Genomic DNA, 56,203 nt, shown 5'->3' with positions numbered 1-56,203 from the left:
TCCCAGCCGCCCTTCCACTTCTCCTGATTCTCCCACTGCTTCGGATAGCCGATGCCGGGCTTCGTCTCGACGTTGTTGAAATACATATACTCCGCGCCGCGCCGGTTCGTCCAGACGTTCTTGCACAGGATGGAGCACGTGTGACAGCCAATGCACTTGTCGAGATTCATGACCATCGCAATCTGTGCTTTAATCTTCAAGCCAATCTACCTCCTCCATGCGCCGCACGACAACGTACGAGTCGCGCTGATTGCCCGTCGGGCCGTAGTAGTTGAAACCGTAGCTGAGCTGCCCGTAGCCGCCGATGAGGTGGGTGGGCTTGATGTGGATGTGCGTGGGCGTGTTGTGCGTACCCGCGCGCGTGCCCGAGATCTTCGAGCCCGGCACGTTGATGTGGCGGTCCTGCGCGTGGTGCATAAAGACACTGCCCTGCGGGAGGCGCGGCGAGACGACGACGCGCGAGGCGACCACACCGTTGCGGTTGTAGAGTTCGATCCAGTCGTTGTCCTTCACGCCGATCTCCGCCGCGTCCTTCTCGCTCATCCAGACGCTCTGTCCGCCGCGGAACATCGTGAGCATCTGCTGCGCGTCGAAGTACATGCTGTGCGTACTCCACTTGTTGTGCGGCGTGAGGTACTTCAGCGTGATCTCCTTCTGCGTGCCGTTGAGCGACTTGTTCATCGGACGGAAGTCGAGGATCGGGCGGTAGACCGCCTGTGCCTCGCCAAACTCGCGCATGACCTCGTGATCCATGTAGAAATGCTGCCGCCCCGTGAGCGTGCGGAACGGAATGAGTTCCTCCACGTTGTTCGTAAACGGCGTGTAGCGGCGGTTCTGATTGCTGCCCGTAAAGGTCGGCGCGGTGATCGTCTCCCGTGGCTGTATCGCCACTTGGTCAAAGGTAAAACGATCCTCCTCGCGATCCTTCGCAAGCTTCACGAGGTCAGAGAGACCCGTACGCTTCTCGACCGCCTCCCATGCGCGCACTGCCGTGCGTCCGCAGGTCGTCGGGGACATCCCGAGCACGGCATCACATGCCTGCCGCGCCTCGTAAATCGAGGGACAGCCGTAGGACACATAGTCCTTGTTGGTGATGATGCCGTTGCGCTGACGGATCTCCTCGTAGTCCTCCGCCGAGTCCCATGTATTGCCGTGGCTTGCCGTCTTGCCGCCCGCATTCGGACCGAGCGCAATCCACTTCTCGTAGAGCTTCGTGTAGTCAATCGTGTTCGAGGCGATGTTCGGCATGGTCTTGCCGGGGATTGGCTCGCACTCGCCCTTGCTCCAGTCGCGCACCACGCCGTCCGGCTGTGCCAACTCCGCCTCGCTGTCATGCCCGAGCGGAGTCGCGGCGATGTTCGTGTACGGCGTGAGCTTTGCGTCCTTTGCGACCTCAGACACCGCCTGTGCCAGTGTACGGTAGATATCCCAGTCCGTACGCGACTCCCAGAGCGGATCGACCGCCGGCTGGAAGGGGTGGACGAACGGGTGCATATCCGTCGAGGAAAGATCCGTTTTCTCGTACCACGTCGCCGTCGGCAACACGATATCGGAGTAGAGCGCGTTGCCCGCCATGCGGAAATCGAGCGAGACGAGGAGGTCGAGCTTGCCCTCAAGCGCACCGCCCGGCTGCATGAGCTCCTCCTTCTCGCGCCACTTGACCTCCTGCGGGTGCGTCGCACAGTCCTCCTCCTGGAAGATACTGTTCTCCGTGCCGAGGAGGTATTTCAGGAAGTAATCGTTGCCCTTCGCGGACGAGCCGAGCAGGTTGCACCGCCAGACAAAGAGGTTGCGCGGGAAGTTCTCGGGTGCATCGGGGTCTTCCCATGCGAACTTCAGGCTCTTGTCCTTCAGACTCTTGACGATGTACTCCTTGATGCCGTCCGCGCCCTCGAAGCCCGCCGCCTTTGCATCCGCTGCGAGGTCGTTCGAGCCGCGGTTGAACGTCGGATAGGACGGTGCCCAGCCGAGGCGCGCCGCCATGACGGCATAGTCCGCCGCGTGGCTATAGCGTGCGTTTTCATTCGCCGCCGTCAGTGCATCCGTCTGGATCTCGTCGCTGCGCCACTGGTCGGTCGCAAAGTAGTAGAACGAGGTCGAGTTGAGCAGCTTCGGCGGACCCTGCCAGTCCGATCCGCTCATGATGCGCGCCCAGCCCTCATTCGGGCGCAGTTTCTCCTGTCCGACGTAGTGCGCCCAGCCGCCACCGTTACGTCCCTCGCAGCCCGTGAAGAGCAGGAGGTTGATGATCGTGCGGTAGACCGCATCCGCGTGGAACCAGTGGTTGATGCCGCCACCCATGATAATCATGGTGCGACCGTTCGTCTTGATGGCGTTGTCCGCAATCTCGCGCGCCGTCTTGATAACGAGATCGGGCGAAATGCCCGTGTACTTCTCCTGCCATGCGGGCGTGTACGGCGTGTCGTCCTCGTACGAGCCTGCGCTCTCGCCGCCGATGCCGCGATCGATCGCATAGTTCGCGAGCGTGAGATCGTAGACCGTCGTCACGAGCACCTCGCCCGCCGCCGTCTTGACCGTGCGCACGGGCAGAGCGCGCGTCAGCGTGCGCTCCCTGCGGTCGTTGCCGAAGTACGGCAGCTGCACCTCAACCGTCCCCGTCTTGTCATCCCAGACGGAGAGACGCGGGCAGATCTCCGCGCCCGTATCGCGGTTCTCCTCGCGGATGTTCCACTTCTCCTGCGTCGACCAACGCTCGCCGAGCGTGCCGTTCGGAATGACGATCTCGCCCGTCTTATCGTCCACGACGTAGTAACGGAAGTCGGAATGCTTTTCATCGCGTCCCATGTCACGCGCAGAAAGCATACGCCCGGGGATGTAAGTGCCGTCCTCTTTCTTCTCGATGCGCACGAGGAACGGGAAGTCCGTATACTTCCGCGTGTACTCAAGGAAAAACGGCGTTGTCTTGTCAACATAGTATTCTTTGAGAATGACGTGCCCCATCGCCATCGCCATTGCGGAGTCGCTGCCGACCTTGAGCGAGATCCACGTGTCCGCGAACATCGAGGACTCGGCGTAGTCGGGCGCAATCGAAACGACCTTTGTGCCCTTGTAGCGCACCTCCGCCATAAAGTGCGCGTCCGGTGTGCGCGTGAGCGGTACGTTCGAGCCCCATGTGATGAGGTAGCCTGCATTGTACCAGTCGCTCGACTCGGGCACATCCGTCTGCTCGCCCCAGATCTGTGGGCTCGCGGGCGGCAGGTCGGCGTACCAATCGTAGAACGAAAGGCCGACACCGCCCATCAGCTGCATGAAGCGGATGCCCGCCGCATAGCTCAGCATCGACATCGCGGGGATGACGGAAAAGCCGAAGATGCGGTCCGAGCCGTAGGTGTACGCCGTATAGAGCACGGAGGCGGCAATCAGCTCGCTGACCTCCTGCCAGTTCGAGCGCACAAAGCCGCCCATGCCGCGCGCCTGCTTGTACTGCTTCTTCTTTGCGGGGTCGGAGGCGATGCTCTTCCATGCCTCGTACGCGTTCGGATGTGCCGCACGCGCCTCACGCCAAAGAGCCGCGAGTTCCCCGCGCATATACGGGTACTTTACGCGGTGCGGACTGTAGAGATACCACGAGAACGTCGTCCCGCGCGGGCAGCCGCGCGGCTCGAAGTCCGGCATGTCCGGCGCCGTCTCGGGATAGTCCGTCGCCTGATTCTCCCACGCCACAATCCCGTTCTTGACGTGGACGTTCCAGCTGCACGAACCCGTGCAGTTGACCCCGTGCGTCGTGCGGACGGTCTTGTCGAACGACCAGCGGTCGCGGTACATGTTCTCCCATGCACGCCCGCCTTCATGCATCTCTGCATGACCGCCCGCAAGCTCCGACGTAGGAATCAGATACTTGAACTTTTTGAAGATACTGCTCACGCCTTCACCCCTCCATGAATTTCTTTTCCATGAAAAAGAACTATATACACGATATAATTTTACTATATTGGTATATGCGTGGATGTGAGCAATATCACAGCTTTGTAAAATTTTATAATTGAAAACTATTCTTGCGATTAAGTTTTACTATTGGACTTTTGGCAAGGAGAAGCACGCAATAAGGAATCGCTGATAAAATGAAGTCCGTCAGATTGACGTAGATTTTTTCGTCCGAACAAGGAGGCAAACCGGACGCATAGCAAGGGCTATGTGGAGGATTTGCCGACAAAGTTCGGGCAAAAAAGATGCGTCAAGATGGCGTGGTTGAATTTATCAGTGCTTCCTAAATCCTCCACGGTACATTCTATAGCTGTTTTATCTCCTCGTTCGGATGAAAAAGACTTATATTTTATCAGTGATTCCTGTAGATTACTTGACCGAAATCCTTGCAGAAAATATAATATTTATCAAAGTAAAAGAAATCTCAGAAAGCCACAACTTATGAAGGAGATGCGGAAAACAATGTTAAAACAGACGGGAAGTCATCGTCTCAACTGGATGTTATATCTAACTCCAGTTCTCATTGTTGTTTCACTGGGCGCAATTCTTCAGATGATCGTCCTTCCGGATATCTACAAAGGAATTACGGAATGGGGACGACTTCTGCACCTCGGAATCTGGGCAGCACTCATGCTGCCAATGGTAGCATATGCAAAACGATATATCCTTATGCTCATGATTTACGTCGCCATCTTCGTGAGTGTGGGGTATCTGCCTTTTTTTGTCGGAATGAATGTCGGTGGTGGAGAAATTGCCTCCGCGTATCTGTTTGGCACATCATGGTTTCTTTTTTGGACGTGGATCTATAGAGCCGCGCGTAGCACCAACGCGAAACCGCTCCGGCGATTCGTCTCTGGATTATCTTATGCAGCATTGACCGTGCCGACACTCATGCCTCTTCTGGTGTGGGGGTATTGGGTCATAAGCGGCGGCTATGTCCTGTCCTCCGCCATCGTGCTGACACTGTTTCAAACCAATCTCAGCGAATCAGCGGCATATCTGAAAAACCAAAATATTTTCCTTTGGCTTTGCGGTCTGTCGGCACTGTTTGCCACGCTTATCGGTGTTGTAAAAATACTGCGCACCACCCTGCATATGAATATGGAGATGCCCAGTCGATGCTGGTGTTTTCTTTGGATAGTGTTTATGATCGTCGGAATATTCTCTGTGAATCGCGATTTGGGGGTGTACCTTCCTGTTCGCATTGCCGTGGAAGTGCAGAGTGCTCTTCAGGACTATCATTCCTATAGAGAAGCACGCACGATGCGGGAAGAACGGTTGAAAGAGCTTCAGGGGTTAAACATCACCTCCTCGGGCGGGGTGTTTGTCCTTGTGATCGGCGAATCCGAAACCCGAAATCATATGCAGGTCTATGGATATGACAGAGAGACGACACCGTGGTTGCAAGGGCAACGCGAAAACAATGAAAACATCACCTTTTTCAATGCGTACTCCAATCATACCCATACTGTTCCCGTGCTGACATATGCACTCAGCGAAAAAAATCAATACAATGAGATGGAGCTAAAAAATGCTTACTCCCTTCTCGAAGCGGCAAACGCGGCCGGCTATGAGACGTACTGGATCAGCAATCAGAGAAAATTTAGCGCGTGGGATACGCCCGTCGCGGAGATTGGGAGCACGGCACAGCATCAGGCATGGATGAACGGACGCTCTGGCGTCGGCACGGATACGGATCATTATGATGATATCCTGCTCCCGCAGATCCCAACGCAATGTGCGAAAAACACCTTGATTATCATTCATCTGATGGGCTGTCATGGAACCTATCGGGATCGCTACCCCAATCCATATTTTTCGGGGCGTGGCACTACGGTGGATGAATACGATGATTCCGTACGCTACAACGACTATATTCTTTCCCAAATTTACGAGCGCGTTCATGCACTGCCAAACTTCAAGGGGATGATCTATTTCTCCGATCACGGTGATGACGCCGACCGAAACCTGGGACATGAGGCGAGCAAATTTACATGGCCGATGGCACGCATACCGCTCATGATGTGGTTCAGTGAGGATTTTCAGGTGGAACGCCCACAGACATTTGCGCAGTTAAAGTCGCGTGCACAGGAGTATTGGACAAACGACCTGCTCTACAATGTGATGATTGATATTTTGGGGATCGATGGAATGCCACGCACGGATTTGCAGCACGATTTGGCATCGCAGGAGTATCACATGACAAAAGAAAATGCCACAACACTTCACGGCACTATGCGATTAGCGGATGAGGACAGTGCAGCGGCAAAATGAAAGGAAGCAGCGTATGCAGGTACAGGTAAACGTAAAGCGCATCGGCAAGCGCAGGAATGCGATTGAGACGCGCCCCTACGAGATTGGGGAGGTGCGTGATGTCGGCGAGCTGATTGCGGCGTTCGTCACGGTGGAGGTCGCGCGGTTCAACGAACGGGCGACGGCGGGCGAGACGGCGCTCCTCTATCTGACGAACGAGGAGGTCGCGGATGCCGCCACAGTCGGCAAGATCGGGTTCGGCACAGACTACAACGGGCAGGTGCAGGACACGACGGCGGCGATCGAGAACGCGCGTCAGTCGTTCGAGGATGGCATCTATCGGATTTTCATCAACGGAGAGGAGGCGGGCGAGACCTGCGACACGCCCGTCACGCTCCATGAAAACGACGAGATCACCTTTGTCCGCCTGACGATGCTTGCAGGACGTATGTGGTAGGAGGAATACGATGATCAGCTACTATCTGCGCGACGAGGAAATGACACGCTATATCGAGCGGCTGAAGGCAGGGTTTGATGCGCTGAACCCGCAGAGCCAAAAGCTGCTCAATTTCCTTTTTTTCCGTACGGACGAGAAGGGAGAGCCTGACTACGACTGGGACATCGGCGTGGCAAACTTTCGCCGCAACAAGAAGGGCAAGGTCTGCACGGTGGACGATGACGTGCTGCCGCCCGCGCTGTATCCCGCCTTTGATCTCATGATGGGCGCGGAGCTGCGCAGGGATCTCGTCGCTATGGCGCACAACCTCGCCGCCTATCCCTATACGAACCGCTACTATCGTCGTCTCGTCCGCTCGCGCGACTACCATCAGCACGTCAGTCGCATTTGGAATCTGGTCGAGCAGCTTGTGCGCGAGTACGCCTTAGGGAAGAACTTCCTGCAGCTCCTACGCAGGGAGTACGATGTGGAGAGGTACGGCAGCAGCTTCCTCCCGCCCGAGCAGATCGCCGTATGGATCGACCGTGGGGATGCGGAGACCGTCGCCATCATCCGCGATATGCTCCTCAGTGAGAACAACACGAATGTCCTCACCTACGATATTTTCCGCGCCATCTTCAAGTCACAGAGTACCGAACTCGTGGAACTTGTCGGCAAGCTCCTGCTCGCGGGCAAATTACAGGAGGGACTGCGGCAGGCGATCTGCGAGACGATGGACTGCGGGCGGCAGGAACACTTCGTCTACATGATGGGGCTGATCGAGGAGCACAACCTCATCCGCTTCTCGTCCATACGACGCGCCATCGCGACGACCATCGGCATCGGCACGGACAGCGAGCGCGTGGACAAGAAGCTCCTCGCGCTCATGATGCGCGTGCTGCGCGACCCTGCGGAGGCGGACACACTCCTTCGCAGTGAGGACAATGTCGAGGCGATGGTCGGTCTGTGGAGCAAGGGCGTGCACGACCTCACGGAACTCATCGCCGGCATGGAGGCGATCATCGCGGAGGGGCGGCCGCACTCCGTTCTGCTCGTCTCATACTTCCTGCACGCCCTGCAGGACGGCGCATACGAGCGGCGCATTGCAAAGCGCGTGCTCCTTGGCATCACAGATGCGGAGCTCAGTGCGGCGGACATGAAGAAAATCGCCTGCTATCTGTCCTATGTGACGGGCGATTTCTACATCCTGCGGGGGCTCGACGACTTCGTCAAGCAGTTCGATGCAACGACGTATTTCGCAGACGCAGAGGAGGCCACGCGTTTCTTCGGCCTCTGTGAACGCGCCCGCGCACGGATGAAGCACACGGAGGAGAAGTACCCTGCATGCATCTTCCCGTGGTACGATGTGACGCTGACAAAGGAAGCGCTGTCCAATGCGATGGTGCTCGCCGCCCTCTGTGCCGGCACTGCGCTGACGGATCGCGTCGCGCCCATCCTCCCCGCCTGCTACACGGGACAGCGGGCTGCGCCGCTTCTGCTCAAAGCGCCGCTGAGTGCCGTGCAGGAGAAGGCGCTCATCGACCTCCTGCGCCAAGCCCCCGAGACGGCGGCAGAGATCATCCGCAAAAATCCCACAGCGGCAGCGGCAGAGGAGGCAGGCACCGACTTCGTGCCGCGCCATCGCGCAGAGATCGCCGCCCTGCTGCGGCTGAAAAATGCAGCGATGCGCCGTACGGTGCTCGACCTCCTCTACACGCAGGAGGATACGCCGCTGTGCGCGACGATGGCAGATCTCCTCGCACAGAAGGACGTGATGAAGCGTCTCGGCGCGCTTGACCTCCTCCTGCGCTGCAAAGCGGACGGGCGCCTCACACCGGAGGAGCTGCTCTCCCTCGCGCACGGGATCAAGTCGCCCACCTCGGACGAACAGGTGCTGATCGACGAGCTGTCGAGCAATACGATGGCGGATGCACAGGAGCAGGAACTGTACGATGCGGCATACACGCCGGACTTTACCATCGAGATTCAGTATGCGGAGAAAGCGGGCGGCATCCGCCGTCTGCTGAACCGTCTCACGGGCGCACAGGAAGAGCGCGCGGCGGGCGGCTTTGATCCTGAGACAAATAGCGTCCGCGTCGTCAACACGCTCACGCTCAAAGACATATTTCCGCGCACGGACGAGGAACTGCTTGCCATCGTCACGAAGCTGAACGCGCTCTATGCGAAGCACGAGGACTACGAGTACAAGGCACGCTGGATCGGCAGAGAGGAGACGACGCTTGCGGCGGGCTTTTACGAACGCGCAGACGCAAAGCACGCGAAGGACGCACCCGAGCATATCGGGCGCTATCCGCTCGCCGACGTCTGGGAGGAGTTTTACGCGCAGGAAATCGTGGACTTCCCCACGCTCTATCAGCTCGCCATTGCAATCGGTATGCCGAAGGCGGAGGACGCATTCTTTACCGAGGGTCTGACGCGCATGACTGAGCGGGACTGGACGGCGTTCCCCGCCGCCCTCGCCGCGCAGAAGCTGAGTTACTTCGGCGAGGGGTACGTCGGACGGCAGACGGGGAAAAACGTCATCCGCGTGCTCTATGAAACGCACGCCGAGGAGAACCGCCCGTTCGTCTTTGCCGCAGGGCTGCTCCTCATGAGCCGCGCCTACGACGGCTTTGATGAAAAACTCTTTCTCGTGGAGTACAAGAATCAGTGGCGCACAGGGAACACGCGCCAGATCATGCACCATACTGCGCTCATGCAGACCGCCCTGCACGGTGCGCGGCTCTATCAGGGTGCGGCGGAGTTCACCCAGTCCTACGCCCTGCGGCTGCGCATGACGGAGCGCACCGAGGCGCATCTTCTCCGTACGGAGCAGGAGCCGGAGGCGGGGCTTGTCGGCATGATCGAGCACGCACAGGCGCAGATCCTCGGCATGGTGAAGAAGGACGCATTCTACAAGATGCTCCTCGGCACGCAGGCGGACGGGATGAGCGAGGATGCTGCACGCAAACAAAAAGCAGTGGAAACGAATCGCGTGCAGGTACTCGAACGCTATCGCAGCGGCAAACTGCCAAACCCAAGTGATCCCGAATTTAGAGGGGCGCAGACAGAGGACGTGCTTTCCTTTGTCAAAGAGGAGGGGCAGCGGGTCATCGACTGCATCGTCACGGCAGAACTGCGGCGCGGCGACACGCCCGCACGCCACTCCGCCGCCGTGCGCAGCATCCTCCGCGTCGAGGGCATCCCGACGCTCGTGCGCATCCTACAGGCGCTCGGTGCGCTGAAACTCGACCGTGGCAGCTGGTACTACGGGACGAACGAGGCAAAGGCATCGACGCTGAGTCATTTGCTGAAAGTCTCGTATCCGCGTGCGGACGAGACGGCGGCAGACCTGAAGGCGGCGCTTGCAGGGACGGGCATCACGGAGCAGCGTCTTGTCGAAGTTGCAATGTACGCGCCGCAGTGGATTCCGCTCATCGAGGCGCACCTCGGCTGGCGCGGCATGGCGAGCGGCTGCTATTACTTCCAAGCGCACATGAGCGACATCCCGAAGGATCGCGAGAGCATGATCGCAAAGTACACGCCCATCCCCATCGAGGATCTGAAGGAGGGCGCGTTCGACATCGACTGGTTCAACGCAGCATACAAAGAACTCGGCAAGGCGCATTTCGACCTCCTCTACGAGAGTGCGAAATACATCTCCGACGGCGCGAAACATGCGCGGGCGCGCAAATTCGCCGACGCCGTGCGCGGCGTGATGAAACTTGCGGACGTGGAGAAGGAAATCGCGGCAAAGCGCAACAAAGATCTCGTCCTGTGTTGCGGGCTGATCCCGCTGAAACGCGCACGCGAGAAGGACATGCTCGCACGCTACGTATTCCTGCAAAACTTCCTCAAGGAGAGCCGTCAGTTCGGTGCACAGCGGCGCGCGAGCGAGAGCAAGGCGGTCGAGATCGCCCTCTCGAACCTCGCGCGTGCCTGCGGTTTTGACGATGTGACACGCCTCGTATGGACGGCAGAGACAGAGCTCATTAAGGCGCACGCCGCCCATTTCACCCCGAAGGATGTCGATGGGGTCGAGCTGTGGCTCTCCGTCGCAGAGGACGGCGCCGTCTCCCTCTCCTGCACCAAGGGCGGAAAACCGCTGAAATCCATCCCCGCAAAGCTCAAAAAGAACGCCGACGTTCTCGAGCTGAAGGAAGCGGAGAAGAACCTGCGGGAGCAGTACCGCCGTGCGCGGAAGATGCTCGAAGAGATGATGGAGGACGGCACGCCGCTCCTCGCCCGCGAGATCGCAAACGTCATGGAGCACAACCCCGTCATCGCTCCTCTCTTGCGTGTACTCGTCTTCAAATCGGACACGGCACTCGGCTTTTACGAGGACGGTGCACTCGTTGCCCCCGACGGCACGCACACCGAGGTTGCGGTCGACGCGGAGCTGAAAATCGCCCACGCGCTCGATCTCTATGAGAGCGACACATGGGCGGCATATCAGAAGTATCTCTTTGAAAAGGGCATCCAGCAGCCGTTCAAGCAGGTGTTCCGCGAGCTCTATGTCAAGACGGCGGACGAGCACGGCAAGGAGACGAGCCGTCGCTATGCGGGGCACCAGATCCAGCCCGCGAAGACCGTCGCGCTCCTCAAGACGCGCCGCTGGGTCGTCGATGGCACGGAGGGCTTGCAGCGTGTCTACTACAAGGCGAACATCATCGCGCGCATCTACGCGCTTGCCGACTGGTTTTCCCCAGCCGACATCGAGGCGCCCACGCTCGAATGGGTGGACTTCTTCGACCGCAAGACATTCAAGAAACTGCTCATTGATGATGTGCCCGACCTTATCTTTACTGAGGTCATGCGCGATGTCGATCTCGTCGTCTCCGTCGCGCACGTCGGCGGCGTCGATCCCGAGGCAAGCCACTCGACCGTCGAGATGCGCCGCGCCATCGTGCAGTACAGCCTCCCGCTCTTTCATCTCACGAACGTACGGCTCGAAGGTTCGCACGCACACATCCACGGCAAGCGCGGCGACTACACCGTCCACCTCGGCAGCGGTGTCGTGCAGCAGAAGGCGGGCGCGATGATAAACGTGCTGCCCGTCCACAGCCAGCATCGCGGGCGGCTCTTCCTGCCGTTCCTCGACGAGGATCCGAAGACGGCGGAGATCGTGTCGAAGATCATCCTCTTTGCAGAGGACGGCAAGATCAAGGATCCGTTCATCCTGGAGCAGATCAAACGCTGACAGCTTCTGTGGTACGTGCTCTCGCGAAGACAGCGTTTCACAAGGGATCGCGTGCACAGCGGAGAGAATCGCAATGCATTCTCTCCACATCATTTCACACAAAAAACCGCAAGAATCTGATCGGATATTACACCGACTCAGATTCCTGCGGTTTTTGCTTGCAGTTCTATGCAATTTTCCAGATCGATTCCCTCCGAATGAGAAGGACTACGCCGATGCCGCTTCGGCATCGGTCGCAGGACGCATGCCCTGCAGCTCGACCACGTACGGATCTCCAAACAACTCACGCGTTGCGTCCACGTGGATATCCTCTTCCAACGTGCGCAGCGAACGTGCAAGTGCCCGGATGTCAACCTCGTACGCTTCACTGTCCATGCGGTGCAACTGCCTGATCTCCTCGCGATAGGCGAGCCGCTGTGCACGCATTCCCTCAAGGAGCTCGTCGTCCTTCGCGGGATATGCCGCCGCCGCACGCACCATTGCATTGACCGGGATCCGTCTTGCCGGATTGTCCAGCACCGATGCAAGTGATATGACTGCCATTACAGCCACCTCATTTCCTTATGAGTATTTTTGATCATGTGCAGCTGCACACGACCGATCTTGAGACATTTCCTTTGTCCCATATTTATTATAGGAAAAAACACCTGCCTTGAACATAGTTCTTTTCTCCTATTTTTTCATTTTTTATGCAAAAATAACATTTTTTTATTTCAGCGATATAAAATTAATATACCATCTTTTTCCTTCTATGCTATTGAATTTCATTCTCTTATATGCTATATTATCTACAGGCTTTCGTTTGAGACCATAACCCGCGAAACGGATATGGTTTCCAGAGCTCTCCTAAAATATAATACACAGCAAAAACACCCCGCAACTGCTCATTGCGGGGTGTTTTTGTGCGCCTACTGTACGGCGTTTGGGTGCGGCAGTTTGCAATCCCGCCCCTTGATGTGATCGAAGAGCCAGCGCGCGAGAAAGTCGAGGATGTTCAGCAGATATTCCTGCTGGTTCTCATCGACCTTCTCAAGATCGATCTCACCAACCTTCTTCATAAAGCGCAAGTGCAGTGCACGATGGCTGAACCGATGCGGATCGCCCACACGCTCCGCATACGCCTCTTCGTGTGCAAAATGCGTGGCGGCATAGTCAGCGAGCTCCTCCAAGATCGCAACGATCTTGTCGTACTTATCGTCCGCCGCACTCTCCATCACAAGCTCATAGCACTCGTTCGTCAGATCGAAGAGCTTGCTGTGCTGCGCGTCTACAGACGCGATCCCCGTCAGATAATCATCGGTAAACACGTATTTCATGGTGCATCTTTCTCGCTTTCCAGCGCCGCTGCCTCCGTCAATACAGCCCTCATTGGACCGGGCGCATGCTTCTTCTCCTATTTTTTCTTGCTCTTCTTGACTTTCGTCTCCTGCTTGCCCTTCGTCGCCTTGTCGGGTTTTTTCGTCTTCTTCTCCGGCTTCTCCGATTGCGCCGCGACCTCTTCCTTCGGAATGCGGCAGTCCATGACCTTGATGTGACCATAGAGCCAGCGCGTGAGGAAGTCAAGAATGCCGCGCAGATATTCCTGCTGGTTCTCATCGATCTCATCCAGATTGATCTCGCTGAGTTTCTGGATGAAACGCAGATGCTGATAGCGCTCGCTGAAGCGCCGCTCATACTGAATGCGCTCCATGTACTCTTCCTCGTGGGCAAAATGTGTCGCCGCATACGTGCGCAGCTCCTCGAGGAGCGCCACGATGTTGTCAAAGCGGTCGATCGCCGTGTCGTCCATCACGAGATCATAGCACTCGTTCGCAATCTCGAAGAGCCTTCCATGCTCTTCGTCAATCATTTCAATGCCGGTCAAATACTCTTTCGTCAGTTCGTACTTCATGCGCTGCTCTCCTTTTTCGTTGAATGAAATCCCCATTGTCCTGCCAAGGAAATAAATCGGACGCACAACAGAACCTATGCAGAGGGTTTGCCTCCTCAATCGGATGAAAAACCTACGCCAATCGGAAGGTCTATTTTATCAGCGATTCCCTAGTCCCAACCTTGCAGTTCCCAATACCGCTCCGCCGCGTCGACAATGGCATAGAAGCCGTTCGTGCGCGCAGTATCGGTGGAGATGCGCACGAGCTTCCAGCGCCCGTCCGTCTGACGCGCGAGCTCCATCGTGACGGACGCCTCCGGCAGGAGCCGACCGTAGTCACTCTCATCGCCGCGCACAATGCAGATAGCGTGCGCGCGGTCGCCCTCGGTCACGGCGGACCCCATGCTTGCCGTATAGTGCGCGGCAAATGCACGCATCTCATCGGACCCCCAGCGTGCATTCCCCTCCTCCTTCGTCACGGGCACGCGCTCTGCGTCGAAGTAGTAGTCCAGTGCCATGCGTGCCGTACCGATGTACTCCGCACGGTGCTCCGCCATATAGCTGCGCATAAATGCGGTATCGTGACGGAAGAACCAGTCGTACGGGTGCCGCTCGTGGAGTGCCGCGATGTTGTCCGCGAGGAGCGCGCTCGCGTCCTCGTGCATCGCGGTGAGCACAGCATCCTCATCGACGTATTCATCAAAGAGCTTCCGATCCTCGGTCGTCACCGCGCGCGCGATCTGCATGAGTGCCGCCTCGGGTGTGCGGTCGCGATACCGGCAGTAGCCCGTGTATGCGCCGCCGATCAGCGCGGCAATCACGAGCACGACAACGACAAGGCGCAGACTGCGTGTCATGGATTTCCCTCCTCTGTTATAGTGTCCGTGTATGAAACTTTTCACTTCTGCACGCGCTTTGCCGCCTCGCCCGAGGCGTAGGCGAAATGCGTGCGCAGATAGGCATCCACACGCTCGCCGATGTATTTCTTACCTGCGAGATCGGGGTGCAGTCCGTCGGTGGTATACCCCGCCTCGAGCTCTCCGTTCTCATCCGAGAGCACGGTCGAAACGTCGAGGCTGTACTCCTGCTGCACAACCCAGTGGTTGATGTAGTCACGATGCGCCCACCAGTCGGCCGGCGGCGTTGTGATGGTCATGCGCGCGGTCATCATCGCGGGGCGGATGGGCGTCACCGTCAAAAAGATCGGCGTGATGCCGTACATTTTGCATTTGTCGCGCAGGGCGGCAAGGTTGCGCACGCTCTCCGCGCCGAAAATGCCGCTGCGGTAGTCGTTGACGCCGCCCATGATGAGGAGGACGCGCGGGGAAAAGGGCAGCACGTCGCGCTCAAAGCGCGCGAGCAGTTCCGCCGTCGTGTCACCGCTGTGCCCGAGATTTTTGATGGGAACGGTGCAGTACGTTTCCCAATCGTAGAGCCGATACGAGGGCGGTACGGTGATCGCCCCGCCGCCGTGGGTGATGCTGTCCCCGAGCGCTGCAATCGGTGTACGGTCAGCTACGGTAAACGTGCCGTAGTTCGACCAGTTCGACAGCGGCTTGCCCGCCGCTGTCACGGCACGCACATGATAGACGTAGGTGCCCGGTACGGTAAACGGCTCATCGTCATAGACATCGTACTCGCCCGCGCGCAGTGTATGGATATAGCGATCATACGTGCCCTCACGGCGGTAGACCTCGACCTCGTGCACGGTCTGCCCCGCAAGCGGGATCCATGAGTAGACGGGGTAAAGCGGCGCATACGCCATATCTGCATACTCCGTTGTCAGCACGGGCGCCGTTGGATCCGCTTTCTCTCCGCGTACGGGGCGCGGCACCGACCACGCGGTGAGCGGGGCTCCGTCGTAGTCGAGCGGCCGCACGCTCCAATAGAGATGATCGGCCGTTCCATATCCTGCAAGCGGCAGATGCAGCCCCGTCGTATAGACACGATCCATCGTCTCCCGCACCCGCATTGTACCGTCCGGCATGCTCTCCGTAAGCTGCACCGCGTAGCGTACCGCCGCAGGATAGGGCTGCCAATGCAGAAGTACAGACGATATGCGCTCCTCTTGGGACACCATCTGCGCGTGCTCACGCTCCACCTGCTCCGTGATTTCCTGCATGGCGCGCTCCGCCTCCCCTCTCGCCTGTGCCGTGTGACGCGGCAGATTTTTTACAGCCGCCTCCGCGGGCAGGATTGTGAGCATGGTGCAGGCAGCAAGGAGCATCCCCACGCTCCGCCCGAATATCCCAAGTCGCATTTAGTCCTCTTCCACATGTTTGATATACTCTTCCCCGATTGCCTCCCGCGCGGCGGCAAGGGTTGGCGCAAGGAGTTCCTGCGCCTCTGCACGTGTCGGTGCTGCTGCCGTGACGCGCACGAGACAGCCGTCCTCCTTCGCATACGTCGCAACGGAGGGATTCTCCCCATCGACGAGTGTGCCAAGGCGGTCGGCGACGGGCGACTCGCCGACGGGCAGCCCCTTCTCCGCCATCGAATAGAGCTTGATATTCATGGAAACAAAAACCTTATCGCTCTTACCGCGCAAAAAGACCTTGCACGCCGTATCGAACATCGGCTTCATCTCCTTCGGCGGACCGGGGAGCATGATGCACGCGCGGCCATCCTTCTCAATGATGACGCCGGGTGCCGTGCCGTTGTCATTCTGCAGGACGAGCGCACCCGAGGGCACAGTCGCCTGTTTGCGCATACTCGCGCTGAGCGGGATGCCGCGCTTTGCTGCGCGTTCCTCCAGACGGCGCAGCGTCTCGGGATCCTCCACGGGCGTGCAGCCGAAGTAGGAAATCAGCATCTCCTTCGTCAGATCGTCCTTCGTCGGCCCGAGTCCGCCCGTCGTGATGACGCAGTCCGCGCGCGTGTATGCGATGTCGAGCGCGGCGCGCAGGCGCTCCGGATTGTCCCCCACAACAGTCTGATAGTACGCGTCCAGTCCCATATGCGCCAGTTTGCGCGCGATGTGCTGCGCATTCGTGTTCACAATGCTTCCCATGAGCAGTTCCGTGCCCACGCTGATGATTTCAACGATCATGCAATACTCCTTTGGAAGAAATACAGAAATTTTCTAGCCTATTTTACTATAAAAGTCCTATATAGAAAAGGTGATTTCATATTTTTTGTCGAAAATATGATGGTAATGTATTATACGATAAAATCCTGAAAACACAAAGGAAAACAACTTGAAGCAAATCATTCTGAATGCGGACGATTTCGGACGGCATGAGCTCATCAACCGAGCAGTGGAGCGCTGTGTGGCGGACGGGGTGCTGCGCTCGGCGACGCTCATGCCGGGCGGCGCGGTGTTCGACGACGCGGCGGCGCTTGCCGCGCGCACGCCCGCACTCGGCGTCGGCATCCACCTGACACTCGTAAACGGGAATCCCGTGCTGCCGCCCGCAGCGATTCCGTCGCTCGTGACGGAGACGGGCGTATTTGTCGACGACCATACGGCGTTTGCCATGCGCCTCCTGCGCGGCAGGGTAAGCCTTGATGAAGTGCGCGCGGAGCTGGCGGCGCAGCTGCGGCGCGTGGAGGCGGCGGGGATTCACCCGACGCACGCGGACAGCCACCAGCATATGCACGTCCTGCCGCACATCATCGACATTGTGCTCGACCTCTGCCGCGCGGCAAAAATTCCTGCCATGCGCGCACCGCGCGCGCCGCTCTTCGCGGGGAACTTCGGCGGCGTTGGGCAGCTCATCGGACGCACGGGGCTTGCCGTACTCGCGCGCCGTGCAGCGACAAAGGCGCGGCGGCGCGGCATCCGCACGCCCGATCACTTTGCGGGCATTGTCGCGGGCGAGGCGGTCGATACGCGCGCGCTCACGAAGATCGCAGCACAGCTCAAGGACGGCACAACAGAGGTCATGCTCCACCCCGGCACAGACAATGCCGTGCTGATCCGTGACTGCCTCTGGGAGCACGACTTTGAGGCAGAGTTCGCCGCCGTCTGCGCGCCTGCCGTGCAGGATGCACTCGCTGCGTCGGGCGCGGAGATTGTCAATTTTCACGTGTTCGCGGAGTGAGCACGTGCATGTATCCATGACATTTCACTGCGTCTGTGCTACAATACAATCCATATCCATCTATTGAAAGGAGCTGCATACACCCTTGGACAGTTCCCTATCCGATCTTCTTGCACTCACCCTGCTTATCGTTTGCCTCTCCGCGAACGCCTACTTCGCACAGATCGAGACAGCGCTCACCGAGTCCCACCGCGGACGCCTCGAACGCCTCGCGGATGACGGCGACAGCGATGCCGCGCAGGCGCTCGCCCTGCTCGAGCATTCCGCACCGCCCCTTGCCATGGCACAGGCGGGCGTCACCTGCACGAGCCTCCTGATGGGACTCGGCATTGGACTCCTCGTCGCGCCGACCTTCGGGCGTTTTCTCGCGAAGCTCCTTCCCGGCATGGAGGTCTTTGCTGCCGCGCTCGTCCTCAGCATTCTCGTGATGACCGCGCTGAACCTGCTCTTCGGAGACTTCCTGCCCAAGCAGATCGCCCTACAGGATCCCGAGGCCATCCTCATGCGCAGTCACCGCACGATCCACCTGCTCACGCGCCTCACAGCGCTACCGAGCGCAGCACTTGTCTCCGTCTCGCGCGGTCTCCTGCTGCTCTTCGGACTCAATCCCGAGAATCGCACCCCCGCAACGGAGGACGCCGTCAAGGATCTCATGGAACAGGGCACGGAGGACGGCACCTTTGAAAAGGCGGAGCAGGACATGGTCGACCGCATCTTCCACATGAGCGACCAGACCGCCTCTGCCCTCATGACCCCGCGTACACAGATCGCGTGGATCGACCTCGCCGAGACGCGCGCCGAGCAGCTGCGCGTTATTCGCGCGGCGGCGCACGAGGTGTTCCCCGTCGCCTACGAGAACCTTGACGATTTTCGCGGCGTCGTCTACGCAAAGGAACTTCTCGACGCAGCACTCGACGGCACGGAAATTGACCTCGCGGACTACATCCGGAGGCCCCTCTTCGTCCCGCGCACAATGGAGGGGCTGCGTGTCCTCGAGAAATTCCGCACGGGCGCCATCCACGAGGCGGTCGTCCTCGACGAGTACGGCGGCGTCGTCGGCTTCATAACGATGGGCGACATCATGGAGGAGATCATCGGCAGCGCGGACGAGGACGCGCCCGCGAGCACACGCATGGGTGCGGAGGAAACGACAAGCTGGGTCTTTGACGGTCTCTTCCCCATCGACGAGTTCAAAGAGGAGTTCGGCATTGACGAACTGCCCGACGAGGATCACGACCACTTTCACACGCTCGGCGGCTTCGTCACCGCGCAGATCGGCCGCATCCCCAAGGTCGGCGAAATCTGCACATGGGACGACTACATCTTCGAGGTGCTGCGCATGGACCGCGCGCGCGTCGCCCAAATCCGTATGACGCGAACAGAGCATTCAGATGGGGAAAGCTAAGAGGACACGCTCCATCCCGTTTCCGATCCCCTGAGCCTCCCCCGTCGAAACGAGGGAGGTGGCACGCGTCAGCGTGACGGAAGGGGCGCCTCATAGGAATCACAAAACATAGAGGGAGAAATACCATGAACGAACGCATTTATAACTTCAACCCCGGCCCCGCCGTCCTGCCCGAGGACGTACTGAAAGAGGTACAGAGCGAGCTGCTGAACTTTAACGGCACGGGCATGTCCATCCTCGAGATCAGTCACCGCGCCCCCGCCTACGACGAAGTCCACGCACAGGCAAAGGCAGACATTCTCGAACTCATGGGACTCGGTGCGGACTACGATGTCGTCTTCACCACCGGCGGCGCAAGCCAGACCTTCGCACTCATCCCGCTGAACTTCGCCACAGAGTCCCACCCCGGCAGCTATGCCCTCTCCGGCTCATTTGCGCAAAAGGCATACGAGGAAGCCGTGAAGCTCGGCGTCGGCACCGTTGCCGCCTCGACCAAGGAGGAGAACTATGTCCGCGTCCCGCGGCAGGACGAGCTGAACATTGCGCCCAGTGCCGCCTACCTCCACATCTGCCTCAACAACACCATCTACGGCACGGAGTACCACTACACCCCCGAGACAGGCGGCGTGAAGCTCTTTGCCGATATGTCCTCCGACATCCTCTCGCGCCCGTGGGACTTTTCCTCCTACGACTTCATCTATGCGGGCGTGCAGAAGAACCTCGGACCTGCGGGCGTCGTCCTCAACGTCGCAAAGAAGGAACTGCTCGAAAACACCCCCGCCGAACTCCCGACCATGTTTCGTTATGCGACCTTCCTAAAGAACGACTCCCTCTACAACACCCCACCCGTCTTCGCCATCTATATGGTCGGCAAGACCGTCCGCTGGATCAAGAAACACGGCGGACTTGCCGCCATGGGCGAGGCGAATGCGAAGAAAGCCGCCCTCCTCTACGACGCCATCGACTCATCGGGCGGCTTCTATCGCGGACACGCAGAGAAGGACAGCCGCTCGCGCATGAACGTCACCTTCCGCCTCGCGAGCGAATCTCTTGAGGCGGACTTCGTCGCGCAGGCAAAAGAGCTCGGACTCAGCGGCATCAAGGGACACCGCAGCGTCGGCGGCATGCGTGCCTCCATCTACAACGCCATGCCCCTCGCAGGAGTCGAGAAACTTGCGGCGTTTATGGCAGACTTCCGCAAGAAGCACTGACAGTTTGTAATCCCTATAAAGGTTGCTGTACGAAACGCTCCCGCTTCGTACAGCAACCTTTTTCATTCCCACAAAATCGCCCGCAAACGCTTGACAGTGGGGCTGTTGCACGAAACAAACGTGCAACAGCCTCAAATTTTGTGCAAAAAACACGAAATCGTTGCACTTGAAGTGTACATCAAGAATCCCCCGGCTTTCGCTGTGGGGAGTATGTCAAGCCGTCCTGTCCTTCTGCTCGCGGTACTCACTGAAGAGAGCCATGATAAGCCCCGTGAGCATCAGCCCGCGCCGCTTTGCATCCTGCTCCAACCATCGCTTTAGCTCCGGTGAAACTCGTAAGAAAACTGATACTCTCATGTAGCCCTCCTGTTAGCTTTATGCTATAATTTTGCTAGCATACGATCCCCCCATAAAGGGACGGAAACCGTGAACCTGCGTTCAAAAACATTATCGCCCTTGCGGACTACCTCGACGTATCGCTTGACTACCTCGTCGGCAGAACTGATAACCCGGAGGTCAATAAATGACGATAACCACCATAGAAAGGAGCTGATCTGCTATGACCGTCGCCATACATCTAAACCAACGCGACGCCCGCCTTTTCAAGAAGCACGCCGCTCGTTCCGGTATGTCCCTGTCCGACTTTGCCACACTCTCCATGCGCGAACGAATGGAAGACGAGCTTGATCGGCAGGCATACGAGGAAGCGATGAAAGCGTTCCGCGCAAATCCCGTGACCTACACACTGGAAGAAGTAGAGAAGGAGCTTGGGCTTTCGTGAACTATCGTGTCGTTTTCAGTGCACAAGCGAAAAAAGCTCTGAAGAAACTTGACCGCCACGTGTACGCAATGATAGTCACTTGGATTCGACGTAATCTTGAAGGATGCGACAACCCGCGCCTTCATGGTAAAGGTCTGACCGCTAATCGCAGTGGTCAGTGGCGTTACCGAATCGGCGACTACCGCCTTATTGCCGACATTCAAGACGATATTGTTGTGATCTTGATTGTGACCGTCGGGCATCGCCGTGATGTTTATGACTAGCCCCCTGCTCGTGCAGGGGCTTTTCTTTTGCCATCCACTCACCTCCTCTCGCGGTTGTTGTGGGGCCGTTGCACAAAACGAACGTGCAGCAGCCTCAATTTTGTGCAAAAAACACAGAAGCCGGTGTTTTCAAACACCAGCTTCTAGCGTAAAATATGAGTATGCAGAAACAAATTTTACACAAGGATTATAGGAATCGCTGATAAAATGAAGTCCGTCAGATTGGCGTAGATTTTTTCGTCCGATTGAGGAGGCAAACCGGACGCAGAGTGGTGCTCTGTGGAGGATTTGCCGACGAAAAGCGGGCAAAAAAGATGCGTCAAGGTGATGGCGCTGAATTTATCAGCGCTTCCTATACATCCTACGGAGGCACATTTCAACCCAGCCTCTCCCTCAACTTTGAATTTCAAATGGTTCATTGTAAAATGAAATCGGACACATAAAAAAGTAGAACATACAGAATCAATCTGGTAAAATATCTTTGCACAAACACCACCAGGAGGTTCTGTATACCCCACCTTCATTCTACCACAAAACGCCGCACATTCAAACACTTAAACGCCTATCAGCGCGGGCAGATCGAAGCGATGCTGCGTCTCGGTGTCCCAAGGTGAAAATCGCCAAAGACCTTGGCATCGCCCGCTCCACCTTGTACGAGGAAATAAAGCGCGGCACGGTAACGCAGAAGCGTTCCGATTGGACTGATATTGTCAAGAACAGTTGACAAATTTCTCACAAGGGAACGAACGTTTAAGTGGTTGCGGCAATAGAGTCATAGAACTGTCGCCGCTTCACCATCGGAGGAAGCCCACCGTTTGTTGAACAAATTCGGCGGTTGTTCCAATAGCTCATGAAGTATCGCCAAACAAGAACCTTCAATTCTTCGGTTGTCATTTTCTTTGTGTCATAGCGTCCGTAGAGAAGCTCCGACTTCATACGTGCCCACAAACTCTCACAACGCGCGTTATCATGACAGCGTCCACCGGCACTGTTCATGCTTTGACGGATTCCATAGTTTTTGATTGCCTCCCGATACAGCTGACTCGTGTACTGGCTGCCGCGATCCGAGTGCAGGATTGCTCCCCTGAGCATTGGGTAGGAAATCATGGCGTTATCAAGCATCTGCACACACAGAGAAGCCTTCATATGCGTATCCATAGAAAGTCCGAGCACGCCGGCGTCATAGCAGTCAAAGAGTGCTGAAACATAGAGTTTTCCATCACACGCAGGAATCTCTGTCATGTCAGTGACACACTTGGAAAGCGGTGTGTCGGCATGAAAATCACGGTGCAGGAGATCCTCCGACATCTGTGCCTGCCGATCTGCTTTTGTGATACCGTTCGGCTTATGATTGGGACGATGACTTAAGCCGATCTCTTCCATGATGCGGTAAACGGTGCGTTCACTCGGAACATGGATGCCTTCTGGCTGCTTGCTCTTGAGTGCCTGATACATGCGGATTCTTCCGTAGGTATCGTTGCATTCATCCGTTGCATGGATCTGCATCATGGCATCGGCAAGTTCCTGATATTTCCATGGGCGGTCTTTGCTTACCAGATACTGATAAAATCCCTGTCTTGTGACATGGAGCAGTCTGCAATAAAAACTGATATTCCCTTTGTGTGCGCCGTCTGCTGTCTTGAACGCAATAAACTTCATACGTTCGTTTTTGTTGACTTCAGACGGCTCGCGGCGAAAAAACGCTTGCTTCTTCCAGAAAGTCATTCTCTTTCTTCAGACGTCGAATTTCCTTATCCTGTGCCTTGATCTGGGCGCGCAGCTGTACGAGCTCCTCGTGCAAGCTCAGGGCACTCTGCGGTGTTTGCGTGCCGCACCCAAGATCCAAATATCCAAGCCGGTGTGCGCATGTCCATGTATACTCGTGTTCTTGGAAATTCCTAGCTCTTTGGCGGCTTTCGCTTGACCGATTTCCTGCGCCAGCTTGATTGCCTGCACCTTAAATTCGTGATCGTATTGCCTGTTTGCTGCCATTTTGACCGCTCCTTCTCCTCTTTGACTTTATCTAAAATCCTTGCGAAGAAGTTGTCAACTTTATTTATACAACATCATTTTTGGCACGCAAGAGAAATGACAATCTTGCAAAAAAGAGGAAATCCCTATAAAATATAGGTAGATCATTTGATTTGAGGTGATTATCATCGAACTCGAACAAAAGAAAATTCGATACCTTGAGAAGATCAAACAGCTTCGGTTGATGGATGACACGTTCTTTAACAGCTGCTTTGATGGGAATATCCCCTGCATGGAGGTCGTGCTCCGTGCCGTCATGGAAAATGATCGTCTGCGCGTGACGGAGGTCATCACGCAGCAGAGTGTGCCGAACCTCTATGGTCGTTCCGTACGATTTGACGCACTCGCGACGGATGGCGAGAACATCTACGATGTGGAGATTCAGCGCAGCGACGAGGGTGCAATTCCCCGTCGTGCGAGATTCAACAGCAGCATGATTGATTCTCGCGAGGTCAGCAAGGGAACGCTCTTCCCCGACCTGCCGGAGACCTACGTCATCTTTATCACCGAGCATGACATATGGAAGCGAGGAAAACCGCTCTACAAGGTGCGGAGAACATTCGAGGACACCGAGGAGGTATTTAACGACGGCACGCATATTCTCTACGTCAACGGGGAATGCCAGAGCGAAAGCCCGCTGGGGCGTCTCATGCACGACTTCTTTTGCAGTGATCCGAACGATATGTACAGCGACGTGCTCGCCGAACGCGTACGCTTTTTCAAAGAAGATGAAAAGGGGGTTGCCGCTATGTGCAAGGTAATGGAAGAAATCTACAACGACGGTATTGCTATTGGCGAAGTTCGCGGCGAGGTTCGTGGTGAAATTCGCGGTGCAGAAACAGAACGTATAAAAAGCATCAAGAACCTCATTTCAAGCCTAGGCATCACCGCCGAGGCTGCGATGGACGCGCTGAAGATTGCCAAGTCCGATCAGCCAAAGTACCTGGCACTCCTATAACGGAGAAAGGTGCATCACGTTTCTCCGAAAAGTGATGCACTGTCCAGCAGAGTATTGTCCCCTCGTCCCGCCTGTCCATGCAAATAACAGGGTATGGATACCACCACAAACACGGGTATTCTGCAAAAAAGGCATCGGACAAGGGACAAAAGAGAGCTTTTTGTCCGCTGAGAAGGAAATCAAACAGTCCCTTCCAAGAGTTCAAAAGTGATGCACAAACGAATGCGAGGATGCGGCACGGCATCCTCGTTTTCTATGTCAGCTCCCCTCATTTCGAGCACCATAAAATCCACTTTCAAAATCTCGTGTGCCCAAAATGTGCCCAAAATCGTATTTTTCACCAAAAAATGCGTGCAGAAAAGGCTTCGTGGAAATCTCCACGAAGCCTTATTTTTCAATGGCAGAGAGGGTGGGATTCGAACCCACGGTGGCTCATCACCACACTTGATTTCGAGTCAAGCACCTTCGACCACTCGGACACCTCTCCATGCGCTTATGCGACATGACGCATTATAGCACAGTAGGGAGCGCATTGGCAAGGGCTTTTTTCGAAAGTGAGGTGACTCATGCATCACTGCTCACAACATCCTCACACCTCGGCGAGTGCCTCCTCAAGATCCGCAATCAGGTCATCGATGTGCTCAATGCCGATGGAGAGGCGCACTGTCCCCTCGCCGATGCCGGAGGCGGCAAGCTCCGCCTCGTTCATCTGGGAGTGTGTGGTGGTCGCGGGGTGAATGACGAGGGACTTCACGTCCGCGACGTTTGCGAGGAGGGAGAAGAGTGTCAGCTTGTCGATAAAGCGGAACGCCGCCTCACGCCCGCCCACGATATCAAAGGTAAAGATGGAGATGCCGCCGTGCGGGAAGTACCGCTTGTAGATTTCGTGGTCAGGATGGTTGGGCAGGGAGGGATGGTTGACCTTCGCGACCTTCGGGTGCTTCGCGAGGAAGTCCACGATCTTCAGCGCGTTCTCGACGTGACGCTCGACGCGCAACGACAGTGTCTCAAGCCCGTGAATGAAGTAAAACGCGCTCTGTGGTGCGATTGCCGCGCCCGTGTCGCGCAGGATGAGTGCACGAAGATAGACGACGAATGCGACGGAGCCGAGCGCATCGACAAAACTCACGCCGTGATAGCTCGGGTTCGGGTCGGTAAGGTGCGGGAAGCGTCCCGACGCCTTCCAGTCGAACGTACCGCCGTCGACGATCACGCCGCCGAGGCTCGCGCCGTGTCCACCGAGGAACTTGGTCGCCGAGTGCACAACGATGTCCGCGCCATGCTCGATCGGGCGCAGGAGGTACGGCGTTGCAAAGGTGTTGTCGATGACGACGGGCACGCCCTGCGCGTGCGCTGCCGCAGCGACCGCCTCGATGTCGATGAGGTCGGCGTTCGGGTTGCCGACGGTCTCGATGAAGACGCACTTCGTATTCGGGCGGATCGCCTCCGCGAAGCCCTGTGCGCCCGCCTTCGGATCGACGAAGGTCACGTCGATGCCCCACTCCTTCACCGTATGCGCGAGGAGGTTGTACGAGCCGCCATAGATGGTCTGCTGCGCGACGATGTGATCGCCCGCATGGGCAAGCCCTTGGAACGTCGCCGTGATCGCCGCCGCCCCCGAGGCGAACGCGAGTGCCGCCGCACCGCCCTCAAGCGCCGCGATGCGCTTCTCGAACACATCCTGCGTGGGGTTCATGAGCCGCCCGTAGATATTGCCCGGATCCTTGAGTGCGAAGCGGTCGGCGGCGTGCTGCGCATTGTGGAATACATAGGACGTCGTCTGGTAGATCGGCACGGCACGCGCATCCGTCACGGGATCCGCCTGCTCCTGTCCAACGCGTACCTGCAGGGTTTCAAAATGGTATTTTTTCTCGCTCATGGTAAGTCCCCTTTTCCATTTCCGAAAACACATAGTTTATAGCTATGAACTATATACAAAACATCGGATTTGTCAAGGAAAACTTTCATTGAGATTCAGGTTTTGCATTATTTAATAATTACTATTGACAAGTAGCGATGCCTGCGCTATAATTGCAGACGTAATGAGATATGAAACAGATGCCACGGCATCTGCGGAACAACAAAACGAAAGGGGAATTACTATGAACAAGGAAATCACAAACGCACTCAACGGATACATCGCCAACATCGGCGTCGGCTACATCAAGCTGCACAATCTCCACTGGAACGTCGTCGGCTCGCAGTTCAAGGCGGTACACGAGTATCTTGAGTCACTCTACGACGCATTCGCGGACGTGCTTGATGAGAGCGCCGAGATCCTCAAGATCTGCGGTGAGCAGCCGGTCGCGAGCCTCAAGGGCTACCTCGCGATCGCGACGATCAAGGAGCTCGCCGATGAGAAGGTTGATCAGAAGAAGGCACTCCAGCTGACGCTCGCTGACCTCGAACTCCTCCGCGACCAGGCGGCATCGATCCGTGCCCTCGCTGATAAGGACGATGTCTTCGGCATCGCCAACCTCATGGAGGATCACATCACCAACTACGCAAAGCAGATCTGGTTCCTCCGCTCCATGCTTGCGTAATTACAGTCCATTCTTCCTTGCTTCCCATATACACGAAAACGCCGTACCGATTGGTACGGCGTTTTTTGTATGACATTTTCTCTTGTTTCATTTCCCGCGCAGTCTTTCACAACAGCGTAGATTCTCTTCATAGTATGCTACGCGCGACATCACGCCGCGACAGTGCGCGTCATAGTAGTCATCGACGCGGCAGATCGCTGGACGCTCGGCGTAGATGGTGCAGAGATTCGTCGTACGGTTCAGATATTTGCACACGCCGTCTGCATCCGCAAGGTCTTTGCCAAGGGGCGACTGTCCGACTGCACGGCAACACGCACCGCATTGCTGACACGGGAACATTATTTTGCTTCGTCGGTAGAAGCAGGAGCGGGTTGTGCATCCTCACCTACAGGAGGCGCTATGGCGGACTCCTGCGCGGACGCAAGCGTAGCGGGTGCGGCGGGGTCTGCGGAGGGGGCAGACACTTCCGCTGTCATGGCAGGTGTACTCTGTGCCGCAGGTGGCGCAGTTTTTGTAGGGGCAGACACTTCACCGACCTCGGCAGACGAGTTCTGTGTCACAGGTTTTCCAGCTACAGTCCCTTCTGGCGTCTCCTCGGGCGGGTCGATCTCAAACGAGATTTCCTTCTTTTCGCGCAGTTCCTGTGCTGCGGCGGGTTTGAGGTATTTCAACTGCCGCGTTGTTTGTGAGGACTCCTGCATCCATTTACCATCACTAGTAGGATAGTAAAGTTCAAGTTTAATTAAAAACACGTTTTCATCAACATATTGAAAGGTAAGCTGTCCTGCGATCAGTGAATCCTGTGCTCTCTGCTTAGCAGAAGCCATATACGAATCAAGTCTCTCCGTATAGAATTTGGCAGCTTCATCAATATCCATTTCTCGGTGAAAATTGGTAATGCTTCCAAAGAGCTTACAGAGTCCATCGATTGTTTCCTTCACCTTCAGAAGAGCACGATCCACCCCATCAAGTTCACGAGATACCATCTTGATTCCTCCGTCTCTCAGTTAACCAGCCATTTCGAGTTCCAGCTCCTGACTGATCTCGGCTGCTTCTCCCGTCTGTTGCTTTTGTCTCAGGATTTTTTCACGGATATGAGGGGGAACTTGATTTTCAGAAATATTTCTTCTTGTGGTTTCTTCCACCCACTGCCCACTTTCTTCCTGATAGTAAACTTTATTCATGATGCTGATAAGATGCTCGCCGGCTTTGACAATCAAATCACCCAAAAACTGCATCTCATACGGAAGATGAGGACTGATACGCGCCCATGCCTTCTTAAAGCGGGGTACAAAGTCGCGTACCCAATCGACGATATCATCCCAATTTGCGACCAACGCAACGCCACCAAGCAGAAGCCCTGCTGCAATCAATGCCGGAATCATACACTTCTCTCCTTCATGTATTCATCAAAAAAACGCAATCAAATGAGCGCGTTACAATTTGCTCATCGTTCCTTTTGCAAGCTGTTTTTTGACATAGTCCTCCGAAACATAACGCACCTGCGTTTCCGAATCATCCTTTTTGTCCTTCTCATTCCCTCCGCTCATTGCCTTTTTGACGGCAATCCCGCCCGCTACGGCGGCTGCTCCTGCGGCTGCAGCTCCTGCTGCCGCTCCCACTGTGGTTCCGCCTGTCAACATTGCCACTCCTGCGGCGATTGCCGGTATCATAAAAAGGCTCCTTCCCCCATCATCTTGGACGGATTCTCGACTTTCCCCTTTGCGAGCTGTTCTTTGACGTACGCCTCTGAAACAGGACGCACCGTGGTCTTTGGCTCGCGCTCCCGGTTCGCCTCCTTGCTGTGCAGGATGTCCTCGACCGCCGCATAGAAATACTCCGACGGGACGCTCGTCTCCCGTTTTCGTGCGGCACGAAATGCTGCGTTGAGGATTGCGTTCGATATATCGCTCCCCGTCAGCCCGTCATACTTCGCCGCAATTTCCGAAATATCAAGGGTCTGCGGCAGTTCGGCGGGGATGTACTTCGCCCATATTTGACGACGGCATTCCTCGTCGGGCAGCTCAAACTTCACGTGCATGGAGATGCGCCGCATAAAGGCAGGATCAAAGTTCGAGATAAAATTCGTCGCAAAGATGATAAAGTCCTGATACTCGTTCATTGCCATGAGCATAACGGAGCGCGTCTGATTGACACTGACATCCGTCGCATTGTTCATATTCGTGACGCGGCGACTGAGGATGGCATCCGCCTCATCAAAGAAGATGATGCTCCCCGTCTCCTTGCCCGCCTCGAACACCTTGCGAATGTTCTTCGGTGTTTCACCGACATATTTCGACTCGACGTCCGCATAGTTGACAATGATGATCTTGCGCCCGAGATGCTTTGCGATGGCGTGTGCCGCCATTGTTTTCCCCGTTCCCGGCTCGCCATAGAGATTGATGCCGATGCGCTTGGAATACTTGTGCGTGCGCTCAAGCCCCCAGTCCTCGAACACAACCTTACTGTTCTCGGCGTAGTCCGCAGCATTGAGGATCTGTTCGCGCACATGCTCCGGCAGGATCATATCGTCAAAGGTATACTTTGGCTCCTCCGGTACAAAGGTATCCGATGCTTTCTCCGCTGTATTGCTTTTGACGTCTGTCGATGACATCTCCGCGCGCGGTTCGACACGTTTTCCCAGTCCCATAAAACTCCTCCATCTTACCATTTCCTTAAAAATCCTTAAAAAATATTATACCCCCCCCCCCCGCGTATGGCAAGCGCTTTTTTAGGAAAATTTCCGTATGTGTCGATCCTTTTTTCCCTAGGGAATCACTGATAAAATGAAGTCCGTCAGATTGGCGCAGATTTTTCGTCCGATTGAGGCAGCAAACCGGACGCATAGCCAAAGCTATGTGGAGGATTTGCTAACGAAAAGCGGGCAAAAAAGATGTGCTAAGATGGCGGTGCTGAATTTATCAGTGATTCCCTAGACACCTAAAAATCGCCCCAGCACGCACTGTGCCGAGGCGATTTTTCTTTTACATGGTTTCCCCGTCCTTCATCTCCTGCCGGTCGCGATAGATGTCCGTGATGACGATCTTGATGATGACGATGAAGGGGACGGCGAGGAACATCCCCGCCGCGCCGAGGACTTCTCCGCCGAAGACGACGCCGAGAATAACTGCGACGGGGTGGAGGTGGAGGCTCTTGCCGACGAGGGCGGGATAGACGACGTTGTGATTCACCTGCGTGAGCGCAACGTAAAAGAGCGCGGTCTGCACGGTCAGCTCCCGCGCCGCCGAGGCGGTCATGATGATGCCGAGCGCCGAGGCTACGGTGGGTCCAAGCACGGGGATGAACTCGCTGATGCCGGAGAGCAGGGCAAAGACGGAGGCATACGGCAGCCCCATCAGTTTGAAGTAGGCGAATACGACCAGCCCTGTGATAAAGCACATAACGAGCTGACTGCAGATGTAGACGCGCAGTGCGATGAGGAGCGTATCGAAGAGGCGGAGGACGCGCGCACGGGAATTATGCGGAAAGAGTCCCGTCAGCCAGAGTTTGATATCCGCGCCGTCCTTCAGCAGATAGAACGATACGAAAATGATGATGACAAAGTCGATGACCTTCCCGAATGCGACGAGGATGAAGGAGAGTGAGGCACGCAGCAGGTCCGCGCCGACGCTGCGCAGACGGTCGAGGATGTTCACGAATTCGTTTTGAACAAAATCCGTGTCCGAAAGAACGGGAAGCTGCTGCAGACTCTGACCGATGGTCGGCAGTTCCGCCACGAACCGCTGAAAGGACGGGAGGACGGAACGTGAGATGATGCTCGCGAGTGCGGCGAGCACGAGGATGAACGCAATGATGGCGATTGCCGACGCGACCGCGCGCGGCATCCGCCGCACCTCCATAAAATCCACGACAGGCTTTAGGAGGAGCTGCAGGAGCAGCGAGAGGAAGACGATAAATGCAAAATCCTGATAGAACCAAAACGTCGAGAGCAGTATCGTGAATGTCACGGCGAGGATGATGGACGTGCGGTAGCTTCCGAGATTCATAGGCGCCTCCTTTCTGTATATGATATTGAATTATAACTTGTCCCGATAATTTTCACGCATATGAAAGAATCCGACAATGTAGACGATGGTTTCCTCAATGCGATAAATAAGAAGATAGTTGTGATGCGGGAGGGTAACCTTCCGATATTCCTTTGCGCGAAGGCAGGTATCACGGCATAGCGGAAAGGCTTCCGGCAGATGTTCCAATCGCTCGTAGACGGCTGCAAGATCATCCAAGATGCTACGCGCCGCATTGGGATTGCATAGTGTCTGCACGATGTACGCAATGCACGCGTCAATCTGCGCATCCACATGCACAGGAACAATAAGTCTATAGCGCATATTTCAGTCTCGTGCGGGCAAGCGCCTCCTGCGCGTCATGTACGCGCCCTGCCTCGATATCCTCCTCGGCACGAGCAATCTCGCGGTAGATATGTCCCCGCTCCTGCATATTTTCATACGTCTCCATGCTCATAAAGACCATATCGCCGTAGCCGTTCTTCGTGACGTAGATCGGTTCGTTACTCGCGTGACACATCTCCGAGATGCGCGCGGTATCCTTGAGATCCTTGATGGGAATAATCTGTGGCATGATGCACCGCCTTTCTGCAATGGGATAATTATACCATAGTTTATTTGATAATTCGACGGATGAATCGATAACTTTTCACGCGCTCTATTGACCGATGCGGGGAGACCGCTTATACTTTTATTATACGATATGTCTGTTCGTCCGTATGAAGAAGGTGTTCACCATGCCGATTATCTGTATGTTTGACGGAATCAAAATCTATATTTATGTCGAGCGAAACGAACGTCACAGCGTCCCTCACCTCCACGCGTATTACGCCGAGCACAGCATTGTCGTCGATTTCGAGGGCAACGTGCTTGAGGGCAGTCTCCCACGTAAGAAACAAGCAATGCTCGTCGCGTGGACAATGATGCATGAGGACGAGCTGCGCGCGAACTACGATCTGATGCTCGAGGGGCAGCTCCCGTTCCGCATTGATCCACTTCGCTGATCGGAGGTACATTATGCGAATCCACCCTATCGCTGTAAAGCCCCTAAGTAATTATATCCTGAGCGTGACTTTCTCCAACGGGGAGCACCGGCACTTCGATGTAAAGCCCTATTTGGACCTCCCCTTTTTTACCCCGCTCAAAAACGTCGAGCAGTTTCGACAGGTCTTTGTCAACGACTTTACAGTCGAATGGAAAAACGGCAGAGACATTGCTCCGCACGAGCTCTATGACGATTCTGTACCAGCCCCGACTGTCGTCTGACAAAACAGCATAAAAACGCCCCAACCGATGCGGTTGGGGCGTTTCCATATACCTCTTACGCTCCGGGTGTCGGAGCCTTTGCCGTCTGCAAACGCGCTGCAGCACGCTTGAGGGCGAGGATGGCACGCTGTTCGTCGATGATGCCATCCTGTGTATCGGGGCTCTCGTGCAGGAGCTGCAGACGCTCCTGTGCGCGCTCGTAGGCGCGCTGTGCGCGGAGGACGTCGATCTCGATCGGCTCTTCCGCAGCGGTTGCGAGAACGGTGATCTTCTCGGGTGTGACCTCCATGAAGCCGCCCGCCACAGCGATAAGCTGTTCCTTGGCGTCGACATGAATCTTCATGGCATGCGGCTGAAGTCCCGTGACGAGGGGGATGTGCTTCGGCAGGATGCCGATCTCGCCGCCCGTGGAGCGGGCGATGAGCATGTCGATATCGGCGGCGTAGACCATGCGGTCGGGAGATACGATCTCCAGCTTGATGGTCGCCATCCGTCAGCCCTCCTCTTTGAGCTTCTTCGCCTTTTCGAGGGCCTCTTCGATGCCGCCGACCATGTAGAAGGCTGCCTCGGGGAGTTCGTCGTGCTTGCCGTCGAGGATCTCGCGGAAGCCGCGGATCGTATCCTTGAGTGCAACGTACTTGCCGGGCGAGCCCGTGAAGACCTCCGCGACCGCGAACGGCTGCGAGAGGAAGCGCTGGATCTTACGCGCACGTGAAACGGTGAGCTTGTCCTCGTCGGAGAGTTCCTCCATGCCGAGGATGGCGATGATGTCCTGCAGCTCCTTGTACTTCTGCAGAACCGCCTGTACGCCGCGCGCAACCTCGTAGTGCTCCTGCCCGATGACGTGCGGGTCGAGAATACGCGAGGTGGAGTCGAGCGGATCGACGGCAGGGTAGATGCCGAGCTCGGCGATCTGACGCGAGAGAACCGTCGTCGCATCCAGATGCGTAAAGGTCGCAGCCGGCGCGGGGTCGGTCAGGTCGTCCGCAGGGACATAGACCGCCTGCACGGACGTGATCGAGCCCTTTTTCGTGGTCGTGATACGCTCCTGCAGAGCGCCGACGTCGGTCGTCAGCGTCGGCTGGTAGCCAACGGCGGACGGCATACGTCCGAGCAGAGCCGAGACCTCGGAGCCTGCCTGGATGAAACGGAAGATGTTGTCGACGAAGAGCAGCACGTCCTGCCCCTGCACGTCGCGGAAATACTCTGCCATCGTCAGCCCCGTCAGCGCCACGCGCATACGGGCTCCGGGCGGCTCGTTCATCTGACCGTAGACGAGCGCGGTCTTGTCGATAACGCCCGACTCGGTCATCTCCGACCAGAGGTCATTGCCCTCACGCGTACGCTCGCCGACGCCCGCAAAGACGGAGTAGCCGCCGTGTTCGGTCGCGATGTTGTGAATGAGCTCCATGATGAGAACCGTCTTGCCGACACCTGCGCCACCGAAGAGTCCGATCTTGCCGCCGCGCGAGTACGGCGCAATCAGATCGACGACCTTGATGCCCGTCTCAAGGATCTGTGTCGATGTCTCCTGATCGTCGAACTTCGGCGCGGGGCGGTGGATCGGCCAGCTCTCCTTGTTGCCGACGGGCTCCGGGTTGTGATCGACGGTCTCGCCGAGCACGTTGAAGACGCGCCCGAGCGTCGCCTCGCCGACGGGCACCTTGATCGGTGCGCCCGTGTCGTCCGCCTCCATGCCGCGCATCAGGCCGTCGGTGGAGCTCATGGCGATGCAGCGCGTGACGCTGTCACCGAGATGCTGCATGACCTCGACCGTGAGATTGATCTCCTGGTCGGCAGCCTTGCCCTTGATCTTGATGGCGCTTAAGATCTCCGGCAGTTCGCCCGCCGGAAACTCGATATCTACGACAGGCCCGATGACCTGTACGACTTTACCTTTTGCCAATGGAAAACCTCCTTACCTCCATGTACGCACGGTGCATGGATGTCACTTGAGTGCCTCGGCGCCGCCGACAATCTCGTTGATCTCGTTCGTGATGCCCGCCTGACGTACCTTGTTGTAGTAGAGGTCGAGCTTCCCGATGAGTTCGCCTGCGTTGTCGGTCGCGTTGCTCATTGCGTTCATGCGTGAACTCAGTTCGCTCGCCGCCGACTGGAGGAGCGCCGCATAGATGGTGGTGAACAGGTACTGCGGCAGCAGTGCCCCGAGCACCTCCTCGGCATTCGGTTCATAGATGTACTGTGCCTGCGCGTGCGCTGCGCCGCCCTCCTCTGCCTCGAAAGGAAGGAGCTTTACAATCTCGGGGACGCAGGTAATCGCCGAGACAAAGCGCGTATAGACCATGTAGACTTCCTGTACGCCGCCCGCCTCAAACGCATCGATAAGCGTCCGCGCAAGTTTCTGTGCGTGGGTTGCCTTCGGGCGCTCGCTGATGCCGACGCGCTCGTGCACGATGTCAAAGCCGCGGTTCTTGAAGAAATCGCGCGACTTGCGTCCGACTGCGACGATCTGCGTGTTCGCCTTGTCCTCGACGAGCGTCATCGCCGTCTTGAGAGCATTGCTGGAATACGCACCCGCGAGACCTTTGTCCGCCGCCATGACGAGGATCAGGCGCTTGCCGCCCGCGTGCTGCTCAAGCAGCGGATGCGAAATGCCGCTCGCCGCAGCCGCCACGCTCCGAATGACCGCAGCGGTCTTCTCGGCGTAGGGACGGTTGCTGTTCGCCGCCTCCTTGGCACGGCGCAGGCGCGAGGTCGCAACCATGTCCATGGCGTTCGTGATCTGCTGGATGCTCTTGACGCTGCGGATGCGCCGACGGATGTCCTGTAAATTTGCCATATACAGTCACCTCTCCTTTACGCTTCTTTGTAGGAGATGGTGTCCTTGAACTCCGCAATCGCCTTCGTGATGTCCGCCTCAAGCGCATCGTCGAGCTTCTGCTGCGACGTGATCGCCGACGCGATCTCCGGATGCGAGGCACGCATGAACTTGAGGAAGTCCGTGTGGAACGTGACAACCTTGCCTACGGGGATGTCCGTGAGGTGTCCGCGCACCGCCGTGAAGATGACAAGCACCTGCTCGGCAACGGAGAGCGGGCTGTACTGCGCCTGCTTGAGCGTCTCGACCATGCGTGCGCCGCGGTCGAGCTGCGCCTTCGTCGCCTTGTCGAGATCGGAGCCGAACTGGGCAAATGCCGCCAGCTCGCGGTACTGAGCGAGATCCAGACGCATCGTGCCCGCGACCTGCTTCATCGCCTTGATCTGCGCGGAGCCGCCGACACGGGAGACCGAGAGACCGACGCTGATCGCCGGGCGGATGCCCGAGTAGAACGAGTCGGTGTCCAGCATGATCTGACCGTCCGTGATCGAAATGACGTTCGTCGGGATGTACGCCGAGAGGTCGCCCGCGAGCGTCTCAATGATCGGCAGTGCCGTGATGGAGCCTGCGCCGAGTGCATCGGAGAGCTTCGCCGCGCGCTCGAGGAGGCGGGAGTGTAAGTAGAACACGTCGCCCGGGTATGCCTCGCGTCCGGGCGGACGGCGCAGCAGCAGCGACATCGCGCGGTACGCAGCCGCGTGCTTCGAGAGATCGTCATAGACGCAGAGCGCATGACCGCCCTTATACATGAAGTACTCCGCCATCGCAACGCCCGCATACGGTGCGAGGTACTGCAGCGGCGCGCTGTCCGCGGCCGTCGCCGCAACAACGATCGTGTACTCCATCGCGCCGCCGTCCTCAAGCGTCTTGACAACGCGCGCGACGGTCGATGCCTTCTGACCGATGGCGACGTAGACGCAGATACAGTTCTGTCCCTTCTGGTTCAGAATCGTATCGACGGCGATTGCCGTCTTGCCCGTGCCGCGGTCGCCGATGATCAGCTCGCGCTGACCGCGGCCGATCGGGACGAGCGCGTCGATTGCCTTCAGACCCGTCTGCAGCGGCTCATGGACGCTCTTGCGGTCCGCGATACCGGGCGCCGGCGACTCGACCGGACGGAATTCCTTTGTGTCAATGGGCCCCTTGCCGTCGATGGGGCGTCCGAGCGCGTCCACGACGCGGCCGATCATCGCCTCGCCGACGGGCACCTGCATGATGCGCCCCGTGCGCTTCACGGTGTCGCCTTCCTTGATGAGGGTATCGCCGCCGAGCAGAACCGCGCCGACGCTCTCCTGCTCAAGGTTCAGGACAAGACCGTAGACGTCATTGCCGAAGTCCAGCAGCTCGCCCGCCATCGCCTTGTCCAGCCCGTAGATATGGGCAATACCGTCGCCGACCTCAAGAACCGTGCCGACATCGTTGACGTTCAGATCGACATCATAGTTCTTGATCCGTTCCTTGATTATGGAAGTAATTTCTTCCGGATTCATTTTCATATTTCGCTGTCACCCCGCTAGTTCGCCATTAACTCTGCCGTCATTGCTGCGAGACGCCCCTTGATGCTGCCGTCGATGCGGCGGTCGCCGATGCGCACCACCACGCCGCCGATGAGCGAGGGATCGCGGTGTTCGCGTAGAGTTACCTGCTTGCCCGTAACGCTCTCGAGCTTCGCCGTCAGTCCCTTCAACTGCTCCGGGCTGAGCGCGTCCACCGTCGTGACATCCGCCACGGCGATGCCGAGCTTCTCGTTCGAGAGCTGTCCAAAGATGGAGCTGATCGCGTCGAACACCATCATGCGCCGCTTGTCGATGAGCAGCAGGAGGAAGTTCAGCACCGTCTCGCGCACACCGCCCTCAAACACCTCACGCAGGAGGGACTTCTTGTCCTCCGGCTGGATGTTCGGGTTGCAGAGATACGCCTTCAGCTCCGGGCAGTCATGATAGAGCTGCTGCACCTTCGCCAGATCTTCGCCGTACTCCACGAGCGCGTCATCCTCGCAGGCAAGTTCAAAGATCGCGCGTGCGTACTTGCGAGCAAGTTCCATGTTCAGCATGGCGCATCACCAATCTTTTTCGCGTCGAGTTTCGCGATAAACTCGCCGATGATGGCATCGTTGTCCTTCTCGTTCAGATTCTTTTGGATGATTTTGCCCGCCGCCGCGAGCGACAGGGCGACAACCTCTGCCTTCAGCTGCTCGACCGCATGGGCGCGCTCGCGCTCCATCTGGACCTCGGCCGCCTTCTTCATCTGTTCGATCTCACGCTTCGTCGCCTGAATGCTCGCCTCGCGCTCCTCGCCGGCACGCTTTTCCGCCTGATCGACGATCTCCTGTGCCTTCGTGCGCGCGGCGGCAAGCTGTGCCTTGTACTCGTTCAGCGTCGCCTCGGCAGCAGCCGCATCTGCGTCCGCCTTTTCGATGCTCTCGGCGATCTTTGCCCTACGCTCATCCATCATGCGGACGATCGGCTTGTACGCCACCGCACGCAGGAGTGCAACGAGAATCAGGAAGTTGATGATTTGGACAGGCAGCGTCCCGTTGAGATCAATCAGCCCTTGCGTAATTTCACTCAATTCCTATGCCCCCTTTGCAAAATCCATGCTGTATCTCAATTACTTAATCAGCGGATTTGCGTAGAGCATGATGATGCCGAAAACAACGCCGATGATGGCAAGCGCCTCGATCAGACCGACCGAGATCAGCGTACGTGTAAAGAGAACGCCGCCCGCCTCCGGCTGACGTGCCAGACCCTCGATGAAGCGACCCGTGACAAGACCGTCACCGATGCCCGCGCCAATCGCAGCAAGACCAAAGCAGAGACCCGCACCAATAAGAGCGCCTGCGACCATGATTGCGTTTTCCATGAAAAGATCCTCCTTAAACAGTTGAACAAAATCTTGGATGATGTGCGTTGCCGCACGTAAAACCGATTTTCTCAGTGCCCGCCGTCCGTCTTGATCGCCGCTCCAATGTAAGCAGTGGAGAGCATCGTAAAGACGAGCGCCTGCACAATGCCGACGAACACACTGAACGCCAGCCAGATCACCGAGGGGATGGTGGAGCCATTCCCGAGAAGCTGCAGCAGGATGTGAATCAGAATCTCACCCGCCAAGATGTTGCCGAATAGACGAAACGACAGCGTGATCGGTTTCGCAACCTCCTCGACAATGTTGATGATGATGAACGGTGCGACCGGCTGGAAGAAATGCGCCACATAGTGCATTCCCTTCACCGCGAGCCCCAGCACGTGCATCATGACGATGACCAGCAGAGCCAGTCCCAATGTGGTGTTCAGATCGTTTGTCGGCGATGCCATCGTCGGAATCAGACCGATCCAATTCGACACGAGGAGGAACAGGAACAGCGACACGATGAACGTGGACAGGAAACCACGCCCGCGCGGGCCCATATTCTCCTCGACCTGGTCGTGCAGCGCCTCGATCACCGTCTCCAACATCATCTGCCAGTTCGACGTCGGCACAACCCTCAGATTGCGCGTCGCGAGCCAACCGATGAAGAGAACGACGACCATCGAGATCCACGTCATCACCAGCGTCTGCGAATTGAAGGTAAATCCGGCGATCTGCACTGCCTCGCGAACACCGATTTCGTGCATAACCTCTACCTCCCTCGGGGGAACCCCCCACCTTACATCCCGAAACCGCCATCAGCGGTTCCGTCTATCGGCGCGTATCGTCCGCACAATCAGCTGCACCATCATGATCGCGTGCATCAGGAGAAAGCCCCCCACCGCCGCAAAGAAATAGTGCACGCCCGCCGTCGTCGCCGCCCAGAGGACAGCACCGATCAGCACGAGCATCAGCACGAGCCCCACCTGCACCTGCGACGTGCCCGCCGCCCCCAGCCGCGCCGCACGCATGATGCGCTGCGCCAGCTGTGCAAAGTACAGAGCCGCCGCCCCCGCGCCCGCAAGCAGAGCACCCACGAGCCGCGACTCCCCCATGAGGAGAAGCGTGCCGCCGCCGAGAAACGCCGCCGTCAGGAGCGAGAGGACAATCTGCCTCCGATACGCCGATAAAACCTGCCTCATATTCCTCCTCCGACAGCCCCGCAACGCAAGTATTTCCGCAAAAACGCAAGAAAACTGCCCCCACATCCCGCCTTTGGAATGCAGAGCCATACGCCGCCCGCCATCTTCGTTGAATATCAGAAGGAATCACTGATAAAACGGCATTCGTCACAGTGCTTCCCATACACTTACGACATTCGACGCAAAAGACAAATCCCCTTCCACAACCGTATCCATTTGTGGATCGTATTTCGGGGAAGCACTGATAAATTCAGCCACGCCGTCTTAGCACATCTTTTTCGCCCTGCCTATGTCGACAAATCCTCCACATAGCTCTTGCTATGCGTCCGGTTTGTCTCCTTGGCAGGACAAAAAATCTGCACCAATACGACGGACTTCATTTTATCAGCAATTCCTTGGAATTTTCCGTCAATATCATAAGTTTTGGCTATATTCGCCGCCTATGGCGATTTATAACCCTTATCGCTATTATACGGACTTCCCGGCTTTTATGCAACCTTGTTTTAATAGTTCTTTTCAATTTAATATTGTAATGTGCGATGCGCTTTGCTACAATGGGCGAAATATAGCGGACGCACCTGTCGAATCGCAGGCGCATCATGACCAGCACAGCAAACACAGCCGAAAGGAGCGCACACATGACCATCGAGGGAGCCGTCATCATCGAGCAGGGCGTCACCTTCGCCATCATCCACGTCGCGCCCGAGGTCACGCGCTACACCATCAAATCCACACAGACCAGACGCGCCCTCATGCGCTTCTTCCCCGGCATGCCGATCATCCTCATGAGCCTGACCTCGGACGGCAAGCCTCAATACTACGGACGCAAGGACATTGTCGACTTCTTGAGCGGCTTGCGGCTCAACCAGATCCCGTGGAAGAAGTATCATATAGTGTAGGAATCGCTGATAAAACGAAGGTCGTAAAGGAGGATTCTCCATGAAATACATCTATCCCGCCATCTTTACCGAGGAGGAGGACGGCATTCTCGTTGACTTTCCCGATCTGCCGAACTGCTATACGGACGGTGCAACGATTGAGGAGGCATTCGAGAACGCAGAGGACGCCCTTGCCCTCGCACTCTGGCATCTTGAGGCAGAACACGCGGCAATCCCCGCACCATCTGTCCCCGCTGCACTCCATGTGCCGAGCGGAGCCTCCGTTGCTCTCGTGCGGACAGATACACTCCCCGTACGTCAGATGAATGATACGCGCACCGTGCGCAAGAACGTCACCCTGCCCGGCTGGATGGACACCCTTGCACGCGAGCGCAACATCAACTTCTCGAAACTCCTGCAAAATGCAATCCGTAAAGAGTGCGGCATTGGTGTATAGGAATCGCTGATAAAATAGGCCCTCAGATTGGCGTAGATTTTTTCGTCCCATTTGTGTTATCGCTTTACTATGAAGCCACAAAAGCCGCACGCAAAAAGCGCAGCCGTCACGCAGCTGCGCCTTTCTTGTATGTCGATACGAAATTACTCCGCCGGAATGATGAACGAGAGGGAGCTGAAGATCTTCTTCGTCACGTTCGCATCATCCGTCGGGAAGCCGACCTCCACGCCGATGACATTGAGCCCGTTGTTCGCAACGCGCACGTTTACATAGCCGTTCGCATCCGCCTGCGTCTCGGTCGTGAGATCGCCGAGCACATCCGCGATCACGGGCGCGTTCGCGTACGGCTGACCGTCCTTGTAGATGCGCAGACGGAGCGTGTCACCGCGGCGCAGTGTCAGCGGGTTCACCGCCGGCACGATCTGGATCGGCACATTGTAGAGCCCCGCAGGCGTTACCGACGGGCTCCAGTAGTGGACATTGTACTTGTAGGCATAGGTCACGGACACGAGATTCTCGATGTTCGAGTAGTCGCGCGTCGGGATGACCTTGCCGTCCGTCGTCTTGGCAAAATAGCCGTAGTCGAAGAACGTCGCCGTCACGCCGAGATCATCGCCCGGCACGATCATAACATTCTTCTCGCCATCCACGCGCTCCACCGTCGTCGGCTGGAAATTCACATCATAGGCATCGATGCGCTGCACACACGCCGGATCATAGGCGTTGTCCAAGGGACCTTCGCCGAGCACGAGCGCCTTCGTGTCGACGCGGTTCGCAAAGAAGACACCGTGTGCATCTGCCGGAGCTGCATACATCCCAAGCCCCATCGCCGCGCCGAGCGCTGCCGCCAAAAGTTTTTTCTTCATCGAATATCCTCCCATCAGAAAACAAAACGGATGCGCGGGATACCCACGCCACTCCTCCACATTATAGTATAAGTAATTCTTATTTGCAACTCTTTGAATGTCGTTTTCCCTGTCCCTCTCATCGAATACTAACCTTTTTCTCATGATTCTCTATTCTTTATTTGCGATATTTCGATTAAGAAGAATCTTAGACTTCAAGGAGGAATATCTATGCACGTTGTAAAATCGATTGCGCTTGCCGTACTCGTGCTCGCGCTTGCCGTCTTCACGACCGGCACGACCGAGGCGGTTGCGGCGTGGGACGGCGGCACAATTCATGTCGAGGGGCTTGGCATCGCGCCCGCCGGCACGAGCGGAACACAGGCGGAGGCACTTGCCCGCCGCGCTGCGATCAGCGACGCCTACCGCCAGCTTGCCGAGCAGACAAGCGGCGTGAGAGTCGATGCCGTGACCACCGTAGAGAACCTGATGCTCGCGAACATGACTGTCCGCACACAGGTGAGCGCGCTCATCAAGGGCGCGGCGATTGTCGAGGAAAAACAGCAGCGCGACGGCTCCTATACCGTGACCCTCGAACTGCCCGTCTATGGCGCCGGCTCGCTCGCGAGCACGATTTTTGCGCCGAACAAAACGCCCGAGCCGTGGACGATGCCGGAAAGCGTCTACATGCCCTACAAACCCCAGAACTATGACACAACGGGCAACGGCACCTATGACCGCAGCAACCGCAAGGCAGACTGGGGCAAGGATACCGGCAAGACAGCGGCGCCCACACCACTCCGTCCGACCACGCCCTCCACACCTGCGGTAATCCCTGCACCCATTCGTCCCGCGACGCCCGCTGCGCCTGCGGTCGAGCCTGCACCGCTCCGTCCGACACATCCGACCCCGACGACGCCCGCTGCACCTGTTGCACCGGCGCCTGTGACACCTGCTCCCACCACGCCTCCTGCTGACCTCGTCCCCACAGGCCGCGCAGTCGGCGGCTATACGGGCGTCATCATCGACTGCACGGGCCTTGGTCTGCGCCCCGTCATGAGTCCCGTCATCAAGGCGGAGAACGGCCGCCCCATCTACGGCTACAAGAACCTCGACAGTGACAAGGTCGTCCAGAACGGTATGGCATCCTATGCACGCAGCGAGGCGGATGCGACACGCGCGGGCACGAACCCGCTGCGCCTCCGTGCCGTCAGTGTCGATGGCAATGCGAACCCCGTCCTCTCGGCAGCGGACGCGAACCGACTCCTCCTCGAGAACAGCGCGAGCGGCTTCCTCGATGCGACGAACGTCGTATTCCTGCGCTGAGGAAAAACAACTGCAAAGCGTGACTTTCATCACAAACTTCACAAGTATTATGCGCCACGCACAGCATAACCCCCGCACATCGGACATTTTCGACGTGCGGGGGTTTTTTACAATCTCACCTACGGAAACATTAACCATTTTTCAGGACACAAAGGGGCGTTCGTGCAACAGCCCTTTCCTGTCAAACTCTGCTCAAAGCATCGCCTTGTACCGTCCCCACTCCGACTGTGGAATGGCAAGCACGTCCATCGCCTTTTCGGCGGTGACTGACAATTTTTCCATCATACGGCGAATAGACGAAAGGCGCTCCGTCTCTCTGGCACGTTCCACTTTTTCCTCACTGACTTCCTCTATCAGCTTCTCCAATGCCGCATTCATGCGAACCTCTCCTCTCTCATGCTTCTTAAACGCTCCCGCCTGCTTTGCAAGCACCTCATAGTACATCTCCTCGGACCGTACACACCGAAAATCGTGCATCAGCCGCCCGAGCGGCGTAGTCGTATCCGCCATCGCCCCATTCACATAGATGATATGCGCGCCGTCATCAAAGCGTCCGCCGCCGCCCCGAATCACACGCTCAATCACATAGAGCGGCTGCCCCATTCCGAGTACATCCGTCTCCGTAATGAAGATCACATACGACTCCGGCAGCTTCGCATAGTCCGCCCCCTCGGGCAGCGCATTCGCGTCCATCATACTGCTGTGGTAGCGTGCTCTGCGCGGTTCTGCGCCCTTCTTTGCACGCTGGATCTCAATATTGAACTCCTGCCCGTCCGCAAACGCGTGAATGTCAAGCCGCAGGTCATGCCCGTGCAGGTTCTTCAGCGTGTCCTGCGTGACGACGCGCGTCGCCCTGAGATTCGGCTTCTCCAAGATGATCTGCAAGACCAAATCGACGCACGGGAGGCTGTCCTGAAACACCGCCGTCATAAATATATCGTCCATCAGCGTAAGGCTCTGAATGATTTCCCGGTAGCGCGCACGCCGCACATCTTCTGTATCAAGTATCGAATCCCTCCTGTCATCATTCTATCGTATTCTCCACGGGATCGCCAACAAAATTCTCCAAAAAAATTTTTCACCCCCAAAATCCCCTCTCCCCTTGAAAATACTGGACTTTCCGGAAAATTAGGACGTTTGACACCTGTCATTTACTACAGTGCGCATTTTTCTGAAATGTGCTACAGTATTATTAGTGCAGTGTGTATTTATAATTGGAGCCTCTGCCTGCGGCGTTCAAAGCGCCCCTTCCACCGCTTTGCGGTCCCCCTCCCCCGCATCGGCGGGGGAGGCTTGGGGGAACGGCAAATTCCACGCTCTTCCCCCTCCTCGTCGCGATGAGACGCTTGAACACGCACTACCCCATCCCGCTATCTTAGCCTCCCCTGCCACAGCGGGGGAGGTGGCGAGCACGGCGAGCCGGTGGGGGCGCCATGAGCGATCTAGGCATCTCTATCGACAGAGAGTCACTCAAGCCACAGGCGCCCCTTCCACCGCTTCGCGGTCCCCCTCCCATCAATCGGATTCACCCACGAAAGGAGTCACATCATGAAACAACATCGCCACAAGGAAGCACCTCCCTACAAATAGAACGCATCCAGAAAGGAGTCACCCCCATGAAACGACACCACACCCACAAATCCAAATCCCTCACCCCGCGCATCCTCGCCGCACTCGCGGCGGGTGCATTCACGCTCGGCGGCATGCCGTACGCCCTTGCCGATCCCATGGTCAGCAGCACGGTCACGACGGATACCGTGGCGTCCCAAGGCATCGCGGGCAGCACGGACGGCACGGCGGCGACCATCACCGTCGGCACGGACGGCGGCGGGGCATCGCCCGAGATCTACTATCTCGCGGGCGGCCATCACCGCCCCACGCCCGTCACAGGTGCGTGGAGGAAGGTCAGCCTGGTCGACGGCACGATCCAGTTCACGGGTACAAATGCGGGCGGCAAGGCGACCGTGAACAGCGGCACGATCGGCAGCGCCACCGGCGCATACGCATGGCTGGAGCATGGCGGCACCGCAAAGATCTCCGGCGCGGAGGTCGCCATCAAGAACTGCACATTCAAGCTCGACGCCACCACCCCTGAGGCGCAGTGGGGCATCATCGGCGGTCTCGCCATGTCCAAGGAGGGCTCCGGCGGTGGCGCGACGCGGGCAGTGGCAGAGGTCGAGCACAGCAAGGTGACCATCGAGGGCGGCACCTACGACGTGCCCGAGGGCGGCGACATCACCGTTGCGGGCGGCGCAGCCTATACAGAGGCGCTGGACATCAACAGCACGGCAGCGGTGACGGACAGCATTGCGTCCGTCACGGGCGGCAGCTTTACCGCACAGACGAAGCTCTACGGCGGCAAGGTCATAACAGAAACGGATGCACGCAGCGAGGCGAAGGCACTGCGCAACAGCCTCACCTTCACCACGGGCGATACTGTCACGGAAATCTACGGCGGATATGTGTACGCGCGCCCGACCAAGACCTCCATCTCCCTGCAGGCAAATGAGAACCACCTGACCGCAAAGGCGGGCGCAGACAAATTCTACGGTGGCTATGCCTATGGAGAGCAGCAGGCAGGCGCCACGCGCGTTTCGCTGAACACGGCTGAGACGAACGGGAACATCGTCAAGATAGAGGCGGGCTCCGGCACGTTCAAGTATGTGAGTGCAGGCGGATACAACACCCTCAGGACAGAGAAAGCCGCTGCTGTCACCACTGCGGCAAATGCGAATCAGCTCACCATCGCGGGCGGCACCTTCAAGGAGACCGTCTACGGCGGCAAGACATCGGCGATTACCGAAGACGCGACCGGTACTGCCACGGCGACGGCGCGCGGCAACGAGCTATGGGCGAACGGGGGCACGTTCCAGAGGAACGTTTTGGCCGGCTGGGGGAATGCGACGACAAAGGCGGGAACGGCGACGACGACCGCTTCCGAGAACAAGCTGCATCTCGCCGGTGCGGCGGCATTTCCGACGGATGGTACGACCGTCTACATCACGGGCGGCGATGCATCCGTAAGCAGTGAGACGGGCAAGCTCAGCCTGACGACGGAGAAGAACAGCATCGACGGGACGCTCACGAGCGCTACGTCGGTGGTACACGGCGCCGATGGCAAGCTCGAACAGCTTGCGGCGGCAGGAGGGCAGGCGATCACGGCATCCGCTGTCGAGAATACGGTCACGCTCACGGGCGGCAAGGCGTACCAGGTGTACGGCAGTCGGCTGCTTCTGAGCAGGGCGGCCGGCGCGGCAGATCTGCACGCCGCCAAGAACAGTGTCGTCCTCACCAACGCCGCGAGCGAGAGCGATAGCAATGTCGCATTCCGCGGCTCCTACATAGAGGCGCACGATGCGAAGGGCAGTCTGCAGATCCGTGCGGAGGAGAATACGGTCACGGCAGATGGCGCGGCGCTCAAGGCCAATGAGATGTATGGCAGCCACGTCCAGCTGCGGAACAGCAATGCGGGCACGACAGAGGCCACGGTGACGGCGAACCGCGCCCTCATGCGGGGCAAAAAGGCCGATACCCTTGCCGGCGGCTATGCCGACATCATTTCATTCGAGAATGCCGCCCTCACGGTAAAGCTCACGGGGAATACGGCAGAGGTGCAGAGCGGAACTTCGTACCATGCGTATGGTGCGTTTGCCAAGACAGAGCAGAAAGACGGCGCGGGAGAGGTGACCGCAGAGGGCAACACCATCACCCTGACGAAGCTGACCGACGACGGCGGCAGCTTCACGGGGGCAACGCTCGTCTATGAGCGCGACGGCGCTGCGACGGCGGCGGGAGATACGACACTCATCGCCAGGAGCAACAAGGCAGACCTCAACGAGGGCAAGCTGTCCAAACTGTTTGGTGCCGAGATCCGCATCAACAATGCCTTTGGCGGTGCAGCGGCATACACGGCGACCGAGAACGCCGTCACCGTCGCGGCAGCGGGTGTGGTGACAGACAGAGTCGCGGGCGCAGAGATCGAGCAGCAAAACAACACTGCGGACGGCGCGTCGTTCACTGCGACCGCCGCAAAGAACACGGTCGCGAATACGGGCGGCACGGTAAAGAACGCGATGGGTGCCGCTGTGACGCTCCACGCGGACCATGCAGGGGACGTACAGGCGACACTCACGGAGAACGCCGTCACGGGCACGGGCGGCACATTTGCGGGCGATGTGCGGGGCGGTGTGGCAGACGTCTTCGCAAAGACGGGCACGGCGACCGCCACCCTCACGAAGAACACGGTCGATCTCACGAATGCCGCGCTCGATGACGCCCACATCCGCGCGGGCCATGCCGTTGCCCGTACAAGGGCGGCAGGGAAGACCGCATCCGCTGCGTCCAATGAAAACGTGCTGCAGCTAAAGAACGCCTCCGGCACAGCGAATAATCTCATCGGCGGCAACGCCTATATCGAGGCAGACCTTGGTGGTGCGACGGCTGCCGCAGACAAAAACAGCGTCACCCTCGAGGGCGGCACGCTGACGGCGGCGAACAAGGTCTACGGCGGAAAAACAGAGGCGGTCGGCCAGGACGCCCCCGTCACAGCGGCGGCGACGGAGAACACCGTCACCCTCTCCGCAGCTGCTCCGTGGCAGGCGGTCTACGGTGCGGATGCCTATGCCACTGCCGTGAATGCGGCGGCGACCGCACGGACAGAGGGGAATACAGTCACGGCAGATGCGGGCACGTTCCTGGGGCAGCTCTACGGCGGCAATTCCTATGCAGGCACAAATAGTGCGGGTTCCGGCACGCCGGGTACGGCAGCCGCCGTCACCACCGACAACACGCTGAACCTCGCCGCTGCTGCCGTCACGAACGGGGAGAGCTACGGCGGCTACGCCTCGGCGCAGAGCACGACGGGCGATGTCAGCCTCACCGTCACGCAGAACAAGGTGCTTGGCACACATGGCAGCACTGCAGAGGTAGATGGCGCCTATGGCACATTGGCGCAGACGGCAGCGACGACGCGTACCGTCACGGGGTCGCTCACGGAGAATACGCTGACGCTCACGAACGGCAAGACGGGCAGCGCCTACGGCGGCATTTTGCGTCTGGGCAAGGCGTTCGGCGCGGCAGAACTGACTGCAGCAAAGAACAGTGCCGCGCTCACGGATGTCGAGAGCAGCACCTCGGCAGCCCTCGCCGGCAGCAGCATCGAGGCGCGGAATGCAGCGGGGAATCTGAAGCTCACCGCCGAGGAGAACATGATCACGGCGCGCGGGGCGGATCTCAGCGCGGACAAAATCTACGGCAGCCATATCCTCGCGCAAAACGCGAACGCCGGCAAGACGGAGATCCTCGCAGAGAAGAACCGTGCGAGCGCGGCGGGCAAGGAGATCGCGAATCTTGCGGGCAGCTATGCGGAGATGTATACGAACGCGTCGGCGGATCTCACGGCGACATTCCGGGAGAACAGCGCCGAGGGGAGCGGCACGAAGCTCGAGGGTGTCTATGGCATAGACACCTCTGTCCGCCAGACAGACGGCACAGCGGCGGTAATCGCCGAGAGAAACGCAGCGACCGTGACGAAGGCGAATGCCGTGGAAAGCATCCACGGTGCATACATCAACTATCGGCGGGATCCTGGCGCCACGGCGGCGGGCGATACCGCGCTCACGGCGACAGGGAACACGGCGCGGCTCGTGGAGGGCACGGCGGAGAGCATGAGCGGCGTGAACATGACGGCGACGAACGCCTTTGGCGGCGCGACGACATACACGGCGACCGAGAACGCCGCCACCATCGAGGCAAAGGGCGTGGTGACAAGCAGCGCCTATGGCGTCTATCTCTCACAGGAAACCTCCTCCGAGGACGGCGCATCGTTCACGGCGCATATAGCAAAGAACACGGTCACGAGCACGGACGGCACGGTGAAGGATGCCTACGGCGCACTTGCCGCCCTGAGAGTGAACAATGCGGGCGATGCGTCGGCAACGCTCACGGAGAACGCCGTCACGGGCACAGGCGGTACATTCGCGAACAAGCTGTACGGCGGCTGGGCAGAACTCATCTCAACGAAGAGCGCAGCGACCGCCGCCCTCACGAAGAACACGGTCAAGCTCACCAATGCCAAGCTCGATGACACCCGCATCCACACGGGGTATGCCGTGGTCATTACGAAAGCGGCAGGGAAGACCGCATCCGCTGCGGCACATGAAAATGTGCTGCTGCTGAAGAACGCCTCCGGCACAGTGCAGGCGCTCATCGGCGGCGTCGCCGATGGCACGGCAGAGCGCGCGGGCGCAGCGGCTGCGGCAGACAGCAACAGCATCACCGCCGAGGGCGGCACGCTGACGGCGGCAAGCGATGTGTACGGCGGCACAGTAGGGGCGGTCGGCAAGGATGCCCCCGTTACTGCGTCGGCATCAAAGAATACCGTCACCCTCTCCGCCGCTGCTCCGTGGAGACAGGTCCGCGGCGGCAGGGCCAATGCCAACGCGGATGGGGCGGCTGCGACGGCGACGGCAAACGAGAACACGCTGAACCTCGCACACGGTACATTTACGTCGGAGATCATCGGCGGCTACGCCACCGCAGACGGCGCGCCGGCACAGGCGACGGCAAACGCGAACACTGTGAACATCAGCGGCGGCATCTATCAGGAGAGCATCTATGCCGGCGAAGCGAACGCGGGCAGTGATGCAGGCTCCGTCGCAACCGTCAAGGATAACCGCATCGTCATCACGGGCACGCCCAACCTCTCTGCGGCGCAGCTCTATGGACACAAGGCAGTGGGCGCGACGAAGAACATCGCAGGCAACGCGCTCGTCGTCAAGGAGACCAAGGGCATCAAGGCAGATTCCATCGATGGATTCCAAAAGCTCGAGTTCTGGCTGCCCGCCGGCATGACGAAGGACGACACCATGCTCTGGCTCTCGTCCACGAGCAATACCAACCTCACGGGCACGGACATCACGGCGCATCTGCGCGGCGATGAGACGGAGAAGCGCCTGCGCCTCCTCTACACAGAGAAAGCGCAGATCCAGAAGGACGGCACGACCACCATGACCGTCTGGAAGGGCGTCTCGGATGTCACTACGGCGAAGATCGGCATCACCGAGGATAATAAGGAGCTGATTGTCAAGACCGACGGCTCCGCCATCGACGAGGGCGATAAGCCAACGCCGAAACCCCCAACACCGCCAACGCCGCCGCCAACACCACCGACACCTCCAACCCCACCACCAACGCCAACACCGACACCAACACCAACGCCGACACCTACACCAACACCTACACCAACGCCTACACCTACACCTACACCTACACCTACACCTACACCTACACCTACACCTACACCTACACCAACGCCGACACCGACGCCCGATGACCTCAAGCGGCAGGCAGAGGACAACCGCAAGTCCGTCGTCGAGACGATGGCAGGAGCGGCAGCCTTCCTCGGCGCAGGTGCAGACCTCATGACGGGCGGCGGCATGACGAGTGCATCCGTCGAGGCGGCGGCAGCCGAGGGCTTTGCCCCATTTGCGGCCATCGGCGGCTCCTCCATGCGGCATGAGACGGGTTCCCACGTCGATATGAAGGGCATGAACCTCGCCGTTGGCTTCTCGCGTGAAGTCCTGCGCGGCGATGAGCGCATCCTCTTCGGCCCCATCGTCGAATACGGACGCGGCACCTACGACAGCTACGTCAATGATGCGCACGGCGACGGCTCCGTCCGCTACGTCGGCGTCGGCGGCTTCATCCGGCAGGAGCAGAAGGACGGCACGTTCTACGAGGGCAGCCTGCGCTTCGGGCGCTCCTCGATGGACTACTCTGCGCAGCTGCCGGGCGGTCCCACCTCCTATGACACCGATACGAACTACATCGGCGCACATCTGGGCTTTGGTCAGCGCGTCACGGAGCAGAGCGGCAACGAGCGCGAGCTGTACGTCCGCTACTTCTACACGCGGCAGAACGGCACGGATGCAACCCTCTCCACGGGTGAGCGCTACGAGTTCGACGCCGTCAACAGCCATCGCCTGCGCACGGGCGCACGCTGGATGATCCCGCAGGGCAGCGGCTCCCTCATCCTCGGCGCCTCCATGCAGTACGAATTCGGCGGCGAGACAAGCGCCACCGTCCACGTCGGCGGGCTGTCCTACACGACACCCGCGCCCACACTCAAGGGCTTCTCCGGCAGCCTCGAACTCGGCTGGAAAACACAGATGGGCAAGAACGCCTCCGCCGACCTCAGCATCGAGGGCTGGGCAGGCAAACAGCGCGGCGTCACCTTTAGAGCAGGATTTGACTGGAAGTTCTAACGTCCGCTCTCCAAGCCTCCCCCATCACAATGGGGGAGGTGGCACGCGACAGCGTGACGGTAGGGGCGCCTTGGGCGATCCATGACTCCTATCGTAAGAACGTCATACAAGTCACAGGCGCCCCTTCCACCGCTTGCTGACCTGTCCAAGAAGCAAGTCCGTAGGACGAAGTTGATTGGGAAACATGTCGTATGCGAAAACGTCCCAAGAACACGAGCGTTAGCGATGTGTGATTGGCTGACGTTGACCGCTCGCGGTCCCCCTCCCCCGCTGCGGCGTGGGAGGCATTGGATTGCGGTATGTTACCTCCCCACAGAAAAAGCTCCGAGCACCTGTACGTGCTCGGAGCTTTTTGCCGCCAATAGCCTATGCGCGGACGGATATCTCACGCCGCAGGATACTCCCGTTCCAGAGTGCGTCCTCGATGTGCCGCGCACCGCGCAGCCCCATAAACGGCTGATCCGACAGCCAGAGGCGATCGACAACGGGATAGGCGACGGGGAGGTAGAGCATCCTGCACGGATCGGCAAGCACGGACTCGCTGCTGCTCGCCATGAGCAGTCCGTGCTCCATCGCCGCGAGGAGTTCCTGCGCCCGCACCGTATCCGTTTCCGTCAGCCGCTCATCCACGATCTGCACTGCGGCAGCATCGCGCACCTGCGCCGCAACAGCGAGATGCCGGACATCCGCCCACTCCGTACGCAGCGCCTCGGCAAGCCCCCACGCCGCCGACCGCGGTGCGCGGATGAGTGCGGTATCAAAGCGCAGCTCGCCCCACGTATTCTTGAGATCGTTGATCCGCAGAAAGTCTCTGCGCTCCGCCTCCTCGATCTCCGCCATAGCAGTCTCCCCATGCGCGGGCGGCAGAGCGGCAAAGACCGCCTCCAGCCACCGCCGCGTCCCCGCACGCCCATAGGGCGGAAGAGGGGCGATGCAGGGCGTGCCGCAGCGCTGCTCGATGTACTTTGCCGCCGCAAGCCCGAGCTCGTCATGCACGACGATATTGAGCTCTGCCTGCGCCAGTGCATCGATGTCCTCCGGGGACATGTCACACCCGAATACGCAGCGCACCGCATACCCTGCCCCCATCAGCAGGCGTACCAGTTCCCGCGCATCGTTCTCGCCGTTGTAGTAGGACGCAGTCATGCCGATGAGGTTGACTCCGTGCCGCGCGGGCGCCGCCGTCTCGCGGAGCAGCACCGCAAGCGCCGCGCAGGAAGCGTGCCGCCATCCGTCCGCGAAGCTGCCGGTCAGTCCGCCGCTGTCAATGGCGACCACGGGGCAGGTTACGCCCGCCGCGCGCGCAATCGCACCGACATCATCGCCGATCAGACTTGCCGAACTGCCGCTAATGACGGCGAGCAGCGCGGGCGGATGCTCGATATGCGCCTGCAGCGCCTCGCGCAGATACTCCTCCGCGCCGAACACAATCGCATCGTTGTCGAGCTGCGTGCATTTCATGCGATGGGAGATATCGCTCTGTGTCTGCTCGATGTGCCGCTGCGTAAAGAGATAGCACCACAGCGGCCCGTTGACTACGACGGCGCAGCCGCGCAGCCCCGCGAAGAATGCCGCCGCGCCCGTCAGCGCACAGCTCTCCATCCACACGGACATATCGTCAAAGGAGAGAATTCCCTCATCCATAGATCAGCCCTCCCCTGCTTGTATGCCGATAGAGTACGTGCTCCATATCCTCGATGAGCTGCCGCTCCATCGCCCAGCCGACCGTAGGCAGCTTGCCGAGCAGGATCTGCCGCAGCTGTACGTCCACCAGCTCATGTGTCGTAAAGACGAAATCCGCCGACCGCAGCAGATCCTCACTCGCGGGATCCTCCACCGCGAGAATCGGTACATCGCTGCACGCCCGAAGGCCGTCCTCCACCTCACTGCGCTGCGCCTCGGTAAAGAGCGCGAGGAGGATGATGCCGGAGAGGCGTACCCCCGCCCTTTCGATCAGGCGCAGGAGGATCTCGGGCTGCAGCCAGTGCAGTTCGCGCCCGACAACGAGCACGGTGCGCCGCCCCGCGAGCGTCTCCCGCGCACGCGCGAGACTGCGCTCGAACGCCGCCTCCTCACGCCGAATCGTCTCCTCCGCCGCCGCTTCCCGATGGCAGCGTGCGCCGATGCAGCGCAGCCAGTGTGCCGTCTCCTCTGCGCCGCCCGCAAATGCCTCCGCGAAATACGGCGTACCGAAGCGCGTGTGAAGCTCCTCCGCGAACGCGATGAGCAGCGCCTGTTTCTCATCTGACATCGCACTGCCGAGCACGACGAGGAGTTCCGCCTCCGGCACCGCCTGCACCTCATCGAGCGGCGTATAGGTGGGAAACTGCCCCATCAGCTGCAGCCCGAGGCCGCCAAGCAGCCGCTTCAGCTCCTGCACGTAGGCACTGTAAAACCCACCGTAGTCCCCGAGAAACACCACCGTCCCCTGCCGCACGCGCGCAGGCGGCTGCATAAAGCGCTCCATCAGCACCCGCGCAACCGACAGGTAGCCGTCGAAGGACTCATCGTCCAAAAAGCCGCCCGTAGGAACGGCGACGACGGGCAGCCCCAACTCCTCCTCCATCTCCTCCGCCGCAGCCCGCGTATCGTCCCCAATGATGCCGCTCACACAGGAACCCGCGACAAAGACGGCACGCGGCTGATATCTTTCCGCCGCAAAACGGATGCACGCACGCAGCCGCTCCGCCGCGCCGAACACCGCATCGCCCTCACCGATCCCGCTCGTCAGCAGCGGTACGGGCGACGGCGGCGCGTAGGTGCCCGCGCCGATCAGTCGATGAAAGCTGCCGACATCCTTTTCACGCACCACATGCGCACAGGAGCGCGGGCTGTGAAAGATGACCAGTGCTCCCCGTGCGTACGAGAGCGCCCACCAGACGGCGGGCATGCTGCAGCTGCACTGCGCACGCCGTACCCCCGCGCGCTTTACCTCAATCGCCATACCGCTCCATATCCTCCAGTTCCTCAAACGCCATCGGCATCGCAAACGGTGCTACGTGCCGACACACATCATAAAATACCATATATGCGCGAAAAATTCCGTGCGTTTTGACACAAAAGAACCCGTCGACAATCATGCCGACGGGTTCTTTTCTTAAATTTCAGAGCATCGCCTTATACCTGCTCCACTCCGACTGGGGGATCGCAAGCACATCCATTGCCTTCTCTGCCGTAACCGACAGCTTTTCCATCATTGCTCGGATAGAAGAAAGATACGCATTTTCTGCGCCACGCTCCATGCCGCGCTCCATCGCCTCTTTGCTGATCTCCTGAACAAACTGTTCCCACTTCGAGCTCATATAAATCTCTCCTTTCTCCGTATTCTTAAACACTCCCGCCCGCTCTGCAAGAACAGGATAGTACATCTCCTCGGGCTGCACGCACTGAAAATCGTGCATCAGCCGCCCAAGAGGCGTCTCCGTATCGACCATCGAACCATTTACATAGACAATATGCGAGCCGTCGCCAAAGGACGCTCCATCCCCCTCAATCGTTCGTCCTATCAGATAGAGCGGTTTCCCCTTCCCAAGTACATCTGCCTCCGTGATAAAGATCACATACGATTCGGGCAGCTTCTTATAATCCATTCCTTCAGGCAGCGCATTCGCATCCATCATGCTGCTGTGATAACGCGCCCTGCGTGGTTCTGCTCCCCTTTTCACTCGCTGAATCTCGATGTTGAATTCCTGCCCGTCCGCAAAGGCGTGAATGTCAAGCCGCACATCATGACCGTGAAGATTTTTGAGTGTATCCTGCGTAACGACACTCGTCGTGCGAAGGTTCGGCTTCTCCAAGATAATCTGCAAGACCAGATCGACACAGGGGAGACTGTTCTGAAACACCGCCGTCATAAAGATATCATCCATCAATGTTAAACTCTGAACGATTTCTCGGTACAATGCCCGACGTGCTTCTTCCGTATCCAGTGCCATAAACTCCCCTCCTGCAATTATTCTAGCGTATTCTCCATAAAATCGCAAGCATGAGTAACAGCAACAAAAAATCGCTGTAATTTCCTACAGCGACACTATTTCAAATGGTGCGGTTGGTGGGACTTGAACCCACACGTCTTGTGAACACTACCCCCTCAAAGTAGCGCGTCTGCCAATTCCGCCACAACCGCATGCTATAAAGTTAAATGGTGCGGTCGAGAGGACTTGAACCTCCACGATGTTGCCATCACTAGCGCCTGAAGCTAGCGCGTCTGCCATTCCGCCACGACCGCGTGACTATGTTGTTGGAGAGATAAAATGGTGCGGTCGGTGGGACTTGAACCCACACGTCTTGTGAACACTACCCCCTCAAAGTAGCGCGTCTGCCAATTCCGCCACGACCGCGTGACAATCGGGTATGATATTTGGTGCCGAGGACCGGAATCGAACCGGTACGATCTTTCGATCGGGGGATTTTAAGTCCCCTGCGTCTGCCTGTTCCGCCACCCCGGCGAAATGCAAAATGGAGCGGGTGATGGGAATCGAACCCACGTGACCAGCTTGGAAGGCTGGGGCTCTACCATTGAGCTACACCCGCGTGGAGCTGGCGAGAGGACTTGAACCCCCAACCTGCTGATTACAAGTCAGCTGCTCTACCGATTGAGCTACGCCAGCAACATGCACAAGCGGCGTATGCCGCAGACGCTGTAATGATATACGAAGTGGTGCCTCAGAGCGGAATCGAACCACTGACACGGGGATTTTCAGTCCCCTGCTCTACCAACTGAGCTACCGAGGCATAAAAAATGGCGACCCGAAGGGGACTTGAACCCCTGACCTCCGCCGTGACAGGGCGGCATTCTAACCAACTAAACTACCGGGCCGTTTTTGTGTACCTTGGTGGGCGATGACAGGATCGAACTGCCGACATCTTGCTTGTAAGGCAAGCGCTCTCCCAGCTGAGCTAATCGCCCATAATGGTGACCCACCACGGAATCGAACCGTGAACCTACTGATTAAGAGTCAGTTGCTCTGCCAGTTGAGCTAGTGAGTCATGATAAGTGAAGAAATAGTGGTGGCTCACCCGGGACTCGAACCCGGGACCCTCTGATTAAAAGTCAGATGCTCTACCAACTGAGCTAGTGAACCTTTATCAGCGCCACAGTACCCGCCAAAATGATACAAATTGGCTGGGGTAGTTGGATTCGAACCAACGGATGCGGGAGTCAAAGTCCCGTGCCTTAACCGACTTGGCGATACCCCAACTATCCAAAGCGGCGACGCCGCTATAATGCAAAAATGGCTCCTCGAACTGGACTCGAACCAGTGACATTCTGATTAACAGTCAGACGCTCTACCGACTGAGCTATCGAGGAGTGA

At 58.1% G+C, this 56,203-nt stretch carries 52 protein-coding genes, 14 tRNA genes and 2 pseudogenes (1 of these 68 only partly in view); 18 read left to right on the top strand and 50 right to left on the bottom strand.

The window, feature by feature from the left end:
* Both narH and HMPREF9081_RS03320 read right to left on the bottom strand, forming a co-directional pair.
* Positions 1-200: the 5' portion of a nitrate reductase subunit beta gene (narH, locus tag HMPREF9081_RS03325; RefSeq protein WP_006305569.1), read on the bottom strand. The gene continues 1,222 nt to the left of window position 1, outside the view; the window shows 200 of its 1,422 coding nt (coding positions 1-200); the start codon lies at positions 198-200; the stop codon falls past the left edge of the window.
* Positions 190-3,885: a nitrate reductase subunit alpha gene (locus HMPREF9081_RS03320; RefSeq protein ID WP_006305567.1), complete on the bottom strand. Its 3,696-nt coding sequence runs from the start codon at positions 3,883-3,885 to the stop codon at positions 190-192. Before HMPREF9081_RS03320 ends, narH begins: the two co-directional genes overlap by 11 nt.
* 501 nt (positions 3,886-4,386) lie before the next feature.
* Between HMPREF9081_RS03320 and HMPREF9081_RS03315 the strand changes: the two genes are divergently transcribed.
* From HMPREF9081_RS03315 to HMPREF9081_RS03305, 3 genes are read left to right on the top strand one after another with little or no spacing between them, the layout of a single operon-like run.
* The gene (locus tag HMPREF9081_RS03315) at positions 4,387-6,219 is read left to right on the top strand and encodes a phosphoethanolamine transferase (RefSeq protein ID WP_006305565.1); all 1,833 of its coding nucleotides are present in this window, start codon (positions 4,387-4,389) and stop codon (positions 6,217-6,219) included.
* A gap of 13 nt (positions 6,220-6,232) precedes the next feature.
* Entirely contained in the window at positions 6,233-6,655 is a 423-nt protein-coding gene (locus tag HMPREF9081_RS03310; RefSeq protein ID WP_040394394.1) for a hypothetical protein, read from the top strand.
* Between the two features lie 10 nt (positions 6,656-6,665).
* Positions 6,666-11,834, top strand: coding sequence for a DUF4132 domain-containing protein (locus HMPREF9081_RS03305; RefSeq protein ID WP_006305562.1), 5,169 nt, complete (start codon positions 6,666-6,668; stop codon positions 11,832-11,834).
* Positions 11,835-12,041: 207 nt separating this feature from the next.
* On the opposite strand, the gene HMPREF9081_RS03300 is transcribed toward HMPREF9081_RS03305, so the two are convergent.
* The 6 genes from HMPREF9081_RS03300 to HMPREF9081_RS03275 form a co-directional block, all read right to left on the bottom strand.
* Positions 12,042-12,377, bottom strand: coding sequence for a hypothetical protein (locus HMPREF9081_RS03300; protein ID WP_006305560.1), 336 nt, complete (start codon positions 12,375-12,377; stop codon positions 12,042-12,044).
* A 365-nt stretch (positions 12,378-12,742) separates the two neighbouring features.
* Positions 12,743-13,150, bottom strand: a complete 408-nt coding sequence (locus HMPREF9081_RS03295; protein ID WP_006305557.1) for a bacteriohemerythrin — start codon at positions 13,148-13,150, stop codon at positions 12,743-12,745.
* A 77-nt stretch (positions 13,151-13,227) separates the two neighbouring features.
* Positions 13,228-13,725, bottom strand: coding sequence for a bacteriohemerythrin (locus tag HMPREF9081_RS03290; RefSeq protein ID WP_071778187.1), 498 nt, complete (start codon positions 13,723-13,725; stop codon positions 13,228-13,230).
* Positions 13,726-13,874: 149 nt separating this feature from the next.
* Positions 13,875-14,561, bottom strand: coding sequence for a hypothetical protein (locus HMPREF9081_RS03285; RefSeq protein ID WP_006305555.1), 687 nt, complete (start codon positions 14,559-14,561; stop codon positions 13,875-13,877).
* Between the two features lie 41 nt (positions 14,562-14,602).
* On the bottom strand, positions 14,603-15,964 hold the full coding sequence (locus tag HMPREF9081_RS03280; RefSeq protein ID WP_006305554.1) for an SGNH/GDSL hydrolase family protein: 1,362 nt from the start codon (positions 15,962-15,964) through the stop codon (positions 14,603-14,605).
* Complete coding sequence (locus tag HMPREF9081_RS03275; protein ID WP_006305553.1) at positions 15,965-16,753, bottom strand: molybdopterin-binding protein; 789 nt, start codon at positions 16,751-16,753, stop codon at positions 15,965-15,967.
* A gap of 148 nt (positions 16,754-16,901) precedes the next feature.
* On the opposite strand from HMPREF9081_RS03275, the gene HMPREF9081_RS03270 reads away from it, so the two are divergent.
* From HMPREF9081_RS03270 to serC, 3 genes are all read left to right on the top strand, one after another.
* Positions 16,902-17,747, top strand: a complete 846-nt coding sequence (locus HMPREF9081_RS03270; protein ID WP_006305552.1) for a ChbG/HpnK family deacetylase — start codon at positions 16,902-16,904, stop codon at positions 17,745-17,747.
* Positions 17,748-17,832: 85 nt separating this feature from the next.
* A complete protein-coding gene (locus tag HMPREF9081_RS03265) occupies positions 17,833-19,152 on the top strand; it encodes a hemolysin family protein (RefSeq protein WP_006305551.1) in 1,320 nt (439 codons plus the stop codon).
* A 125-nt stretch (positions 19,153-19,277) separates the two neighbouring features.
* On the top strand, positions 19,278-20,363 hold the full coding sequence (serC, locus tag HMPREF9081_RS03260; RefSeq protein WP_006305549.1) for a 3-phosphoserine/phosphohydroxythreonine transaminase: 1,086 nt from the start codon (positions 19,278-19,280) through the stop codon (positions 20,361-20,363).
* A gap of 213 nt (positions 20,364-20,576) precedes the next feature.
* Here serC and HMPREF9081_RS14065 read toward each other — a convergent pair whose 3' ends face one another.
* Positions 20,577-20,720 (bottom strand): hypothetical protein, encoded by a 144-nt coding sequence (locus HMPREF9081_RS14065; RefSeq protein ID WP_006305548.1) that lies wholly within the window; start codon positions 20,718-20,720, stop codon positions 20,577-20,579.
* A 202-nt stretch (positions 20,721-20,922) separates the two neighbouring features.
* On the opposite strand from HMPREF9081_RS14065, the gene relB reads away from it, so the two are divergent.
* The 3 genes and pseudogenes from relB to HMPREF9081_RS14780 form a co-directional block, all read left to right on the top strand.
* The gene (gene relB, locus HMPREF9081_RS03255; RefSeq protein WP_006305547.1) at positions 20,923-21,144 is read left to right on the top strand and encodes a type II toxin-antitoxin system RelB family antitoxin; all 222 of its coding nucleotides are present in this window, start codon (positions 20,923-20,925) and stop codon (positions 21,142-21,144) included.
* Complete coding sequence (locus HMPREF9081_RS03250) at positions 21,141-21,407, top strand: type II toxin-antitoxin system RelE family toxin (protein WP_006305545.1); 267 nt, start codon at positions 21,141-21,143, stop codon at positions 21,405-21,407. Before relB ends, HMPREF9081_RS03250 begins: the two co-directional genes overlap by 4 nt.
* A 509-nt stretch (positions 21,408-21,916) precedes the next feature.
* Positions 21,917-22,110: pseudogene (locus HMPREF9081_RS14780) on the top strand (helix-turn-helix domain-containing protein); the annotation flags it as partial.
* Positions 22,111-22,157: 47 nt separating this feature from the next.
* Here the strand turns inward: HMPREF9081_RS14780 and HMPREF9081_RS03245 are convergent.
* The 3 genes from HMPREF9081_RS03245 to HMPREF9081_RS14185 are packed head-to-tail and all read right to left on the bottom strand — an operon-like array spanning position 22,158 to position 23,399.
* Positions 22,158-23,066, bottom strand: coding sequence for an IS3 family transposase (locus HMPREF9081_RS03245; protein WP_040394390.1), 909 nt, complete (start codon positions 23,064-23,066; stop codon positions 22,158-22,160).
* 19 nt (positions 23,067-23,085) lie between these two features.
* The gene (locus HMPREF9081_RS14715; protein ID WP_280956274.1) at positions 23,086-23,208 is read right to left on the bottom strand and encodes a hypothetical protein; all 123 of its coding nucleotides are present in this window, start codon (positions 23,206-23,208) and stop codon (positions 23,086-23,088) included.
* A 2-nt stretch (positions 23,209-23,210) separates the two neighbouring features.
* Positions 23,211-23,399: a hypothetical protein gene (locus tag HMPREF9081_RS14185; RefSeq protein ID WP_006305541.1), complete on the bottom strand. Its 189-nt coding sequence runs from the start codon at positions 23,397-23,399 to the stop codon at positions 23,211-23,213.
* A 157-nt stretch (positions 23,400-23,556) separates the two neighbouring features.
* Between HMPREF9081_RS14185 and HMPREF9081_RS03235 the strand changes: the two genes are divergently transcribed.
* Complete coding sequence (locus tag HMPREF9081_RS03235) at positions 23,557-24,396, top strand: PD-(D/E)XK nuclease family transposase (RefSeq protein WP_006305540.1); 840 nt, start codon at positions 23,557-23,559, stop codon at positions 24,394-24,396.
* 398 nt (positions 24,397-24,794) lie between these two features.
* Here HMPREF9081_RS03235 and HMPREF9081_RS03230 read toward each other — a convergent pair.
* A tRNA-Ser gene (locus tag HMPREF9081_RS03230) sits at positions 24,795-24,883 on the bottom strand.
* Between the two features lie 102 nt (positions 24,884-24,985).
* The gene (locus HMPREF9081_RS03225; RefSeq protein ID WP_006305538.1) at positions 24,986-26,275 is read right to left on the bottom strand and encodes an O-acetylhomoserine aminocarboxypropyltransferase/cysteine synthase family protein; all 1,290 of its coding nucleotides are present in this window, start codon (positions 26,273-26,275) and stop codon (positions 24,986-24,988) included.
* Between the two features lie 223 nt (positions 26,276-26,498).
* On the opposite strand from HMPREF9081_RS03225, the gene HMPREF9081_RS03220 reads away from it, so the two are divergent.
* Complete coding sequence (locus HMPREF9081_RS03220) at positions 26,499-26,939, top strand: Dps family protein (protein ID WP_040394387.1); 441 nt, start codon at positions 26,499-26,501, stop codon at positions 26,937-26,939.
* 87 nt (positions 26,940-27,026) lie between these two features.
* Here HMPREF9081_RS03220 and HMPREF9081_RS03215 read toward each other — a convergent pair whose 3' ends face one another.
* The 5 genes from HMPREF9081_RS03215 to HMPREF9081_RS03195 are packed head-to-tail and all read right to left on the bottom strand — an operon-like array spanning position 27,027 to position 29,589.
* The gene (locus HMPREF9081_RS03215; protein ID WP_006305536.1) at positions 27,027-27,278 is read right to left on the bottom strand and encodes a YkgJ family cysteine cluster protein; all 252 of its coding nucleotides are present in this window, start codon (positions 27,276-27,278) and stop codon (positions 27,027-27,029) included.
* Positions 27,278-27,925: a hypothetical protein gene (locus HMPREF9081_RS03210; RefSeq protein ID WP_006305535.1), complete on the bottom strand. Its 648-nt coding sequence runs from the start codon at positions 27,923-27,925 to the stop codon at positions 27,278-27,280. Before HMPREF9081_RS03210 ends, HMPREF9081_RS03215 begins: the two co-directional genes overlap by 1 nt.
* Positions 27,926-27,946: 21 nt before the next feature.
* On the bottom strand, positions 27,947-28,324 hold the full coding sequence (locus tag HMPREF9081_RS03205; RefSeq protein ID WP_006305534.1) for a hypothetical protein: 378 nt from the start codon (positions 28,322-28,324) through the stop codon (positions 27,947-27,949).
* Between the two features lie 51 nt (positions 28,325-28,375).
* Positions 28,376-28,612 carry a hypothetical protein gene (locus HMPREF9081_RS03200; protein ID WP_006305533.1) on the bottom strand — a complete coding sequence of 79 codons (237 nt, stop codon included), beginning with the start codon at positions 28,610-28,612 and terminating at the stop codon, positions 28,376-28,378.
* On the bottom strand, positions 28,609-29,589 hold the full coding sequence (locus tag HMPREF9081_RS03195; protein WP_006305532.1) for an ATP-binding protein: 981 nt from the start codon (positions 29,587-29,589) through the stop codon (positions 28,609-28,611). Before HMPREF9081_RS03195 ends, HMPREF9081_RS03200 begins: the two co-directional genes overlap by 4 nt.
* A 136-nt stretch (positions 29,590-29,725) precedes the next feature.
* Between HMPREF9081_RS03195 and HMPREF9081_RS14370 the strand changes: the two genes are divergently transcribed.
* Entirely contained in the window at positions 29,726-29,875 is a 150-nt protein-coding gene (locus HMPREF9081_RS14370; RefSeq protein ID WP_245529845.1) for a secretion protein HlyD, read from the top strand.
* A gap of 48 nt (positions 29,876-29,923) precedes the next feature.
* Here HMPREF9081_RS14370 and HMPREF9081_RS03190 read toward each other — a convergent pair whose 3' ends face one another.
* Genes HMPREF9081_RS03190 through HMPREF9081_RS03180 form a run of 3 tightly spaced genes read right to left on the bottom strand, consistent with a single transcriptional unit; the run spans position 29,924 to position 31,538 of the window.
* A complete protein-coding gene (locus tag HMPREF9081_RS03190; RefSeq protein ID WP_006305530.1) occupies positions 29,924-30,946 on the bottom strand; it encodes an AI-2E family transporter in 1,023 nt (340 codons plus the stop codon).
* A gap of 30 nt (positions 30,947-30,976) precedes the next feature.
* Positions 30,977-31,288 (bottom strand): type II toxin-antitoxin system RelE/ParE family toxin, encoded by a 312-nt coding sequence (locus tag HMPREF9081_RS03185; RefSeq protein WP_006305529.1) that lies wholly within the window; start codon positions 31,286-31,288, stop codon positions 30,977-30,979.
* Positions 31,278-31,538, bottom strand: coding sequence for a type II toxin-antitoxin system Phd/YefM family antitoxin (locus HMPREF9081_RS03180; protein ID WP_006305528.1), 261 nt, complete (start codon positions 31,536-31,538; stop codon positions 31,278-31,280). Before HMPREF9081_RS03180 ends, HMPREF9081_RS03185 begins: the two co-directional genes overlap by 11 nt.
* A 163-nt stretch (positions 31,539-31,701) precedes the next feature.
* Here HMPREF9081_RS03180 and HMPREF9081_RS03175 point away from each other — a divergent pair, with 163 nt between their 5' ends.
* The gene (locus tag HMPREF9081_RS03175; protein ID WP_040394384.1) at positions 31,702-31,968 is read left to right on the top strand and encodes a DUF4160 domain-containing protein; all 267 of its coding nucleotides are present in this window, start codon (positions 31,702-31,704) and stop codon (positions 31,966-31,968) included.
* A 13-nt stretch (positions 31,969-31,981) separates the two neighbouring features.
* Positions 31,982-32,230, top strand: a complete 249-nt coding sequence (locus tag HMPREF9081_RS03170; protein WP_040394382.1) for a DUF2442 domain-containing protein — start codon at positions 31,982-31,984, stop codon at positions 32,228-32,230.
* A 55-nt stretch (positions 32,231-32,285) separates the two neighbouring features.
* On the opposite strand, the gene HMPREF9081_RS03165 is transcribed toward HMPREF9081_RS03170, so the two are convergent.
* The 10 genes and pseudogenes from HMPREF9081_RS03165 to HMPREF9081_RS14365 all read right to left on the bottom strand — a co-directional run.
* Positions 32,286-32,720, bottom strand: a complete 435-nt coding sequence (locus HMPREF9081_RS03165) for a F0F1 ATP synthase subunit epsilon (RefSeq protein ID WP_006305525.1) — start codon at positions 32,718-32,720, stop codon at positions 32,286-32,288.
* Positions 32,721-32,723: 3 nt separating this feature from the next.
* Positions 32,724-34,136 (bottom strand): F0F1 ATP synthase subunit beta, encoded by a 1,413-nt coding sequence (gene atpD / locus HMPREF9081_RS03160; protein ID WP_006305524.1) that lies wholly within the window; start codon positions 34,134-34,136, stop codon positions 32,724-32,726.
* Positions 34,137-34,178: 42 nt separating this feature from the next.
* Positions 34,179-35,030 (bottom strand): ATP synthase F1 subunit gamma, encoded by an 852-nt coding sequence (gene atpG, locus HMPREF9081_RS03155; protein ID WP_006305523.1) that lies wholly within the window; start codon positions 35,028-35,030, stop codon positions 34,179-34,181.
* Between the two features lie 17 nt (positions 35,031-35,047).
* Positions 35,048-36,565, bottom strand: coding sequence for a F0F1 ATP synthase subunit alpha (atpA, locus tag HMPREF9081_RS03150; RefSeq protein WP_006305522.1), 1,518 nt, complete (start codon positions 36,563-36,565; stop codon positions 35,048-35,050).
* A gap of 17 nt (positions 36,566-36,582) precedes the next feature.
* A complete protein-coding gene (locus tag HMPREF9081_RS03145; protein ID WP_006305521.1) occupies positions 36,583-37,122 on the bottom strand; it encodes a F0F1 ATP synthase subunit delta in 540 nt (179 codons plus the stop codon).
* Positions 37,116-37,640 (bottom strand): F0F1 ATP synthase subunit B, encoded by a 525-nt coding sequence (gene atpF / locus HMPREF9081_RS03140; RefSeq protein ID WP_006305520.1) that lies wholly within the window; start codon positions 37,638-37,640, stop codon positions 37,116-37,118. Before atpF ends, HMPREF9081_RS03145 begins: the two co-directional genes overlap by 7 nt.
* Before the next feature lie 39 nt (positions 37,641-37,679).
* Positions 37,680-37,931: a F0F1 ATP synthase subunit C gene (atpE, locus tag HMPREF9081_RS03135; RefSeq protein WP_006305519.1), complete on the bottom strand. Its 252-nt coding sequence runs from the start codon at positions 37,929-37,931 to the stop codon at positions 37,680-37,682.
* 71 nt (positions 37,932-38,002) lie between these two features.
* Positions 38,003-38,683, bottom strand: a complete 681-nt coding sequence (atpB, locus tag HMPREF9081_RS03130) for a F0F1 ATP synthase subunit A (protein ID WP_006305518.1) — start codon at positions 38,681-38,683, stop codon at positions 38,003-38,005.
* A gap of 51 nt (positions 38,684-38,734) precedes the next feature.
* Positions 38,735-39,118 carry a hypothetical protein gene (locus HMPREF9081_RS03125; RefSeq protein WP_040394381.1) on the bottom strand — a complete coding sequence of 128 codons (384 nt, stop codon included), beginning with the start codon at positions 39,116-39,118 and terminating at the stop codon, positions 38,735-38,737.
* 290 nt (positions 39,119-39,408) lie between these two features.
* Positions 39,409-39,498: pseudogene (locus HMPREF9081_RS14365) on the bottom strand (secretion protein HlyD); the annotation flags it as partial.
* Between the two features lie 258 nt (positions 39,499-39,756).
* Here HMPREF9081_RS14365 and HMPREF9081_RS03120 point away from each other — a divergent pair.
* Both HMPREF9081_RS03120 and HMPREF9081_RS03115 read left to right on the top strand, forming a co-directional pair.
* Complete coding sequence (locus HMPREF9081_RS03120) at positions 39,757-40,017, top strand: hypothetical protein (RefSeq protein WP_040394378.1); 261 nt, start codon at positions 39,757-39,759, stop codon at positions 40,015-40,017.
* Positions 40,018-40,057: 40 nt separating this feature from the next.
* A complete protein-coding gene (locus HMPREF9081_RS03115) occupies positions 40,058-40,453 on the top strand; it encodes a type II toxin-antitoxin system HicB family antitoxin (protein WP_006305515.1) in 396 nt (131 codons plus the stop codon).
* A 143-nt stretch (positions 40,454-40,596) separates the two neighbouring features.
* Here the strand turns inward: HMPREF9081_RS03115 and HMPREF9081_RS03110 are convergent, their stop codons facing one another.
* Positions 40,597-41,319 carry a DUF4198 domain-containing protein gene (locus HMPREF9081_RS03110; RefSeq protein WP_040394376.1) on the bottom strand — a complete coding sequence of 241 codons (723 nt, stop codon included), beginning with the start codon at positions 41,317-41,319 and terminating at the stop codon, positions 40,597-40,599.
* A gap of 210 nt (positions 41,320-41,529) precedes the next feature.
* Between HMPREF9081_RS03110 and HMPREF9081_RS03105 the strand changes: the two genes are divergently transcribed.
* Positions 41,530-42,624, top strand: coding sequence for an LPP20 family lipoprotein (locus HMPREF9081_RS03105; protein WP_006305513.1), 1,095 nt, complete (start codon positions 41,530-41,532; stop codon positions 42,622-42,624).
* Positions 42,625-42,816: 192 nt separating this feature from the next.
* On the opposite strand, the gene HMPREF9081_RS03100 is transcribed toward HMPREF9081_RS03105, so the two are convergent.
* Positions 42,817-43,569 (bottom strand): PD-(D/E)XK nuclease family transposase, encoded by a 753-nt coding sequence (locus HMPREF9081_RS03100; protein WP_083812229.1) that lies wholly within the window; start codon positions 43,567-43,569, stop codon positions 42,817-42,819.
* Positions 43,570-44,240: 671 nt separating this feature from the next.
* Here HMPREF9081_RS03100 and HMPREF9081_RS14360 point away from each other — a divergent pair.
* Positions 44,241-50,888 carry an autotransporter outer membrane beta-barrel domain-containing protein gene (locus HMPREF9081_RS14360; protein ID WP_006305510.1) on the top strand — a complete coding sequence of 2,216 codons (6,648 nt, stop codon included), beginning with the start codon at positions 44,241-44,243 and terminating at the stop codon, positions 50,886-50,888.
* 366 nt (positions 50,889-51,254) lie between these two features.
* On the opposite strand, the gene HMPREF9081_RS03090 is transcribed toward HMPREF9081_RS14360, so the two are convergent.
* From HMPREF9081_RS03090 to HMPREF9081_RS03015, 16 genes are all read right to left on the bottom strand, one after another.
* Entirely contained in the window at positions 51,255-52,532 is a 1,278-nt protein-coding gene (locus tag HMPREF9081_RS03090) for a nitrogenase component 1 (RefSeq protein ID WP_006305509.1), read from the bottom strand.
* Positions 52,525-53,832, bottom strand: coding sequence for a nitrogenase component 1 (locus HMPREF9081_RS03085; protein ID WP_006305508.1), 1,308 nt, complete (start codon positions 53,830-53,832; stop codon positions 52,525-52,527). The genes HMPREF9081_RS03090 and HMPREF9081_RS03085 overlap by 8 nt, the downstream gene beginning before the upstream one ends.
* Before the next feature lie 160 nt (positions 53,833-53,992).
* On the bottom strand, positions 53,993-54,823 hold the full coding sequence (locus HMPREF9081_RS03080; RefSeq protein ID WP_006305506.1) for a PD-(D/E)XK nuclease family transposase: 831 nt from the start codon (positions 54,821-54,823) through the stop codon (positions 53,993-53,995).
* A gap of 105 nt (positions 54,824-54,928) precedes the next feature.
* A tRNA-Leu gene (locus HMPREF9081_RS03075) sits at positions 54,929-55,014 on the bottom strand.
* A 16-nt stretch (positions 55,015-55,030) separates the two neighbouring features.
* Positions 55,031-55,116 (bottom strand) — tRNA-Leu (locus HMPREF9081_RS03070).
* Between the two features lie 26 nt (positions 55,117-55,142).
* A tRNA-Leu gene (locus HMPREF9081_RS03065) sits at positions 55,143-55,228 on the bottom strand.
* A 21-nt stretch (positions 55,229-55,249) separates the two neighbouring features.
* Positions 55,250-55,336 (bottom strand) — tRNA-Leu (locus HMPREF9081_RS03060).
* Between the two features lie 11 nt (positions 55,337-55,347).
* Positions 55,348-55,421, bottom strand: a tRNA-Gly gene (locus HMPREF9081_RS03055).
* A gap of 1 nt (position 55,422) precedes the next feature.
* Positions 55,423-55,498 (bottom strand) — tRNA-Thr (locus HMPREF9081_RS03050).
* Between the two features lie 48 nt (positions 55,499-55,546).
* A tRNA-Phe gene (locus HMPREF9081_RS03045) sits at positions 55,547-55,622 on the bottom strand.
* Positions 55,623-55,630: 8 nt separating this feature from the next.
* A tRNA-Asp gene (locus HMPREF9081_RS03040) sits at positions 55,631-55,707 on the bottom strand.
* 14 nt (positions 55,708-55,721) lie between these two features.
* Positions 55,722-55,797 (bottom strand) — tRNA-Val (locus HMPREF9081_RS03035).
* 4 nt (positions 55,798-55,801) lie between these two features.
* Positions 55,802-55,877: transfer RNA gene (locus HMPREF9081_RS03030), tRNA-Lys, on the bottom strand.
* Positions 55,878-55,896: 19 nt separating this feature from the next.
* Positions 55,897-55,972: transfer RNA gene (locus HMPREF9081_RS03025), tRNA-Lys, on the bottom strand.
* A gap of 38 nt (positions 55,973-56,010) precedes the next feature.
* Positions 56,011-56,087, bottom strand: a tRNA-Gln gene (locus tag HMPREF9081_RS03020).
* Positions 56,088-56,123: 36 nt separating this feature from the next.
* A tRNA-Asn gene (locus HMPREF9081_RS03015) sits at positions 56,124-56,199 on the bottom strand.
* Positions 56,200-56,203 lie beyond the last annotated feature (4 nt).

The organism is Centipeda periodontii DSM 2778 (assembly GCF_000213975.1).
GTDB lineage: Bacteria > Bacillota > Negativicutes > Selenomonadales > Selenomonadaceae > Centipeda > Centipeda periodontii.
This window is presented reverse-complemented; position numbering and strand designations above follow the sequence as displayed.

Coding starts and splice junctions, on each gene's coding strand:
- HMPREF9081_RS03315 (WP_006305565.1), top strand. CDS start 4,387: ATGAAGGAGATGCGGAAAACAATGTTAAAACAGACGGGAAGTCATCGT.
- HMPREF9081_RS03310 (WP_040394394.1), top strand. CDS start 6,233: ATGCAGGTACAGGTAAACGTAAAGCGCATCGGCAAGCGCAGGAATGCG.
- HMPREF9081_RS03305 (WP_006305562.1), top strand. CDS start 6,666: ATGATCAGCTACTATCTGCGCGACGAGGAAATGACACGCTATATCGAG.
- HMPREF9081_RS03300 (WP_006305560.1), bottom strand. CDS start 12,377: ATGGCAGTCATATCACTTGCATCGGTGCTGGACAATCCGGCAAGACGG.
- HMPREF9081_RS03295 (WP_006305557.1), bottom strand. CDS start 13,150: ATGAAATACGTGTTTACCGATGATTATCTGACGGGGATCGCGTCTGTA.
- HMPREF9081_RS03290 (WP_071778187.1), bottom strand. CDS start 13,725: ATGAAGTACGAACTGACGAAAGAGTATTTGACCGGCATTGAAATGATT.
- HMPREF9081_RS03285 (WP_006305555.1), bottom strand. CDS start 14,561: ATGACACGCAGTCTGCGCCTTGTCGTTGTCGTGCTCGTGATTGCCGCG.
- HMPREF9081_RS03280 (WP_006305554.1), bottom strand. CDS start 15,964: ATGCGACTTGGGATATTCGGGCGGAGCGTGGGGATGCTCCTTGCTGCC.
- HMPREF9081_RS03275 (WP_006305553.1), bottom strand. CDS start 16,753: ATGATCGTTGAAATCATCAGCGTGGGCACGGAACTGCTCATGGGAAGC.
- serC (WP_006305549.1), top strand. CDS start 19,278: ATGAACGAACGCATTTATAACTTCAACCCCGGCCCCGCCGTCCTGCCC.
- HMPREF9081_RS14065 (WP_006305548.1), bottom strand. CDS start 20,720: ATGAGAGTATCAGTTTTCTTACGAGTTTCACCGGAGCTAAAGCGATGG.
- relB (WP_006305547.1), top strand. CDS start 20,923: ATGACCGTCGCCATACATCTAAACCAACGCGACGCCCGCCTTTTCAAG.
- HMPREF9081_RS03245 (WP_040394390.1), bottom strand. CDS start 23,066: ATGAAGTTTATTGCGTTCAAGACAGCAGACGGCGCACACAAAGGGAAT.
- HMPREF9081_RS14185 (WP_006305541.1), bottom strand. CDS start 23,399: ATGGCAGCAAACAGGCAATACGATCACGAATTTAAGGTGCAGGCAATC.
- HMPREF9081_RS03225 (WP_006305538.1), bottom strand. CDS start 26,275: ATGAGCGAGAAAAAATACCATTTTGAAACCCTGCAGGTACGCGTTGGA.
- HMPREF9081_RS03220 (WP_040394387.1), top strand. CDS start 26,499: ATGAACAAGGAAATCACAAACGCACTCAACGGATACATCGCCAACATC.
- HMPREF9081_RS03215 (WP_006305536.1), bottom strand. CDS start 27,278: ATGTTCCCGTGTCAGCAATGCGGTGCGTGTTGCCGTGCAGTCGGACAG.
- HMPREF9081_RS03210 (WP_006305535.1), bottom strand. CDS start 27,925: ATGGTATCTCGTGAACTTGATGGGGTGGATCGTGCTCTTCTGAAGGTG.
- HMPREF9081_RS03205 (WP_006305534.1), bottom strand. CDS start 28,324: ATGATTCCGGCATTGATTGCAGCAGGGCTTCTGCTTGGTGGCGTTGCG.
- HMPREF9081_RS03200 (WP_006305533.1), bottom strand. CDS start 28,612: ATGATACCGGCAATCGCCGCAGGAGTGGCAATGTTGACAGGCGGAACC.
- HMPREF9081_RS03195 (WP_006305532.1), bottom strand. CDS start 29,589: ATGGGACTGGGAAAACGTGTCGAACCGCGCGCGGAGATGTCATCGACA.
- HMPREF9081_RS14370 (WP_245529845.1), top strand. CDS start 29,726: ATGAAGTCCGTCAGATTGGCGCAGATTTTTCGTCCGATTGAGGCAGCA.
- HMPREF9081_RS03190 (WP_006305530.1), bottom strand. CDS start 30,946: ATGAATCTCGGAAGCTACCGCACGTCCATCATCCTCGCCGTGACATTC.
- HMPREF9081_RS03185 (WP_006305529.1), bottom strand. CDS start 31,288: ATGCGCTATAGACTTATTGTTCCTGTGCATGTGGATGCGCAGATTGAC.
- HMPREF9081_RS03180 (WP_006305528.1), bottom strand. CDS start 31,538: ATGCCACAGATTATTCCCATCAAGGATCTCAAGGATACCGCGCGCATC.
- HMPREF9081_RS03175 (WP_040394384.1), top strand. CDS start 31,702: ATGCCGATTATCTGTATGTTTGACGGAATCAAAATCTATATTTATGTC.
- HMPREF9081_RS03170 (WP_040394382.1), top strand. CDS start 31,982: ATGCGAATCCACCCTATCGCTGTAAAGCCCCTAAGTAATTATATCCTG.
- HMPREF9081_RS03165 (WP_006305525.1), bottom strand. CDS start 32,720: ATGGCGACCATCAAGCTGGAGATCGTATCTCCCGACCGCATGGTCTAC.
- atpG (WP_006305523.1), bottom strand. CDS start 35,030: ATGGCAAATTTACAGGACATCCGTCGGCGCATCCGCAGCGTCAAGAGC.
- atpA (WP_006305522.1), bottom strand. CDS start 36,565: ATGAAAATGAATCCGGAAGAAATTACTTCCATAATCAAGGAACGGATC.
- HMPREF9081_RS03145 (WP_006305521.1), bottom strand. CDS start 37,122: ATGCTGAACATGGAACTTGCTCGCAAGTACGCACGCGCGATCTTTGAA.
- atpE (WP_006305519.1), bottom strand. CDS start 37,931: ATGGAAAACGCAATCATGGTCGCAGGCGCTCTTATTGGTGCGGGTCTC.
- atpB (WP_006305518.1), bottom strand. CDS start 38,683: ATGCACGAAATCGGTGTTCGCGAGGCAGTGCAGATCGCCGGATTTACC.
- HMPREF9081_RS03125 (WP_040394381.1), bottom strand. CDS start 39,118: ATGAGGCAGGTTTTATCGGCGTATCGGAGGCAGATTGTCCTCTCGCTC.
- HMPREF9081_RS03120 (WP_040394378.1), top strand. CDS start 39,757: ATGACCATCGAGGGAGCCGTCATCATCGAGCAGGGCGTCACCTTCGCC.
- HMPREF9081_RS03115 (WP_006305515.1), top strand. CDS start 40,058: ATGAAATACATCTATCCCGCCATCTTTACCGAGGAGGAGGACGGCATT.
- HMPREF9081_RS03110 (WP_040394376.1), bottom strand. CDS start 41,319: ATGAAGAAAAAACTTTTGGCGGCAGCGCTCGGCGCGGCGATGGGGCTT.
- HMPREF9081_RS03105 (WP_006305513.1), top strand. CDS start 41,530: ATGCACGTTGTAAAATCGATTGCGCTTGCCGTACTCGTGCTCGCGCTT.
- HMPREF9081_RS03100 (WP_083812229.1), bottom strand. CDS start 43,569: ATGGACGATATATTTATGACGGCGGTGTTTCAGGACAGCCTCCCGTGC.
- HMPREF9081_RS14360 (WP_006305510.1), top strand. CDS start 44,241: ATGAAACGACACCACACCCACAAATCCAAATCCCTCACCCCGCGCATC.
- HMPREF9081_RS03090 (WP_006305509.1), bottom strand. CDS start 52,532: ATGGATGAGGGAATTCTCTCCTTTGACGATATGTCCGTGTGGATGGAG.
- HMPREF9081_RS03085 (WP_006305508.1), bottom strand. CDS start 53,832: ATGGCGATTGAGGTAAAGCGCGCGGGGGTACGGCGTGCGCAGTGCAGC.
- HMPREF9081_RS03080 (WP_006305506.1), bottom strand. CDS start 54,823: ATGGCACTGGATACGGAAGAAGCACGTCGGGCATTGTACCGAGAAATC.